Origin of the sequence: Delftia sp. WSY_16, assembly GCF_043104415.1 — a bacterium.
Lineage (GTDB): Bacteria > Pseudomonadota > Gammaproteobacteria > Burkholderiales > Burkholderiaceae_C > Comamonas > Comamonas tsuruhatensis.
The window spans coordinates 224,095-278,716 of record NZ_JBICKS010000037.1; the positions used below are offsets into that span (position 1 = coordinate 224,095).

Genomic DNA, 54,622 nt, shown 5'->3' on the forward strand with positions numbered 1-54,622 from the left:
GCAGTTCGACCGCCACACCAAGGCCATGCGCAAGGTCTACGACACCATCAGCGACAACGCAGCCAATGCAGGCATCGTCACCGGCGCCGGCCGCGCTGACCCCCAGGTGATAGACCTGCCCTGGTGCGGCGCCATACTGCGCTGCAACGGCGTGGTCGAGGAGACCGGCCTGGCTGCCGGCGTGCAGGGCCATCCCGCCATCGGCGTGGCCTGGCTGGCCAACAAGCTCTCGCCCTGGGGCGAGGCCCTGGAGGCCGGTCAGACCGTGCTGGCCGGCTCGTTCACGCGCCCCGTGGCCGCCAAGCCTGGCGACCTGTTCGATGCCGACTACGGCCCGCTGGGCCGCCTGCAGTTCCGCTTTGTCTAGGCGCTGTCGTCCCGACGCCTGCCCCGCCCTTATTGGAGATTTCCCATGCCGCTTGCACTGCGCGACCCCAGCCTGCTCAAGAACCTCTGCCTGATCGACGGCCAATGGCTGGCCGCCGACGATGGCAGCCGCATCGACGTCCACAACCCCGCCACGGGCGAAGCCGTGGGCCATGTGCCCCGCATGGGCGAGGCCGAGACGCAGCGCGCCATCGCCGCCGCCGAGCGCGCCTTCGCCCTCTGGAAGCAGCAGACCGCCGAGGCCCGCGCACGCCTGCTGCATCGCTGGTTCGAGCTGATGATGGAGAACCAGGAGGACCTGGCCCTGATCATGACCAGCGAGCAGGGCAAGCCCCTGGCCGAGTCGCGCGGCGAGATCGCCTACGCGGCCTCCTACGTGCAGTGGTTTGCCGAGGAAGCCCGCCGCATCTACGGCTCCACCGTGCCGGCGCCCTGGGCCGACAAGCGCATCATCGTGACCAAGGAGCCCGTGGGCGTGTGCGCCGCGATCACGCCCTGGAACTTCCCGGCCGCCATGATCACGCGCAAGGTCGCGCCCGCCCTGGCGGCGGGCTGCACCATCATCGTCAAGCCCGCGCAGCAGACACCGCTGTCGGCCCTGGCCATGGCCGAGCTGGCCCAGCGCGCCGGCATTCCCGAGGGCGTGTTCAGCGTGATCACGGGCTCCTCGCGCGCCATCGGCGGCGTGCTCACGGCCAGCATGGCCGTGCGCAAGCTGACCTTCACGGGCTCCACCGAAGTGGGCCGCGTGCTGGCCGAGCAATGCGCGCCCACGCTCAAGAAGATGTCTCTGGAGCTGGGCGGCAACGCGCCCTTCATCGTCTTCGATGACGCGGACCTCGATGCCGCCGTCGAAGGCGCCATGGCCTCCAAGTACCGCAACACCGGCCAGACCTGCGTGTGCGCCAACCGCCTGCTGGTGCAGGACGGCGTGTACGACGCCTTCATGGCCAGGCTCAAGGTCGCCGTGCAGGCCCTCAAGGTGGGCAACGGGCTGGAGGCCGGCGTGGGCCAGGGCCCGCTGATCGACCAGGCCGCCGTGGACAAGGTCGAGGAGCTGGTGGCCGATGCCGTGAAGAACGGCGCCGAGGTCGTGCTGGGCGGCAAGCGCCATGCGCTGGGCGGCACCTTCTACGAGCCCACCATCCTGGCCAACGCCACGGACCGCATGCGCATTGCCAGGGAAGAGGTCTTCGGCCCCGTGGCGCCCGTGTTCCGCTTCAAGACCGAGGAAGAGGCCATCCGCATGGCCAACGACACCGAGTACGGCCTGGCCGCCTACTTCTACGCCCGCGACGTGGGCCGCGTGTGGCGCGTGGGCGAGGCGCTGGAGTACGGCATGGTGGGCATCAACAGCGGCATCATCAGCACGGCCGTGGCGCCGTTTGGCGGCGTCAAGCAGTCGGGCATGGGCCGCGAGGGCGGCGCCGCCGGCATAGAGGAATACCTGAGCACCAAGTACCTGTGCATGGGCCACTGAGGCCCGGACAATCACACCATGCAGACACCTGTGAACCGCTTCAAGGCCGCCATTGCGGCCGACCAACCCCAGATCGGCCTGTGGCTGGGCCTGGCCGACGCCTATTCGGCGGAAATCTGCGCGGGCGCCGGCTTCGACTGGCTCCTGATCGACGGCGAGCATTCGCCCAACGACACGCGCACCCTGCTGGCGCAGCTGCAGGCCATCGCGGCCTATCCCGACAGCCATGCCATTGCCCGCGTGCCCATGGGACACGGCGAGGTCGGCGAGATGCTGATCAAGCAGTACCTGGACATCGGCGTGCAGACCCTGCTCGTGCCCATGGTGGACACGGCCGAGCAGGCCGCACGCATCGTGCGCGCCGCGCGCTATCCGCAGGCCGACGGCCAGGGCGGCATCCGCGGCATGGGCGGCGCACGCGCATCGGCCTGGGGCCGGCGCGCCAACTACGCCCATGAAGCCAACGCCCAGGTCTGCGTGCTGGTGCAGGTGGAGACGCGCCAGGCGCTGGCCCACCTGGACGCCATTGCCGCCACCGAGGGCGTGGACGGCGTCTTCATCGGCCCGGCCGACCTGTCGGCCTCCATGGGCCACATCGGCAACCCCGGCCATCCCGAGGTGCAGGAGGCGATTGCCGACGCCATCGCGCGCATACGCCGCGCCGGCAAGGCGCCCGGCATCCTCACGCCCAATGAGGCCCTGGCGCGCAAGTACCTGGAGCTGGGCTGCACCTTCACGGCTGTGGGCCTGGACACCAGCGTGCTGGTGCAGGCCACCAGCGCCCTGGCTGCGCGCTTCAAGCAGGCAGCGGCCCCCGCGCCGAAAAGCCAGACCTATTGAGGCCCCGGCCTGACAAGGCGCGCGCAACGCCGCTCCGGGGAGGGAGCGGCGGCTGCATAGAATCCAGCCGACAGATGCTGCCGAACATGCCCCAGACCACGACCTCTTTTGCCCCCGAGCCGCTGCGCGCCTTCTCGCGCTCCCTGCCCATGGCGCTGCTGCGCGCACGCGAATCGGTCATGGTGCGCTTTCGGCCCATGCTGCGCGCCCATGGCCTGACCGAACAACAGTGGCGCGTGCTGCGCGCCATGGCGGCGGTCACGCACAGGCTGCGGCCCATGGAGCTGTCGCAGGCCACCTACATCAGCATGCCCAGCCTCTCGCGCCTGCTCAAGACGCTGGAAGGCCGGCAGCTGGTGGAGCGGTCGCGCCACGCCAGCGACATGCGCGGCGCCGAGTTCGAGCTCACGGCGGCCGGCCACGCCATCGTGGCCGAGATCGCGCCGCATTCCTCCGAGACCTATGCCGAGATCGAGCGCCTGGTGGGCCATGAAGAGATCGAGCAGCTCTACGCCCTGCTCGACCAGGTCGTGCAGCGCCTGGGCGCGGCCGACGGCAGCCAGGCCGAGGAATAGCCGCCCCGGCACGCCGGTCGGGCACTGCCGGGCACAATCGCCCCATGCCGCAGCCGATTGCCGTCATCGACTTTGAAACCACGGGCATGGCGCCCGCCCAGGGCGCGCGTGCCACCGAGGTCGCCATCGTGCTGATCGAGGGCGGCCAGGTCGTGGACCGCTTCCAGAGCCTGATGCGCACGGGTGCCTGGATACCGCCCTTCATCACGCGGCTGACCGGCATCACCAATGCCATGGTCGCAGCCGCGCCGCCCGCCGAGGAGGTGATGCGCGATGCCGCCCGCTTTGTGGGCAGCGCGCCCATGGTGGCGCACAACGCGGCCTTCGACAGCAAGTTCTGGCAGTCCGAACTGGCCCTGGCCGGCGAGGCCGCGCCCCAGCCCTTTGCCTGCACCGTGCTGCTGTCGCGCCGCATCTATCCCGACGCGCCCAGCCACAGCCTGAGCCGGCTCACCGCCCACCTGGGCCTGCCCGTGGCCGAGCGTGCCCACCGGGCGCTGGCCGATGCCGAGATGGCCGCCGCCCTGCTGGCGCGCATGCAGCAGGACCTGTGCCGGCGCTATGCGCTGGCTTGGCCCGAGCATGCACTGCTGATGCGGCTGCAGCGCTGCGCGCGCGCCCGCATGGCAGGCTGGCTGCAGGAGAACGCCGCGCCCGCCCAGATGCGCATGGCGCTGTGAGCCGGCACGGCGCACGCAAGGCAAAGACCTCCCTGGCCAAATCCCCATCGGCCGCATCTGCCGGCATCCGCACCCATAATGCACGGTTGCTGCCCGGCTACGGGCGCCCGTCCCAAACGCGGCAGCCCTGCTGCCGCCTTGCTGCCGCCTGGTTCTTGCACCCGTGAATTCCGCCCTGCCTCCTGCCGCCATGGCCAACCTGGCCCCTCAGGCCCCGTTCTCGTCGCGCGAGTTCCGCGACGCGCTGGGCCAGTTCGCCACGGGCGTGACCATCGTCACCGCGCGCAGCCCGCAGGGCCATCCGGTGGGCGTCACCGTGAGCTCGTTCAACTCGGTCTCGCTCACACCGCCGCTGGTGCTGTGGAGCATGGCACTGTCGGCGGCCTCGCTGCCCGTGTTCCAGCATTGCTCGCACTACGCCATCCACGTGCTGTCGGCCTCGCAAAAGCCCCTGGCCGAGCTGTTCGCGCGCAAGGGCGTGGACCGCTTCGCCAACACCGCCTGGCGCAGCTCGGCCCAGGGCGTGCCGCTGCTGACCGAAGCCACCACCGTCTTCGAGTGCCGCAACCGCCATCGCCATGAAGAGGGCGACCATGTGATCTTCATCGGCGAGGTCGAGCAGTGCAGCCACCAGGCCGGCCACACGCCGCTGCTGTACCACGCAGGCCGCATGCACACGGGCGGCCTGGGCTGAGCCCGGGCCCGCGGCAGCACTCTCTTCGCCTCTTTCGGCCACTCCCCCATTCCCGTTCCTTCCCGCCTCCGGGTAATCCCCGGTCCGGGAAATCGGTGTCTGCGCATATTGTATATACAGGCTTATACATCTGAGCACAGACCCATCCGCAGGCCGATGAAGCCCGTGGATGCGGCGGCCATTTCACCAATGACGGGGGGAGACAGCACATGAGTTCACCATCTGCAGGCAGCCTGCACCGAGGGCTGTCGGCCCGCCACATACGCTTCATGGCGCTGGGCTCGGCCATAGGCACGGGGCTGTTCTACGGCTCGGCCAAGGCCATACAGCAGGCGGGCCCCTCGGTGCTGATCGCCTACCTGCTGGCGGGCGCGGCGGTCTACATGGTGATGCGCGCGCTGGGCGAGATGGCCGTGCACAACCCCGTGCCCGGCTCCTTCGGCCAGTACGCCAGCGACTACCTGGGCCCGTTCGCCGGCTTCATCACGGGCTGGACCTATACCTTCGAGATGGTCATCGTCTGCCTGGCCGACGTGACGGCCTTCGGCATCTACATGGGGTTCTGGTTTCCCGAGGTGCCGCGCTGGATCTGGGTGCTGTCCATCGTCTGCTTCATCGGCGCGCTCAACCTGTGCTCGGTCAAGGTGTTCGGCGAGATGGAGTTCTGGCTGTCCCTGCTGAAGGTGGCGGCCATCATCGCCATGATCGGCGGCGGCCTGGGCATCATGGTGTTCGGCTTCGGCATGGCGTCCGACCAGGCGCCCACCGGCGTGCAGAACCTGTGGGTGCACGGCGGCTTCATGCCCAATGGCATCCCGGGCCTGATCGCATCGCTGGCGGTGGTGGTGTTCGCCTTCGGCGGCATCGAGATCATCGGCATCTCGGCCGGCGAGGCCAAGGACCCGGCGCGCGTGATCCCGCGCGCCATCAACGCCGTGCCGCTGCGCATCCTGCTGTTCTACGTGCTCACGCTGTTCGTGCTGATGAGCATCTTCCCCTGGCCGCAGATCGGCAGCCAGGGCAGCCCCTTCGTGCAGATCTTCAGCGGCCTGGGCATTTCCTCGGCCGCCACCATCCTCAACATCGTGGTGATCTCGGCGGCCGTGTCGGCCATCAACAGCGACATCTTCGGCGCCGGCCGCATGCTGTACGGCATGGCGCACCAGGGCCAGGCCCCCGCCGGCTTCGGCCGCGTCTCGCGCCATGGCGTGCCCTGGATGACGGTGGTGGTGATGGCCGTGGCACTGCTGGCCGGCGTGGTGCTGAACTACCTGATTCCCGAGGACGTGTTCCTGCTGATCGCCTCCATCGCCACCTTCGCCACGGTCTGGGTCTGGCTGATGATCCTGCTGTCGCAGTTCGCGGCGCGCCGCCGCATGAGCCCGCGGCAGGTGGCCGCGCTGAAGTTTCCGGTCCCGCTGTGGCCCGCCGCGCCGCTGGCCGCCATCGGCTTCATGCTGCTGGTGCTGGGCGTGCTCGGCTACTTCCCCCACACCCGTGCCGCGCTGGTCGTGGGCGGCCTGTGGATCGTGCTGCTGGGCGCCGCCTACCTGCTGTGGGTGCGCCCCGCCGCCGCGCGTGCGCAGAGCGAGGCGATGCGGCCTGCGGCGAACGCGAACCCTTAGTCGAACTCGACCTCGGTGGCCACCACCATCGCGCCATCGACCGAGAGCCGGCCCTTGACCTCGACCACGCGCCCCACGGCAATTTGGGCAGCGCTGCCATCCTCGAAGCGCGCATTGCGATAGTCCACGCGCACGCCGCGCAGCTCGAAGATGCCGGCCAGGCTGTCGACAGCGGTGATGCGGCCCTCGATCTCGAAGCCATCGTCACTGTCCAGCCGCAGCTTGCGCTCGACCTCGGAGGCGCGAAGCACCCCGTCCTGGAACATGCCCTCGACCTCGACCAGGTCGCCCACGGCAAGGCCTGCGGGCAGGCGTGCGGCGCTGCCCGCATCCACGCTCAGGCCGTCCACGACGAAGCGGGTCGGCGAGTCCATGCGGGTGATATGGCCGGTGACGTCGGCCTCCACGCCTGCCTGTTCGGGCAGCGTGGGACGCTGCACCGACAGTGCGGTGGCCACCCACAGGCCGGCGGCATCGGGCTGGCGCGCCAGGCGCAGGCTGACCACGTCGCCGGCAGCCAGCGCGGCGGCAACCTGCACGCCGCTCCAGTTGACGACGGCCTCGCCGATGCGCAGGGTGCGGCGCGACATGTCAACGGCATCCACAGGCGCGCGCAGGCGCCAGGGCTCGTCGGCGTCATCCTCGATCTCGATGCGGCTGGCAAGAATGCGGCCCTGCGCATCGCGCAGGCCGTGGACTTCCAGCACACGGCCGACCTGCAGCGCCGCCGCGCGGCCGTCCTCGAACACCGTGGCCGCATCGACGATCACGGTCTGGCCCAATACGGTCAGCCGGTCGCCCACGACCGCGCTCAACGGACCTTCCAGATCGCTGCGCACAAGAATCTGGCGGGCCATGGCGCGCGCCACACCATCGCTGCCGGTGGTCACGGGGTCGGCCGTGACATGGACCGCCATGCCCAGCTTGAGCGCATCGCTGGCCAGCAGGACGCCATCGCCATCGGTGATCCGGGCCTGGCGCTCGTCATACCGCACCCCATTGACCAGGATGGAGCCGAAGCCGTCAATGGTGCCCGACGCATAGCTGGCGCTGGGAGTGACCGGCGTGGGGGCGGGCTTGTCAGCCCCGCCGCCGCCACCGCCGCAGGCGGCCAGCAGCACGGACAGCGAGAGCGCGCCAGCGCCCAGGACCCGGGGCAATGGCGGGGCGGAGCGGGAAAAGCGAAGAAAATGCATGGTGTTCGATGCCAGAAAGAAACAGATGAAAAGGCACCGCGGCGGGGCCATCGGTGCAACCGCCTGCAGTGTCGGCAAAGGCGCCTAAACCGCGCATGAATGGCGCGTTCATGCACTGTTTAAGAACGTGCACATAAGATGCGTGGCCGTGAAACTCCGCCTCGCACTTGCTGCCTTGCTGGCCTTGCCGCTGGCGCCCGCCTCTGCCACCACGCCAGCGGAGCATGAAAGCGTGCGCCGCGAGGTGCAGTCCAAGCGCCTGCGGCCCTTGGCGGAAATCCTCCAGGACGTGCAGCAGCGCCACAAAGGGCGCGTCATCGACATCGAACTCGAGCGCGGCGCCGACGGCCGGCGCTGGTACGAAATCAAGCTCGCCAATGGCCAGCGCACAGAGATCTATATCGATGCAGTCACGGGACAGGACATCCCCCGGCCGGGCGCGACCACCGCCGTGCTGATACCCATGTCCGCCGTGGCGGCAGCCGTCACCCGCTTGCATCCCGGCACCGTGCTGCAGATCGAGCTGGAGGAAACGCGCAGCCCCAGGCCCTACTACGAGATCCAGCTGCTCACGCGCGAAGGCCGTGAGCAGCTGCTGCGCGCCGACGCCCAGACGGGCCGCATCCTGGCGGAGCCTGTCCTGAGCCGGGAGCAGGCCGCCACGCTGCAACCGCTGCCGCGCATTCTTGAGGAACTGGAGCGCAAGTACCAGGCCCGCGCCACAGAGGCCGAGCTCAAGATCGACGTCCGGCAGCGCGCCTACTACGAGGTCGAGTTGCAGCTGAGCGCCGGCCGCAGCATCGAAGTGCATGTGGATGCGTACAGCGGCCAGCCCATCGAAGAGGACGGACTGCGCTGATGCGGGTGCTCATCGTCGAAGACGACGCCGATCTTGCTGCAGGCCTGCAGGCCATCCTGCAGGAGGCCGGCATGCTGGCCGAGTGCTGCGCGGACGGCCGCCTCGCCCAGGAACTGGGCAGCGTCGAACACTATGACGCCGCCTTGCTGGACCTGGGGCTGCCAGGACAGGACGGCGTCTCGGTGCTGCGCCATTGGCGCGAGCAGGGCCGCTCCTTTCCCGTGCTGGTGCTCACGGCCCGCAACCGCTGGAGCGACAAGCTCACGGCCTTCCAGGCCGGCGCGGACGACTACCTGACCAAGCCCTTTCTGCACGAGGAGGTCGTCACGCGGCTGCGTGTGCTGCACCGGCGCGCAGCAGGCAGCAGCCGGCCCCTGGTGCAGATAGGCCCGCTGGCCTACGACACCATGGCAGACCGCTTCACGCTCGAAGGTCGGCCGCTTGCGCTGACCGCGCAGGAGCAACGCATCCTGAGCTTTCTGACCAACCGGCATGGACAGCTCGTCAGCCGCGCCGACATCAGCGAGCATGTCTACGCACGCGACCTGGACCCGGACTCCAACACCGTGGACGTGCTGGTCGGCCGCATCCGCCGCAAACTGTCCCCGCATGGCCTGATCCATACCGAGCGCGGACGGGGCTTTCGCCTGCAGCAGGCCAGCGGCGACCATGCGTCCTAGACACTGGGGCCTGTCGGAGCGCCTGCTGGCACTGAGCCTGGTGGCCACGCTGGCCTGCGGCACGGCCGCCAGCTGGCTGCTGCGCGAGCAGTTGCACGATGCGGTGCTGCGCAGCTTCAAGGCCGGCCTGCAGGACCGCGCCGAGCGGCTGCAGGCCGAGCTGCAGTCCCCTGGGCCCCTGACCGGACAGGGCACGCGGCTCAATCGCGGCGAGTTCGGCCGCATTTTCTCGGGCTGGTACTGGACACTGGAGCAGGACGGGCGGCTGCAGCAGTCGCGCTCGGTCTGGGACGACAGCCTGGAGCTGGACGAGGCCCGTCCCTGGCCCCGGCACAAGGGCAGCGAGACGCTGCTGTCGCTGCGCGGGCCGCAGGGGCGCGAACTGCTGGGACTGCGCCGCAGCTTCGATGTCGCGGGCCGGCGCGTGCAGCTGCATGTCTTCGGCCCGCTGGACGGTACGCGCCAGGAATGGCGCCGAATCGACCGCATCCTGCTGGTCACCGAGCTGGGCCTGGTCGCCGCGCTGCTGCTGTGCACGGTGGCGCTGGTGCGCCTGGGATTGCAGCCGCTGCGCAGCCTGCAGCAGGCGCTGCAGGACATGGAAGACGGCGCACGCACGCAGCTGGGGCGGCACTTCGGCCCCGACCTGGACCCGATTGCCGAGGCCGTGGACCAGGTGCTGCAGCGCAATGCCCAGGTCGTGGAGCGCGCGCGCCACCAGGCGGCCGACCTGAGCCATGCGCTCAAGAAGCCGCTGGCCGTGCTCGGCATCCAGGCACGCGGCCATCAGGTCGATGGCCCGTGGCTGCGTGACCAGGTACAGGCCATGTCCCACACCATCGACCGCCATCTGGCGCGCTTTGCCAGCGGCGCCGGCAGCGCCGGCAGCGTGGCGCTGGATGAGGTGCTGGCCCGGCTGCTGGATGCCATGCGCCAGATCCACGCCCAGCGGCGCCTGTCCTGGTCCATCCAGACCTCCACGCCGCTGCCCGGCCATGGGCTGCGCTGGCGCGGCGCGGCCTCGGACCTGGAGGAGATGGCGGGAAACCTGCTGGACAACGCCGGCAAGTGGGCACGCAGCCGCGTCACGCTGGCCGTGTGCCAGGATGGCACGACGACGCTGCTGCAGATCGATGACGACGGCCCAGGCCTGGCGCCGGAGCATCTCGCGCAGGCCATGGAGCGCGGTGTCCGCTTCGACGAACAGGCCCAGGGCCACGGCCTGGGCCTGGCCATCGTGCGCGACATCGCCGAGACCTATGGTGGATCGCTGGAGATGGGGCCGAGCCCGCTGGGCGGGTTGCGCTGCACGCTGCGCCTGGGCTGAGCACGGCGCCGGGCGGCGCTCAGCGCGCGGCGTCGGGCAGTTCGATCTTGACTTCGAGCACTTCCAGGTTTTCCTGGCGCTCCAGGTGCACCTTGATGTCGTTGACGTCGATGTCCACGTACTTGGAGATCACCGCCATCAGCTCCTTTTGCAGCGCAGGCAGGTAGTCGGGACCGCCGCCATTGCCGCCCACGCGCTCGCGCGCGAGGATGATCTGCAGGCGCTCCTTGGCCACCGAGGCCGTCTTCTTCTTTTCTCCGAGCAGGAAAGAGAGCATGGACATGGCCGCTTACCTCCCCCCGAACATGCGTTTGAAGAAGCCGGGCTTTTGCGCTTCGGTGAAGCGCATGGGCTTTTCCTCGCCCAGGAAGCGCGCGACCACGTCCTGGTAGGCCTCGGCCACGTCCGAGCCCTGCATGTGCACGGCGGGAATGCCCTGGTTGGAGGCCTGCAGCACGGTTTCGGACTCGGGCACGACGCCGATCAGCTCGATGCGCAGGATGTCCTGGATGTCCTCCAGCGACAGCATCTGGCCGTCCTGCACGCGGTTGGGGTTGTAGCGCGTGATCAGCAGGTGTTCCTTGACGCTCTCGCCCGCGATGGCGCGCGCGGTCTTGGAGCTGAGCATGCCCAGGATGCGGTCGGAGTCGCGCACGGAGGAGACTTCGGGGTTGGTCACGACCAGGGCCTCGTCGGCGAAGTGCATGGCGATCAGCGCGCCGCTTTCGATGCCGGCCGGCGAGTCGCAGACGATGTACTCGAAGTCCATGCCCGCCAGGTCGTCCAGGATCTTCTTGACGCCGTCCTGCGTGAGCGCATCCTTGTCACGCGTCTGGGAGGCGGCCAGCACGAAGAGGTTGTCGCACTGCTTGTCCTTGATCAGGGCCTGGTTGAGGTTGGCCTCGCCCTGGATGACGTTGATCAGGTCGTAGACCACGCGGCGCTCGCAGCCCATGATCAGGTCCAGGTTGCGCAGGCCCACGTCGAAATCGATGACGGCGGTCTTGTGCCCGCGCAATGCGAGGCCCGATGCGAAGCTGGCGCTGGTGGTGGTCTTGCCCACGCCACCCTTGCCGGAGGTCACGACGACTATTTTGGCCATGTTTGCACGGTTCCTTAAAGACTGGAGAGCAAAGAAGAAGGGTCCGGTGTCATACCGGCTCGATGAGGATTTTCTCGCCGTCGAGACGCACCTTGGCGGGCCTGGCGGCCACATCCGCGGGGAGATCGGTCTCGATTGTGCGATAGATGCCGGCAATCGACAGCAGCTGTGCTTCCATGCAGGTGCTGAAGATGCGCGCCTCGGTGTTGCCGCGCGCCCCGGCGATGGCCCTGCCGCGCAGCGGCGCGTAGACATGGACGTTGCCGTCGGCGATGACTTCGGCACCATAGCTGACCATGGCCAGCACCACGATGTCGGTGCCGCGCGCATAGACGCGCTGGCCCGAGCGCAGCGGCTTGTCCACGATGAGGGCGTCGGCCTGGGGAGCAGGCACCTCGCGCACCACCTCGATCTCGCGCACGACTTCCTGGATCTCGATCTCGGGCACCGTGGGCCGCACGGGTGCGGCCTCGGGCGCGGGCGCCAGGCCTGCGGCACGCGCCGCCTCCATCTGCGCCGGGCTGCCGCCGCGCACGGCCACGGGCACGGTGCGGTGAAAGCGCAGCGCCTCCACGAGCACGGCGAAGTCGATGGCCTCCTCGGCCTCGCGCACATGGGCCAGGTCGATCAGCACGGGGTCGTTGTCGAAGAAATCCGGGTCGTCGGCAAGGCGCTGGGCCAGGTCGGCCACGAGCGCACGTACGTCGGTATCCCGCAGGGTCACGGCCACCACGGGCAGCTGCGCGCTCTTGAGGTCGAAGCTGGGGCGGGCAGTACTCGTCGTTTCAACGGCCATGGGACTGGGAGTGCGGTGGATGGGAGAGTTGCCTCTCGACGCGCAAAGTGTACTGTGTGTGCAGTACATGGGCGCCCACTCCCGCCGGGAGGCGGGCCCCGGGGAGTGTCCATTTGTGTTGTGTCACACACGGCCCATGCCCCCGTGGCGGGGGCCGGGCGGGCCCGGTCACTGAAACCGGGGCTTACGCTTCTCCACGAAGGCCATCACGGCCTCGCGGTGGTCGGCGGTCTTGTGGGCCAGGGCCTGGTAGCCGGCGGACAGCTCCAGCAGCGACTCCAGCGTGCTGTGCTCGCCCTCGCGCAGCAGGCGCTTGGTCATGCGCATCACGGCGCCGGGGTTGGCGGCGATCTTGTCGGCCAGCGCGCGTGCCGTGGGCAGCAGCTGGTCCGCCGGCACGACGCGGCTGACCAGGCCGCAGGCCAGGGCCTGCTGCGCGTCGATGGCCTCGCCCGTGAACGCCATCTCGGCCGCCTTGGCGCGGCCCACGGCGCGCGGCAGCAGCCAGGCGCCGCCGTCCCCGGGGACGATGCCCACGCGCACGAAGCTCTCGGCAAAGGTGGCCGTCTCGCTGGCGATGCGGATGTCGCACATGCAGGTCAGGTCCAGCCCCGCGCCGATGGCCGGGCCGTTGATGGCGCAGATCACGGGCACGTCCAGCTGGGTCAGGGCACGCGGAATGCGCTGTATGCCCTGGCGGTACTCCTCGCGGATGGCGTCGGGCGTGAGCGCGTCGTCGAAGAAGCGCTGCATGTCCTTGACGTTGCCGCCCGAGCTGAAGATGGGGCCGGCGCCCGTGAGGATGACGGCCTTGACCGAGGCGTCGCGCCGGATCTCGTCGCAGACCTGCACGAATTCCTCCACGGCCGTGTTGCCCGTGAGCGCATTGCGCGTCTCGGGCTGGTTCATGGTGAGGGTCCAGATGGCGCCGTCGCGGGCGATGTTCAGAAAGGACATGGAGAAGACTCCTTGAGCAAGGGTTTATGCGGTGATGTCGGTGGTCGAACGGATCAGGTCCAGCGTGCTGCCCGCGTGGCCATGGACCAGCGCGGCGCCTGCCACACCGTGCCAGTACGACTCGGAGCCCGCCGTCTGGCGCCAGGCATGCAGGCGGCGCGTGAGCAGTTGCAGGTCGTATTCCTCGGTGAAGCCCATGGCGCCGTGGATGGCGTGGGCCGCCTCGGCCACGGCCAGCGCGGCCTGGCTGCAGCGCGCCTTGGCCACGGCCACGCGCAGCCGATCGGGGAAGATGCCCTGCCCCGCGCAGCCCAGCCGGGCCGCCATGCGCGCGGCGAAGACATGCTCGCTCATCACCGCCAGCTGGTGCTGTATGGCCTGGAACTTGCCGATGGGGCGGCCGAACTGCTGGCGGTCATTCGCATACTGCAGCGTGCGCTGGAACACCTCCATGAGCGCGCCCGCCAGCTGCGCCGCCACCAGGCCGGCCTGCAGCGTGCGCAGGTCCAGCCCATCCGGCAGGGCGATAGCGGGAGCAGGTGCCGCGCGGACCTGATCGGCGCTCCAGCGCAGGTTCACGTCCAGGCAGAAGGCCGCTGGCTCGGACTGCGCCTGCGCCACGGGCAGCAGGCTACAGCCCTGCGCATGCTGCACCAGCACGCTGTCCGCCACCGCTCCCAGGCGCACGGGTGCGCAGTGCAGGCTGCCATCCGGCTGGAGCAGGCCTTGCGCCAACGCGATGGCCCCTGGTGGACGCTCCGTCCCCGCGCCAGCCAGCAGCGCGCGCGCCAGCATGGTCTCGCCCAGCGGCACGGGCAGCGCATGGGCGCCGGCCTGCGACCACACATCGAACAGCTGCGACAGCGCCAGCCCCGCGCCGCCCGCGTGCTCAGGCACCAGGGCATCGGCAAAGCCGGCCTGCTCCAGCGATTGCCACAGCGCCCGGGGCGAGCCCCCGGCCTCGATGGCGCGCACCCGCGCGGGCGTGCACTCGCCCTGCAGCAGCTGGCGCGCGGCGTCGGCAAACAAATCGTCTTCCATGTCTCTCTCCATTCATGACACATGACGCCAGGCCTTGGGCGTTCCGTTTGAAACTGGCGCGCCCCAACTCAAGGGGAACCTTATTCAACGCAGGCCGAGGCCACGCGCGATCATTCCGCGCAGGATGTCGCGCGTGCCGCCGCGCAGCGAATACGAAGGCGCAACCTCCGTCACGTAGTTGAGGGTGCGCAGCAGCTCCAGCGGAACCTCGGACGCCTCGCGTGCGAACAGGTCGTCGGCGATGGCGGCGGGAATGGACTGCTCCAGCGTCGTGCCCAGCTCCTTGACCAGGGCCGCCTCGACGATGGGACTTTCGCCGCGCACCAGCTTGTCCTGCACGGCCACCGACATGGCGCGCAGCGGGGCCAGCTCGGTGAACACGCGGCCGGCCAGGCGCAGCGCGCCTTCGCTGCGCTCGCCCGTTGCACGCAGCCAGGCCAGCCATTCGTCGAACAGCACGATGCTGGAGAACAGCCGCTCGGGCCCGCTGCGCTCGAAGGCCAGCTCGGCCGTGACCTGCTCCCAGCCCTGGCCTTCCTGGCCGATCAGGGCGTCGGGCGGCAGCTGCACGTTGTCGAAGAAGACTTCGCAGAAATGGCTGTCGCCCGAGAGGTCGGTGATGGGCCGCACGGTCACGCCCGGCAGCGACAGGTCCACGATGACCTGGGACAGCCCCTTGTGCCGGTCACCCGCCTCGCCCGAGGTGCGCACCAGGGCGATCATGTAGTGGCAGTGGTGGGCGTTGGTGGTCCAGATCTTCTGGCCGTTGAGCACGAAGCCCTTGCCGTTCGGCGCGGCGCGCGTCTTCACGCTGGCCAGGTCCGAGCCCGCGCCGGGCTCGCTCATGCCAATGCAAAAGAAGGCCTCGCCCCGGCAGATGCGCGGCAGGTAGAACCGCTTTTGCGCCTCGGTGCCGTACTTGAGGATCAGCGGGCCGCTCTGGCGGTCGGCAATCCAGTGCGAGCCCACGGGCGCGCCGCAGGCCAGGTATTCCTCCACCAGCACATAGCGCGTGAAGGCGCTGCGCCCGCCGCCGCCGTACTCGCGCGGCAGGGTGACGCCAATCCAGCCCTTTTCGCCCAGCTGCCGGCTCAGTTCGGCGCTGTAGCCGCCCCAGGAGCGCGCACGCACATGGGGCGGCAGGCCGCTTATGGCCTGGGCGAGGAAGGCGCGCACCTCGGCGCGCAGGGCTTCGTCCTCGGCGGGGATGCGGGTCAGGGCAAGGGAATCAAGCACGCTCATTGCAGGGCTCCATGGTTGGACCCCACTCTAGGCAGCCGGTCTGTCGCAGTCCAATATTAAAAACCGAGCCACTGATACCGTTTGAATATCAGGCAGCCTGTGCCTTGGCATGCTGCGCCGCAAAGCCCACATACCAGTCCAGGCAGCCCGGGTTGGCCATGGCCTCCTTGTTGACCACCTTGTCCAGCGGCTGGCCCAGCATCAGCTTCTTGATGGGCAGCTCCTGCTTCTTGCCGCTGAGCGTGCGCGGGATTTCGGCCACCTGCACGATCTCGTCGGGCACGAAGCGCGGCGACAGGGCCTGGCGGATGGCGCCCTGCAGGCGCGCGCGCAGGGCATTGTCCAGATCCACGCCCGGGCGCAGCACCACGAACAGCGGCATGTAGCTTTCGCGGCCCAGGTATTCGAGGTCCACGACCATGGAGTCCAGCACTTCGGGCAGGGCCTCGACGGCGCTGTAGATCTCGCTGGTGCCCATGCGCAGGCCGTGGCGGTTGATGGTGGCGTCGCTGCGGCCGTAGATGATGCAGCCGCCCTCCGGGAGGATGCGTATCCAGTCGCCGTGGCGCCAGACCGGGCCCATGGCGGCGGGGCCGTCACCGCCGCCGGGCGCGCGGCCGTGGCCGGCCGGGTACATGTCGAAGTAGCTGGACAGGTAGCGCTTGCCGTCCGCATCGCCCCACAGGTACAGCGGCATGGAGGGGATGGGCTGGGTGCAGACCAGCTCGCCCACCTCGTCGATGACGGGCTGGCCCTGCTCGTTCCACGCCTCCACGGCCGCGCCCAGCTGGCGGCACTGCATGATGCCCGGCTGCTGCGGCAGTTCGCGGTGGCCGCCGATGAAGGCGCCCGCGAAGTCGGTGCCCCCCGAGATGTTGTTCCACCAGATGTCAGGCCGTCCCATGTTGGCGAACTGCGCCGTGCCCCAGCTTTGCACCTCGGGCGACAGCGGCGAGCCCGTGGTGCCCAGGCTGCGGATGCGCGACAGGTCGCCGCACTGGGCCAGGTCCACGCCGGCCTTCATGCAGTTGGCGTAGAAGGCCGCGCCCGAGCCGAAGCTGGTCACGCCGGTCTCGGCCGCGAAGCGCCACAGCACGCCCCAGTCGGGCCTGTCCTTGCTGCCGCCGGGGCTGCCGTCGAAGATCACGCAGGTGGTGCCGCCCAGCAGGCCCGAGACCTGGGCGTTCCACATCACCCAGCCCGTGGAGCTGTACCAGTGGTAGCGCTCGCCCCAGCTGTTGGGGTGGTAGCTGCAGCCCACGTCGTTGTGCAGGGCCTTGAGCTGCAGGGCCACCAGCACCATGCCGCCATGGCCGTGGACGATGGGCTTGGGCAGGCCGGTGGTGCCGCTGGAGTAGACGATCCACAGCGGGTGGTCGAAGGGCAGCCATTCGGGCTCGAAGGCCGCCGTGGCCGCGTCGTCGCGCGCCGTGACCTGGCCGTAGTCGGCGGCATCGGCCAGCCTGGCCTGCAGGTCCAGGTTGGGCACAAGGACCACATGCTCCACGCTGGGCAGGCCTGCGCGCAGCTCCGCCAGCACGGCCATGCGGTCGATATCGCGCCCGGCGTAGTGCACGCCATCGACGGCGATCAGCGCCTTGGGCGCGATCTGGCGAAAGCGGTCCAGCACCGCGTTGGTGCCCATGTCGGGCGCGCAGATGCTCCAGACGGCGCCCAGGCTGGCCGTGGCCAGCAGGGCGACCATGGCCTCGGGGATGTTGGGCAGGTAGGCAGCCACGCGGTCGCCGCGGCCCACGCCCTGGGCCTTCAGGTGCAGGGCCAGGGCGGCGACCTGGCGGCGCAGCTCGGGCCAGGACAGTTCGCGGTGGCGGCCCGTCTCGTTGCGGCTGACCACGGCGGGCATGCCGGCCGCATGGGCGGCATCCACATGGCGCAGCGCCTGGCGCGTGTAGTTGATCTGGGCACCCGGAAACCACTGGGCGCCGGGCATGGTGTTGCGCTCCAGCACGGCCGTGTGCGGCGTGGGCGACTGCAGCGCGTTGTAGTCCCAGATGCTTTGCCAGAAGGCGTCCAGGTCGGTGACCGACCAGCGCCACAGGGCGTCGTAGCTGTCGAACTGCAGGCCGTGGCGCTCGCGCAGCCAGTCCTGGTACAGGCGGATCTGGGGGATGAAGGCAGGGGTGTGGCTCATGACCGGCCACGGTACGCGCGCGCTGCCCGCGAGCCCAGACGGGAAAGCCACTAGCCTGGCACCTGGGCGACAAAGTCTGCGGGCCGGATCGCGTATCTGCGCACAAACACTGGGAAAAAATTTCCGCTCGCCCCCTCCTGCCAGAAAACAAATGCCTCTAATATCGCGCCAATTTTTTACAAGGAGCGATGCCACATGGGCCTTTTCCAATGGACGGAAAAATCCGCCAACCAGCTGCAACGGGGAGGCGTGATCGGCCCCGATGAGCGCCTGCCCTGGCCCCAGACCGGGCTGATGGGCATACAGCACGTGATCGCCATGTTCGGCTCCACCGTGCTGGCGCCCATCCTCATGGGGTTCGATCCCAACGTGGCCGTGCTCATGAGCGGCATCGGCACGCTGATCTTCTTCCTGATCACGGGCGGCAAGGTGCCCAGCTACCTGGGTTCGTCCTTTGCCTTCATCGGCGTGGTGATCGCAGCCACGGCCTATGGCGGCAAGGGCGCCAACGGCAACATCGGCGTGGCGCTGGGCGGCATCATTGCCTGCGGCGCGGTCTATGCGCTGATCGGCCTGGTGGTGCAGATGGTGGGCACGCGCTGGATCGAGCGCTTCATGCCGCCCGTGGTCACGGGCGCCGTGGTGGCCGTGATCGGGCTGAACCTGGCGGCCATCCCCGTCAAGAACATGGCGGCCAACAACTTCGAGTCGTGGATGCAGGCCCTGACCTTCGTCTGCGTGGGCCTGGTGGCCGTGTTCACGCGCGGCATGGTGCAGCGCCTGCTGATCCTGGTGGGCCTGATCGCCGCCAGCCTGCTGTACGGCCTGTTCACCAATGTGCTGGGCATGGGCAAGCCCGTGGACCTGTCAGGCGTGGCCAATGCCGCCTGGTTCGGCCTGCCCCAGTTCCACGCGCCCGTGTTCAGCGGCCCGGCCATGGTGCTCATCGTTCCCGTGGTCATCATCCTGGTGGCCGAGAACCTGGGCCACATCAAGGCCGTGACCGCCATGACGGGCAAGAACCTGGACCAGTACATGGGCCGGGCCTTCATCGGCGACGGCGTGGCCACCATGGTCAGCGGCGCGGCCGGCGGCACCGGCGTGACCACCTATGCCGAGAACATCGGCGTGATGGCCGCCACGCGCATCTACTCGACGGCCGTGTTCTTCGTGGCCGCCGTCCTGGCCGTGCTGCTGGGCTTCTCGCCCAAGTTCGGCGCGCTGATCCAGGCGATCCCGCTGCCCGTGATGGGCGGCGTGTCCATCGTGGTCTTCGGCCTGATCGCCGTGGCCGGCGCCAAGATCTGGGTGGACAACCGCGTGGACTTCTCGCAGAACAAGAACCTGATCGTGGCGGCCATCACCCTGATCCTGGGCACGGGCGACTTCACGCTCAAGTTCGGCGACTTCGCGCTGGGCGGCATCGGGACCGCGACTTTCGGCGCCATCATCCTGTACGCGCTGCTGGATCACGCACGCGACGATCAGCCACTGATTCATTGAATGTGAGCACACGCAAACATTCTTTGAACCTTTGACTGCGCGGCAGGGCCTTTACGGGGAAACCCGAGGGCCCCTGCCAGCGCTGCTACCATCGGTTTCCGGAGATATACCGCCCTTGCGTTCTTGCATGGGGCGGTTTTTTTTAGGCTTGCAAGCCAGCACTGCGGCACCCTGCCGGCTGGAGCGAGCCGTCAGCCGGAGCCATAGATGTCCCTCGCAGACCGCGTACGTTTCCCAGAATTCCTTTCGCGCACCATGACGGCCGAGCAGGCCGCCGCCCTGATCCCCCACGGCGTCAACGTCGGCATGAGCGGGTTCACGGGCGCGGGCTACCCCAAGGCCCTGCCCCAGGCCATCGCCCAGCACGCCAAGAGCGAACACGCGGCCGGCCGGCCCTACAAGATCAATGTCTGGACCGGCGCCTCCACGGCCGCCGAGATGGACGGCGCCCTGGCCGAGGCCGGCGCACTGGGCCAGCGCCTGCCCTTCAACACCGACCCGACCTGCCGCGCCAGGATCAATGCCGGCGAGATCGACTTCATCGACATGCACCTGTCCCACGTGGCCCAGCATGCGTGGTTCGGCTTCCTGGGCCCCATGAGCGTGGCCGTGGTCGAGGTGCTGGGCGTGACCGAGGACGGACGCCTCATCCCCTCCACCGCCGTGGGCAACAACAAGACCTGGCTGGAGATTGCCGACAAGGTGATCCTGGAGGTCAACACCAAGCCGCCGGCCAAGATGGAAGGCATGCACGACATCTACTACGGCACGGCCATCCCGCCGCGCCGCGTGCCCATTGCCCTGACCCATGCCGATGACCGCATCGGCGAGCCCTACCTGCGCGTGGACCCGGCCAAGGTGGTCGCCGTGGTCGAGACCCACAAGGGCGACCGCGACAACGTCTTCGCCCAGCCCGACGCCAACTCCAACCTGATCGCCGCGTCCATCATCGACTTCCTCGCGCACGAGATGAAGATGGGCCGCCTGCCCAAGGAGATGCTGCCCATCCAGTCGGGCGTGGGCAACGTGGCCAACGCCGTGCTGGCCGGCCTGCTGACGGGTCCGTTCGAGAACCTGCTGGGCTTCACCGAGGTGCTGCAGGACGGCATGCTGGACCTGCTGCGCGCGGGCAAGATGAGCCGCGCCTCGGCCACCTCGATCTCGCTGTCCGGCAGCGCCTACAGGGACTTCGAGGAGAACATCGACTTCTACCGCGAGCGCATCATCCTGCGCCCCCAGGAGATCAGCAACCACCCCGAGCTGGTGCGCCGCCTGGGCGTGATCGCCATGAACTCCATGATCGAGGCCGACATCTACGGCAACATCAACTCCACCCACGTCATGGGCACGGGGATGATGAACGGCATCGGCGGCTCAGGCGACTTCGCGCGCAACGGCTACCTGTCCTTCTTCGTCACGCCCTCGGTGGCCAAGGGCGGCAAGATCAGCTGCATCGTGCCCATGTGCTCGCACGTGGACCATACCGAGCACGACACGCAGATCATCGTCACCGAGCAGGGCCTGGCCGACCTGCGCGGCCTGTCGCCGCGCAAGCGCGCCCAGGTCATCATCGACCGCTGCGCCCATCCCGACTTCCGCCCCCAGCTGCAGGACTACTTCGACCGCGCCCAGCGCCAGGGCGCGCTGCACACGCCGCACATCCTGGGCGAAGCGCTGAGCTGGCACCAGCGCTTTGTCGAAACGGGCGACATGCGCGCCTGACCCGCACAAGCGCGCCAGCGCGCAGTCTCCTGGGCTACAGGCAGCCATCGGCATGGCTGCCCGGACTGGCGTAGCATGCAAGGACGGCCCACGGGGCCGTCTTTTTCGTTGCACCCACAGGACTTCTCCCATGCCGATCTGGAAGCGCAGCTTCACCCTTGAAGACATCACCTCGCTGAGCGCCGACACGGCCGTCTCGCACCTGGGCATCGAGTTCACCGAGATCGGTGACGACTTCCTGCGCGGCCGCGTGCACGTGGACCAGCGCACCTGCCAGCCCTACGGCATCCTGCACGGCGGCGTGAACGTGGTGCTGGCCGAGACCCTGGGCTCGGTGGCCGCGGCCTGCTCCATCCCCGAAGGTTGGCGCAGCGTGGGCCTGAACGTCTCGGCCAACCATGTGCGCGCCGCGCGCCAGGGCTGGGTCACGGGCACGGCCCGCCCCGTGCACCTGGGCCAGACCACCCATGTCTGGGCCATCGAACTGCACGACGAAACCGGCCGCCTGACCTGCACCTGCAGCCTGACCATGGCGCTGCTGCCGCCCACGCATGCGCAGAACGTCAAGCTCGCGGCGCAGCCGCCGGTGGCGGCCCAGCCCTGACAGCTTGATGGACCGAGAACCGTCGCGCTCTCGGTCACGTTGCTGTTGTCCGTTGTATTTCTTCTTCAGTTATTGATAATTGCCTAATCAATACAACAGACTCCGGCATGCCCGCTCCTGGCTCCGCGCTCGAACAAGCCGTTCTGGCACTGGCCGAACAACGGCCGCTGCTGCGCGCACGCGACCTTGCCGCGCTTGGCCTGCCGACCATGGCGCTGAGCCGGCTGGTCGCGGCAGGCCGCCTTGAACGCGTTGCACGCGGCCTGTACAGCCTGCCGGGCCGGCCGCTCAGCGAGCACCGCTCGCTGGCGGAAGTGGCCCTGCGCGTACCGCAAGGGGTGGTCTGCCTGCTGTCCGCGCTGCGGGTCCACGGCATAGGAACGCAGGCGCCCTTCGAGGTGTGGATGGCCATTCCCCATCACTCGCCCACGCCCCGCATAGACCAGCCTGCATTGCGCGCCATCCGCATGTCCGGTGCGGCACTGTCCGAAGGCGTGGAAACCCTGCAGATCGATGGCGTCGGTGTCGCCGTCTTCAACGCATCGAAGACCGTGGCCGATTGCTTCAAGTACCGCAACAAGATCGGCCTGGATGTGGCGCTGGAAGCACTGCGCGACGGATGGGCACAACGCAAGCTGACGGCCGACGCGCTCTGGCACTACGCAGCCATCGACCGCGTCAGCAATGTGATGCGCCCCTACCTTGAAAGCATCGCCGCATGAGCCGCGATATCGCAGCCTCGATCCGTGCACGTTTGAAGCAATGCGCGGACGCCCGCAGGCAGGACTTCAACCTCACGCTCACCTACTATGGCCTGGAGCGCCTGCTGTACCGCCTGTCCATCTCGCCCCATGCGGACAGCTATCTGCTCAAGGGCGCACTGCTGTTTGCCATCTGGTACGAGCAGCCGCACAGGCCGACCCGCGACGCCGATCTGCTGGGCTTTGGCCTGGACGACGTTGACTCGGCGGTGAGCGCTTTCCGCGAGATCTGCCGGATTGCCGTGGACGACGGCATTGCCTTCGATGCCGCGTCGGTGCGTGGAACCACCATCCGCAAGGAAGCCGGCTATGGCGGAGTACGGATTGACCTGCGCGCCACGCTGGACGGTGCACGCATCACGCTGCAGGTGGACATAGGCTTCGGCGATGCCGTGACACCATCGCCACAAGCCATCCGCTACCCCGTGCTGCTCGACGGCCTGCCCGCACCGCAACTGCGCAGCTACCCCAAGTACACCGTGGTGGCCGAAAAACTCCACGCGATATGCCTGCTGGGCATGGCCAATACCCGGATGAAGGACTACTTCGATCTCTGGGTATTGATGACCGAAGGCACGCTGGACCCTGCCGAACTGCGGCGCGCCATGGCAGCGACCTTCGAGCGCCGCCAACTCGCGCTGCCCGCAGGCCTGCCAGCCGGATTGAGCGATGGCTTCAGCAGCGATGCGGCCAAGCAGGCGCAGTGGGCCGCCTTCCTGAAGAAGAACCGGCTTGAAGCGCTGGAGCTGGCCCCTGTCGTGGCAAGGCTGCGAGAGGAATTCCAGCAATGCGGCATCTTCTGATACCGCCTGGAAGTCCTCCACATCCCCCGCCATCTCAAACCCCCAGCAACTCCGACAGGCGCTCCGGCTGCGCCAGCAGCTCCCGCGAGTCGGCCTGCAGCGCCAGCCGGCCCTTGGCCATGACGACGGCGCGGTCGGTGTGGGCCAGAACCTTTTTGTAGTCGCGGTCCACGATCAGGGTGGAGATGCCGGTGCTGCGGATGGCGGCGATCACGCGCCAGATTTCGGCGACGACCAGGGGGGCCAGGCCTTCGGTGGCTTCGTCGAGGATGAGCAGGCGCGGGTGCGTCATCAGCGCGCGGCCTATGGACAGCATCTGCTGCTCGCCGCCAGAGAGCTGGTCGCCGCCGTTGGACAGCCGCTCCGCGAGCCGGGGGAAGGTGTCGAGCACGCGCTCCAGCGTCCAGTGGCGCTCGCCCTGCAGGCCGGGGCGGGCGCTCATGACCAGGTTCTCGCGCACGCTGAGGTTGGGGAAGATGCCGCGCCCCTCTGGCACATAGCCAATGCCCAGCCGCGCCATGCGCTCGGGCGGCGCGCCCGTGCAGTCGCGGCCATCGGCACGCAGGCGGCCGGAGCGTGCCGGAACATAGCCCATGAGCGTGCGGATCAGCGTGGTCTTGCCCATGCCGTTGCGCCCCAGCAGGCCCACGGCCTGGCCCGCGCCCAGCGCCAGGCTCACGCCCTGCAGGATGTGGCTGTCGCCGTAGTAGGTATGCAGCTCGTCGATGGCGAACATGGGCTCAGTCATGGTCTTCTCCCAAGTAGGCTGTACGCACGACCGGATCGACACGGATCTGCGCAGGCGTGCCCGTGGCCACCACGCAACCGTTGACCATCACGGTGATGCGGTCGGCGATGCGGAACACGGCGTCCATGTCGTGCTCGACCAGCAGTACCGCATGGCCGCGCTTGAGCTCCTGCAGCAGGGCCAGCATGCGCTCGGTCTCCTCGGCGCCCATGCCGGCCAGCGGTTCGTCCAGCAGCAGCACGCGCGGGCCGGTGGCCAGGCACATGGCCACTTCAAGCTGGCGCTTGGCGCCGTGGCTCAGCGTGCCGGCCACGGCCTGGGCCTGCCCGGCCAGGCCCGCACGCTCCAGGGCCGCATGGGCCTGGCGCAGGCTGGCCGCGCAGCGCTGTGCGGACAGACCCAGCTGCCAGGGCCTGAGCGCCATCTGCGCCTGGGCCGCGAGCCGGCAGTTCTCCAGCGCCGAGAACTCGGGAAAGATGGTGGTGCGCTGGTAGCTGCGGCCCACGCCGGCACGCGCACGCCGGGGCTGGGGCATGCGCGTGACGTCCTGGCCGGCGAGCGCAATGCGCCCCGCGCTGGCCGCCAGTTCGCCCGAGAGCATGTTGACCAGGGTGGACTTGCCCGCGCCGTTGGTGCCGATCACGGCATGGACCTCGCCCTCGTGCAGGTCCAGGTCCACGTCGCCCACGGCCGTGAGCCCGCCGAAGCGGCGCGTGAGGCCGCGCACCGAAAGCAGTGCCGCATCAGCCATGTCCGGCCTCCTTGTGATGGACCTCGTTGTGCACTCCAGCGCGTTGCCGTGCAAGGCCCGCCAGCCCGATCAGCCCCATCAGTCCTTTCGGCAGCAGGGCCACGAGCACGATGATGGCCAGGCCCAGGCTCAGCTGCCAGTGGTCGGCCATGGGGCCGACGATGGCATGCGTGGACAGCACCTCCTTGAGCGCGATGAAGGCCACCGTGCCCAGCACGGCGCCGCGCAGCGAGCCCAGGCCGCCGAGGATGACCATCAGCAGCACCTCGCCCGAGTGGTGCCAGGACAGCAGCTCGGGGTTGACCACGGCATCGCGCACCGCCAGCAAAAAGCCTGCCACGCCAGCCAGCATGCCGGCCAGCACGAAGGCCGCGAGCTTGTACCCGTAGGTGGTGAAGCCGGCCGCACGCATGCGCTGTTCGTTGACGCGTATGCCCGCCAGCGCCGCGCCGAAGCGCGACTGGCGCAGCCCGGCCAGGAAGGCATAGACCAGCACCAGGGCGGCCAGCACCACGTAGTACTGCACGCGCGGGATTTCCATGTCGATGGCGCCCAGCGCGGGCCGGGCCATCAGGTAGATGCCATCGCTGCCGCCGCCGATGCCCGTGTCGTGGACCACGAAGTAGGCCATCTGTGCGAAGGCCAGCGTCACCATGATGAAGTAGATGCCGCGCGTGCGCAGGCTCAGCAGGCCCACCAGCAGCGCATAGCCACCCGAGGCCAGCAGCGCCCAGCCCAGCATGGCCGGCAGGCTGCCGCCCTCGTTGCCTGCGGACAGCACGGCGGCATAGGCGCCCAGGCCCATGAAGGCCGCATGCCCCAGACTCACCAGGCCCGTGCCGCCCACCAGCAGCTGCAGGCTGAGCGCGAAGATGGCCAGGATCATGGTCTTGACCACCAGGCCCGACAGATAGTCCGACCACCAGGGGCCGGCCAGCGCCAGCAGCGCCACGCAGGCCAGCGGCACGGCGCAGGCCTGCCATCGGCAGGCGCGCTGCGGCATCTCTACGGGCTGCACAGGCTGCAGGGGCTGCACGGCAGCTGCCAGTAGCGCCGGAGAAGGATTGGATACGGCCATTGTTCAGCTCCTTTGCCCCATCAGGCCCTGGGGCCGCCACACCAGCACCACCGCCATCAGCAGGTAGACGCTCATGCCGCTGAGCTCCTGGAAGAACAGCTTGCCGAAGGTATCGACAAAGCCCACCAGCAGCGAGGCCAGCAGCGCGCCCGTGATCGAGCCGATGCCGCCGATCACCACCACCACGAAGCAGATGATGAGCACGTTGCCGCCCATGCCCGGATAGACCGAACTCATGGGCGCGGCGATCATGCCCGCCAGTGCCGCCAGCGCCACGCCGATGGCGAAGACGATGCGGTACAGGCGCTTCACGTCGATGCCCAGGCCGCGCACCATGTCGCGGTTGCTGGCGCCCGCGCGCACCATCATTCCCAGGCGCGTGCGGTGGACCACCCAGTACAGCGCCAGCGCCACCAGCAGGCACACGCCCGAGGCGAACAGCCGGTACCACGGATAGCTCATGAGCCCGCCCAGCGAGAAGCTGCCCGACAGCCAGCCGGGCAGCGGCACGCCATGCACGTCGTTGCCCGCCAGCAGCGAGCGCAGCTCCTCGAACACCAGGATCAGCCCGAAGGTCATCAGCACCTGCTGCAGGTGCTCGCGCTCGTAGAGGTAGCTGAAGAAGGCCCACTCCAGCGCATAGCCCAGCACCACGGTCAGCGCCACGCCGGCCAGCAGCATGGTGATGAAGTGCTGGCCCAGCAGCGGGGACAGCGCAAAGGCCATGTAGGCGCCGATCATGTAGAAGCTGCCATGGGCCAGGTTGATCACGCCCATGATCCCGAAGATCAGCGTCAGGCCGGAGGCCAGCAGGAACAGCAGCAGCCCGTACTGGACGGCGTTCAGGCACTGCACGAGAAAGGTGGCAAGGTCCATGGCGATGTCCGTATGCGTCCGTATATGAGTGCGCCCCGCGCCTCACATGCGGCAGCCGCGGCCGGTATCGCCCAGGGCCTTGATGGCCACGCCCATGCGCTGGTTCTCCTTGCCCACGACCTTGCGCAGGTACATGTCCTGCACGGGGTTGTGCGACTTGCTGATGGTGAAGTCACCGCGCGGGCTGGGAATGGTGGCCTTCTCGATGGCCTGGCGGAACTCGGCCTTCTTCGCGATGTCGCCGCCCGCCGCCTTCAGGCCCACGCCCAGCATCTGGGCGGCGTCGTAGCCCTGCACGGCATACACATCGGGCATCAGCTTGTAGGCCTGGGCATAGGCGGAGCGAAAGCGCCGGTCGCGCTCCGTGCCCAGCTCGTCGGCGTAGTGCAGCGTGGTCAGCACGCCCTGGGCGGCCTCGCCCTGGGCCTCCAGCGTGCCGTCGGTCAGAAAGCCCGAGCCGTACAGCGGGATGGTCTTGTGCAGGCCGGCCGCGTGGTAGTCCTTGACGAACTTGACGGCGCCCGCGCCCGCGAAGAAGGCAAACACCGCATCGGGCCTGGCGGCCGCGATCTCGGTCAGCAGGGCCTGGAACTCCACGTTGGGAAAGGGCACGGTGAGCTGCTTGCTGACCTTGCCGCCCTCCTTCTCGAAGCCTTCCTTGAAGGCATTGGTCATCTCCTCGCCGGCCGCGTATTTCCAGGTGATGGTCATGGCGGTCTTCCTGCCTTCCTGCCTGGCCGCCACCACGCCCATGGGATAGGAGGACTGCCAGTTGGAGAAGGACGAACGGAAGATGTTGGGCGCGCACATGGCGCCCGTGACCGCATCGGCGCCCGCATTGGGCACGATGAGCACGGTGCCGCTTTCCTTGGCCGCGCGCGCCATGGCCATGGCCACGCCCGAATGCACGGTGCCCACCAGCACATCGACCTTGTCGCGCTTGATCAGGCGGTTGACGTTGTCCGTGGCCTTGGCCGGATCGGACTCGTCATCGACCTTGAAGAACTCGATCTCGCGCCCGCCCAGCCTGCCGCCCTGCTCGTTCACGAACATGCGAAAGCCGTTCTCTATGGCCGAGCCCAGTGCCGCATAGGTGCCGCTGTAGGGCAGCATGAAGCCGACCTTGATCCTGTCCTGCGCATATGCGCCGCAGGACAGGGAGGCCGTCAGGGCGAGGGCTGCCCAGTGTTTGCGATCGGTGTTCATGCGTGTCTCCTTGTGGTGGATGGGTCTTGCTTTTGTCAGGGGAATCGGAAGGGGCCGTTCAGCCGACGCTGGCTTCGCGTTCACGCAGGCGGAAACGCTGGATCTTTCCGGTGGCGGTCTTGGGAAGTTCGTCCACGAACTCGATGAAGCGCGGGTACTTGTAGGCGGCCAGGCGCTGCTTCACGAAGGCCTTGAGTTCAGCCTCGGTGGCGGTGCAGCCGTCCTTGAGCACGACGAAGGACTTGGTCTTGAGCAGGCCGTCGGCGTCGGTCTTGCCGATCACGGCGGCCTCCAGCACGGCCGGGTGCTGCATCAGCGTGGCCTCGACCTCGAAGGGCGAGACATAGATGCCGCTGACCTTGAGCATGTCGTCGCTGCGCCCGGCATAGGTGTAGTAGCCATCGGCGTCGCGCACGTACTTGTCGCCGCTCTTGAGCCAGCCGCCCTGGAAGGTCTCGCGCGTCTTGTCCCGGTTGCCCCAGTACATGAGGGCGGCGCTGGGGCCCTGGATGAACAGGTCGCCCACCTCGCCATCGGCCACGGGGCGGCCGTCCTCGCCGCGCAGTTCCACGCGGTAGCCGTCCACGGGCTTGCCCGTGGTGCCGTAGCGGATGTCGCCGGGCCGGTTGGACAGGAAGATGTGCAGCATCTCGGTGGAGCCGATGCCGTCCACGATGTCGGCGCCGAAATGCGCCTTGAAGCGCTGGGCGATCTCGGCCGGCAGCGCCTCGCCGGCCGAGGAGCACATGCGCAGGCTGACCTGCTCGCGCGCGGGCAGCAGGGGCGAGGCCAGCATGCCCGCAAAGCCCGTGGGCGCGCCGAAGAATACCGTGGGCCGGTGCTGCACCCAGCGCGCGAAGGTGGCCTCGGGCGTGGGCCGCTCGGCCATCAGCAGCACGGTGGCGCCCACGCTCAGCGGAAAGCTCAGGGCATTGCCCAGGCCGTAGGCGAAGTAGAGCTTGGCGGCGGAAAAGCAGATGTCGCCCTCGCCCAGGCCCAGCACCGGGCCGCCATAGAGTTCGGCCGTCCAGTACGGATTGGCATGCGTGTGGACCGCGCCCTTGGGCTTGCCCGTGGAGCCCGAGGAATACAGCCAGAAGCCCGGGTCATCGCCCAGCGTGGGCGCCGGTGCGGGCAGCGGCGGCTGCGCCGCCAGCCAGGGCTGCAGGGGCGCGAAGCCTGCGGCGCGCGCCGCCGCTTCGTCGCCGGCCACCCAGACATGGCGCACCTCGTTGGGCGCCCGGTCCAGCGCCTGGCGCAGCAGGGGCAGCAGCGCATCGCAGGTCAGCACGGCCTGGGCGCGGCTGTGGCCCAGCATGTAGGCGTAGTCGTCGGCCGTGAGCAAGGTGTTCACCGCCACCGGCACCACGCCCGCATACAGCGCGCCCAGAAAGGCCACGGCCCATTCATGGCGGTCGTGCATGAGCAGCAGCACGCGCTCCTCGCGATGGATGCCCGCCGCCAGCAGGCCGCTGGCCATGCGCCGCGCCTGCTGCTGCAGCTGGCCGTAGCTCAGCGTGCCGTGGTCGTCGATGTAGGCGATCTTGCCGGGCCGCCCCTCATTGAGCGCGAACAGGTGCGCGGCGAAATTGAAGGGCTGGGTGAAGTCGATCATCGGGGTCTCCTTCGACATCGGGCATCCGGCCCGACTTGTGATCTTCCGCACAACATGCAATATTGTGCGTGCACCGAAAAGATAGTTAGAACACCACCGAGCGTCAAGCACTATATTGCATGGCTGGTGTTAACCCCGACTGTTTATCATTCACGCCCTCTTCAAGGAAACTCTATGGACCAGTTCGAGACGGCAGCCCAGTCCGCCGGGGCGGCGGATTCCCTCTCAGAAGCCCCCAGGAACCAGGTGCTGCAGGCGCTGGGCGAGCGTGTGCGCAGCCTGCGCTCGCGCCGGGGCATGACGCGGCGCGCCCTGGCGGCGGCGGCCGATGTCTCGGAGCGCCACCTGGCCAACCTCGAATACGGCACGGGCAATGTGTCGGTACTGGTCCTGCACCATATTGCACAGGCCCTGCAATGCTCCATGGCCGAGCTGCTGGGCGACGTGACCACCACCAGCGCCGAATGGCTGCTGATCCGCGAGCTGCTGGAAGGCCGCGATGAAGAGGACCTGCGCCGCGTGCGCCTGGCCGCAGGCGAGCTGCTGGGCACGGCGCCCAGCGACCGCCAGCGCCACACGCGCATCGCCCTGATCGGCCTGCGCGGCGCGGGCAAGTCCACGCTGGGCCGCATGCTGGCCGAGCAGCTGGGCGCGCCCTTCCTCGAACTCAACCAGGAAATCGAGCGCATTGCGGGCTGCAGCGTGCGCGCCATCCACGACCTGTACGGTGCCAACGCCTACCGCCGCTACGAGCGCCGCGCGCTGGAGGAAGCCGTGCAGATCTACAGCGACGTGGTCATCGCCACGCCGGGAGGCATCGTCTCGGACCCGGCCACCTTCAACGAGCTGCTGTCGCACTGCACCACGGTCTGGCTCAAGGCCCAGCCCGAGGAGCACATGGCCCGCGTCGTGGCCCAGGGCGACACCCGCCCCATGGCCGCCAACCCCGAGGCCATGGACGATCTGCGCAGCATCCTCGAAGGCCGCGCCGGCTTCTATGCCAAGGCCGACCATGTGGTGGATACCAGCGGCCAGACGCTGGAGCAGAGCTTCGATCAGTTGAAGGCACTGTTCCTGCCCGCACGCTGAGACGGCGGCAGCAACCCACGGCATCCAGGCCCCAGGCCTGGATTTTTTTCGCCTGTACTGGCTGGTGTTTACCCTGGATATGGCCAAGACACGCACTATCGTGCGTGTTGTTGCGTGCATTTTCCGGATGAATCTGCATAATTGTGCCTGCACCGTATCTGCGACTGCACTATTTTTCATCCAAGAGGCCGTCCATGCACCCGTCCAACCCCACTGTCGATTACCGCACCGAGCCCGCCCAGTACCGCCACTGGTCGTTCACCGTCGAGGGCGCCATCGCCCGCATGCAGCTGAACATCGCCGAGGACGGCGGCATACGGCCCGGCTACAAGCTCAAGCTCAACAGCTACGACCTGGGCGTGGACATCGAGCTGCACGACGCGCTCAACCGCATCCGCTTCGAGCATCCGCAGGTGCGCACCGTCATCGTCACCAGCGGGCGCGACCGCATCTTCTGCTCGGGCGCCAACATCTTCATGCTGGGCGTGTCCAGCCATGCCTGGAAGGTGAACTTCTGCAAGTTCACGAACGAGACGCGCAACGGCATCGAGGACAGTTCGCGCCACTCGGGCCTGAAGTTCCTGGCCGCCGTCAACGGGGCCTGTGCGGGCGGCGGCTACGAGCTGGCCCTGGCCTGCGACGACATCGTGCTGATCGACGACCGCTCCTCCTCCGTCTCCCTGCCCGAAGTGCCGCTGCTGGGCGTGCTGCCCGGCACGGGCGGCCTCACGCGCGTGACCGACAAGCGCCATGTACGCCATGACCTGGCCGACATCTTCTGCACCAGCGTGGAAGGCGTGCGCGGCCAGCGCGCCGTGGACTGGCGCCTGGTCGATGCCGTGGCCAAGCCCGCGCAGTTCGACGCCGTGGTGGCCGAGCGCGCCCAGCGCCTGGCCGAAGGCAGCACGCGCCCCGCCAACGCGCAGGGCATCACGCTCACGCGCCTGGAACGCGAGGCCACGGACGATGCGCTGCACTACCGCCATGTCAGCGTGCAGATCGACCGCGCGCGCCGCAGCGCCACGCTGACCGTGAAGGCGCCCACGCTTGGGCAAGGCCCGCAGCCGGCCACCCTCGAAGCCATCGAGCAGGCCGGCGACGCCTGGTGGCCGCTGGCCATGGGCCGCGAGCTGGACGACGCCATCCTGCACCTGCGCACCAACGAGCTGGACGTGGGCACCTGGCTGCTCAAGACCGAAGGCGATGCCGCCGCCGTGCTGGCCGCAGACGCAGCCCTGCTGGCCCACCAGGACCACTGGCTGGCGCGCGAGACGCTGGGCCTGCTGCGCCGCAGCTTTGCGCGGCTCGATGTGTCCTCGCGCACGCTGTTCGCGCTGATCGAGCCCGGCTCCTGCTTCGTGGGCATGCTGGCCGAGCTGGCCTTCGCGGCCGACCGCGCCTACATGCTGGTGCTGCCCGATGACACCGAGCGCGCCCCGCGCATCCAGCTGGACGAATTCAATTTCGGCCTGCTGCCCCTGGTCAACGACCAGTCGCGCCTGCAGCGCCGCTTCTACGAGGAGGCCGCGCCGCTGGAGGCCGCGCGCGCCGCCACGGGCCGCGCGCTGGACGGCGACCAGGCCCTGGCCCTGGGGCTGGTCACGGCCGCGCCCGACGACATCGACTGGGACGACGAGATCCGCATCGCCATGGAAGAGCGCGCCGCCATGTCGCCCGATGCGCTCACGGGCCTGGAGGCCAACCTGCGCTTTGCCAGCCGCGAGAACATGGTCACGCGCATCTTCGGGCGCCTGTCGGCCTGGCAGAACTGGATCTTCAACCGCCCCAATGCCGTGGGCGACAAGGGCGCTCTCAAGCTCTACGGCACGGGCCAGAAGGCCGGCTTCGACTTCAACCGCGTCTGACCGCAGGCACGCCCCGAAACATCCACGGAGACCCCACCATGAGCGCCATCAACTACAGCGAGAAGATCCCCAACAACGTCAACCTCGGCGAAGACCGCACCCTGCAGCGCGCGCTGGAGAGCTGGCAGCCCAACTTCCTGAACTGGTGGGGCGACGTGGGCCCCGAAGGCTCCACCGACTACGACGTCTACCTGCGCACCGCCATCAGCGTGGACCCGCAGGGCTGGGCCCAGTTCGGCCACGTGAAGATGCGCGACTACCGCTGGGGCATCTTCCTGAACCCGGCCGAGGCCGACCGCAGCATCCACTTCGGCGACCACCTGGGCGAGAAGGCCTGGCAGGACGTGCCCGGCGAGCACCGCGCCAACCTGCGCCGCATCATCGTCACCCAGGGCGACACCGAGCCCGCCTCGGTGGAGCAGCAGCGCCACCTGGGCCTGACCGCGCCGTCCATGTACGACCTGCGCAACCTGTTCCAGGTCAACGTGGAGGAAGGCCGCCACCTGTGGGCCATGGTCTACCTGCTGCACAAGCATTTCGGCCGCGACGGCCGCGAGGAGGCCGAGGCCCTGCTGGAGCGCCAGTCCGGCGACGAGAACAACCCGCGCATCCTGGGCGCCTTCAACGAGAAGACGCCCGACTGGCTGTCCTTCTTCATGTTCACCTACTTCACCGACCGCGACGGCAAGTTCCAGCTGGCCGCGCTGGCCGAGAGCGCCTTCGACCCGCTGGCGCGCACCACCAAGTTCATGCTGACCGAGGAGGCCCACCACATGTTCGTGGGCGAGTCCGGCGTCTCGCGCGTGCTGCAGCGCACCTGCCAGGTCATGAACGAGCTGCGCACCGACGACGTGGGCCGCCTGCGCGCGGCCGGCGTGATCGACCTGCCCACGCTGCAGCGCTACCTGAACTTCCACTACAGCGTGACCATCGACCTGTTCGGCGCCGACCAGTCCAGCAATGCCGCCACCTTCTACAGCAGCGGCCTCAAGGGCCGCTACGAGGAAGGCAAGCGCGCGGACGACCACCGCCTGCACGACCAGCACTACAAGGTGCTGGAAGTGGTGGACGGCAGGCTGCAGGAAAAGGAAGTGCCCATGCTCAACGCGCTCAACGAGGTGCTGCGCGACGACTACATCAAGGACTCCAACGCGGGCGTGGGCCGCTGGAACAAGGTCATGGAAAAGGCCGGCATCGATTTCCGCCTCACCGTGCCGCACAAGGCCTTCAACCGCCAGATCGGCGCGCTGGCGGGCGTGCGCATGAGCCCCGACGGCCGCGTGGTCAGCGAGCAGGAATGGCGCATGCGCGAGGGCGAATGGCTGCCCTCGGACGCCGACCGCGCCTTCGTCGCCTCGCTCATGGGCCGCTGCGTGGAGCCGGGCCAGTTCGCGGGCTGGATCGCGCCGCCGGTCATGGGCATCAACCGCCAGCCCGTGGATTTCGAATACGTGCGCTTCAACTGAAGCGCCGCGCCAGCAGGGAGTCGCCCATGACAGTCGCCTTGGTAGAACACGGCATCCTCACCCAGCACCTGATCGACCCGGAGATCTGCATCCGCTGCAACACCTGCGAGGCCACCTGCCCCGTGGGCGCCATCACGCACGATGACCGCAACTACGTGGTACTGGCCGAGCAGTGCAACGGCTGCATGGACTGCGTCTCGCCCTGCCCCACGGGCGCCATCGACAACTGGCGCAAGGTGCCGCTGGCAAGCGCCTATCCCGTGGCCGAGCAGCTGCTCTGGGACGAGCTGCCCGAGGAGCTGCCGCCTGAGGCGCTGGTTCAGGCACTGGCTCAGGCACGGACCCAGGCACAGGACGCAGCGGACGCGCCCGCCGCCGAGGACCTGAGCCAGACCCAGGCCGTGATCGCAGCGGCCGCCACGCGCGGTGCGGATGCGGCCCGGCCCGATGACCAGGCCGATACCCAGGTGTTGCGCAGCGCCAGCTACGGCGCCACCGTGCCGCCCTGGTCAGCCGCCCATCCGTACACCAACCTGCATGGCCCCAGAAGCCCCGTCACGGCCACCGTGGTCGGCAACCTCAACTGCACGGAGGCGGGATTCGACAGCGAGACCCACCACATCGTGCTGGACTTCGGCAGCCAGCCGTTCCCCGTGCTCGAAGGCCAGTCCATCGCCGTCATCGCACCCGGCACCGACGCCCAGGGCCGCCCGCATGTGGCGCGCCAGTACTCGGTGGCCAGTGCGCGCAATGGCGAGCGGCCCGGCTACAACAACCTGGCGCTGACCGTGAAACGCGTCACCCAGGACCACCAGGGCCGCCCCGTGCGCGGCGTGGCCAGCAACTACCTGTGCGACGCACGCATCGGCGACAGGGTCCAGGTCATAGGCCCGTTCGGCCAGTCGTTCCTGATGCCCAACCATCCCCGCTCGCACATCGTGATGATCTGCACGGGCACGGGCAGCGCCCCCATGCGCGCCATGACCGAATGGCGCAGGCGGCTGCGCAAAAGCGGCAGGTTCGAGGGCGGCAAGCTCATGCTGTTCTTCGGCGCACGCACGCCGCAGGAGCTGCCCTACTTCGGCCCGCTGCAAAGCCTGCCGCGCGACTTCATCGACAACAACCTGGCCTTCTCGCGCGTGGCCGGCCAGCCCCGGCGCTACGTGCAGGACCTGCTGCGCGAACGTGCGGCCGACCTGGCGGCCCTGCTGCGCGACGACAACGCGCACTTCTACGTCTGCGGGCTCAAGAGCATGGAGGAAGGCGTGGTGCTGGCACTGCGCGACGTGGCGCAGCAATCGGGACTGGACTGGGAGCAGGTGGGCGCGCGCCTCAAGCGCGAAGGCCGGCTGCATCTGGAGACTTATTGAATCGCCACAGGCCCATACGCATCGCTGGCCAGGGCCTGGGCCAGTATCCAGGCAGGGTCCACCAGCTCGGCACCGCGCGCCAGCGGCGACTGCGGCAGGGCCAGCGGGATCTCGGTGCAGCCCATGATCACGGGCACATCGCCATGGCGCTGCAGCAGCGGCGCCAGCACCTCGCCGAAGCAGCGCGCGGCCAGGTCCATGTCGCCCTGCTTGACGCCGTCGTAGATGCCCTGCATGAGCCGCACGCGGCCCTGCGCATCGGGCTGCAGCGCGGTGATGCCGCACTCGGCCAGTGCCGCGTCGTACAGGCCGCTGTCATAGGTGCCCTGCGTGGCCAGCACGATGGCCTGCTGCGCGCCGCCGGCCTGCAGGTGCAGGGCAGCCTGGCGCGCGATGTGCAGCACATGCAGCTGCGGAAACAGCGCCTGCAGCTGCCCATGCCAGGCATGGGCCGTGTTGCAGGCCAGGGCCACGCTGCGCACGCCCAGCGCCGCCATGCGGCCCACGCCCTGCAGCAGGTGCTGGGCCGGCCCCGTGGGCGACTGCGGGTCCGCGCGCAGCGCGGCGCTGCGGTCGGGCATGGGCAGTTGCACCAGCCAGTGCTCGGGATAGGCCTGGTCATGCACGGGCAGGCCCTGCTGCTGCAGGTGCGCCGTGCAGGCCTGCACAAACAGGCGCACGAAATCCGCGCCTGCGGCCGGGCCCATGCCCCCGAGAATGCCCACCGCGCGCGGGGGCTGAAGCTGCTGCTGCATGCTGCGATCCGAAATCAAAAAGCAGGTTTGTCGCTGAGGTCCTGCAGGTTTTTCTGCAATTGCTCGCTCATCGGCAGGCCCAGGGCCACGTTCCTCGGGGCAATGGGCTGCATGAACCACTTGTCATACAGCCTGGCGAACGCGCCCGACTTCATCATGTCGCCGATCACGCCATCGACCAGCTGCTTGAACTGGGCATCGTCCTTGCGCAGCATGCAGGCATAGGGCTCGACCTGCAGCGAGTCGGCCACCACCTCGAAGTCCCCGGGGTTCTTGGCCGTGGGGATCAGGCCGAAGAGCAGGATGTCGTCCATGCCGAAGGCCGCGGCGCGGTCGTTCTCCACCAGCAGGAAGCCGTCCGCATGGTCCTTGGCCATGACGATGTTCATGCCCCAGGCCTTGTCGGCATTGGCCTTGCGCAGCACCTGCAGGTTGGTGGTTCCCGTGGTGATGGCCACGGTCTTGTCCTTGAGGTCGGCGTAGTTTTTGATGCCCGAACTCTTCTTCACCAGCAGCCGCGTGCCCGTGTAGAAATGGTTGATGGCAAAGGCCACCTCCTTGCCGCGCACCGTGTTGTTGGTGGTCGAGCCGCATTCCAGGTCGATGGTGCCGTTGGCCAGCAGCGGCATGCGGTTCTGCGAGGTCACGGCCTGCCACTGCACCTTGAGATCGGGCCGGTTCACCGCCTTCTTCACGGCCTCGGCCACGGCCTGGGACATCTCCACCGTCATGCCGATGGGCTTGCCGTTGTCCAGGTAGCTGAAGGGCACGGACGACTCGCGGTAGGCCAGCGTGATGCGGCCGCTGTCGCGCACCTTGGCCAGCGTGTCGGCATGGGCCGCAGCCAGGCCTCCCAGGGCCAGGGCCGCGCACAGCGCGGTGGTGTGAAGTTGCATGCTTGTCTCCTCGTCTTTGGTGGATGTGCGGCCAGTGTAGGAAGGGCGGCGGCCTTTGCGGAATGACAATATCGGGCCGGTCCATGCCCGCCGGTTATGGGCTGTCGCCCTGCCCTGAGCAGCAGCCCCCGGCCATAACATGCGTGCATGGCCCGTGTGCCAAATGCCATGGCCCGGCCTGCCGCGCGCGGCCTACAGTGCGGCTGCATGGAGAAACGATCAATGCATGTCTGCATCGTGGGCGCCGGCATCGTCGGCCTGGCAACGGCCTGGGCGCTGCGGCAGGCCGGCCACCGCATCACCGTGCTGGACCGCGCACCGGGCCCCGCCCAGGGCGCCAGCGGCGGCAATGGCGCGCAGCTGAGCTATTCCTACGTGCAGCCGCTGGCCGATCCCGGCATCTGGAAGATGCTGCCCCGCCTGCTGCTGCAAAAGGATTCGCCGCTGGCCTTCCGCCTGCGCGCCGACCCCGCGCAATGGGCCTGGGGACTGCGCTTTCTGGGCGCCTGCAATGCCCATGCCTCGGCCGAGGGCACGCGCGCCCTGCTGGCCCTGGCCGCCGAAAGCCGCCAGGCCTTCGAGTCGCTCCAGGCCGACGAAGCACTGGCCTGCGACCTGCACACGCCGGGCAAGCTGGTGCTCTACCCCACCCAGCAGGCGCTGGATGCCGCCGCGCAGCAGGTGGCACTGCAAGCGGGCCTGGGCGGCGCGCCGCAGCGCATCGTCAACGCCGCCGAAGTGGCGCGCATCGAACCCGCGCTCGCCGGCTACGCCCAGCGCATTGCAGGCGCCGTACACACGCCCAGCGAGGCCGCCGCCGACTGCCGCCTGCTGTGCGAGCAACTGGCCGCCCGGCTCACCGCGCGCGGCGCCGAACTGCGCTACGGCGTGGAGCTGCAGGGCTTCGAGCGCGAGGGCGACGCCGTCACCGGCCTGCGCACCGCCGCAGGCCCGTTGCCGCTGCGCGCCGACCACTACGTGCTGGCCAGCGGCTGGGAAAGCGCGGTCCACGCGCGCCAGCTGGGCCTGCGCATTCCCGTCTACCCGCTCAAGGGCTACAGCATCACCGCCGATGCCGCCGCGCAGCTGCCGCACGCCGCGCCCCGGGTCAGCGTCACCGACACCGCACGCAAGGTCGTCTTCGCACGCATCGGCGAACGCCTGCGCGTGGCCGGCATGGTGGAAATCGTGGGCCACGACACAGGCACCGACCCGCGCCGCATCGCCAGCCTGCGCCGCTCCACGCAGGAGGTCTTCGCCGACCTGCCGCTGGACGGCAACCTCCACCCCTGGACCGGCATGCGCCCCGCCACACCCACCGGCCTGCCCCTCACCGGCCGCCAGCGCGGCGGTCCGCGCAACCTGTGGCTGCAGACGGGGCATGGCGCGCTGGGGCTGACGCTGGCGTTCGGGTCGGCGCAGAGGCTGGTGGGGCAGATGGAGCAGGCCTGAAACCCGCAGGCCTCAACCAGCCAGCAACTCGCGCAAGGCCTTGCGCATTTCCTCGGTCATTGCCCGCGCCAGCACCGACCCCGGCCGCTGGGGCAGGCTCAGTGCATTCACACCCACCGTGATGCGCGGCAGCAGGGGCACGACATGGACCTTGCGGCGGTCGGCGGCCAGGGCGGTGCAGCCGTCCATGATGGCGGCGCCCAGGCCGTACTCGGCCATGGACAGGGCCGCGTGGTAGGTCTGCACGGTGACCACGGGCGACAGGCCCACGCCGTGCTCGCGGCAGGCCTGGCCCAGGCGCATGCCCAGCGGGTCGCGCGCATCGAGAGCGACCACGGGCAGCTCGGCCAGGTCCTTGAGCTCCATCCCCTCTTCGCGCACGCGCGAGGGCGGCAGCAGGCCCTTGGGCAGCACGCAGAACATGTCCACCTCGGCCAGCAGCTCATGCTCCAGCGCGGGCTGGCCCACGGAGCTGATGACGAAGCCCACGTCGGCCTCCTGCAGCAGCAGGGCCGAGACCACCTGGGGCGTGTGCAGCGCCTGCACATGGACCTGCACCTGCGGGTGGCGGCGCCGAAAGCCGGCCACGGCGCGCGGCAGCACCTCGCGGCTGAGCGCGAAGACGGTGAGCACGGTGAGCCGGTCCGCTGCCCGGCCATGGCGCAGGTTGTCGGCCAGACGCTGGACCTCGTCGAGCTGCTCGAACAGCTTCTCGATGTGGGGGAACAGCGCCAGCGCCTCATTGGTCGGCGTGAGCCGCCCGCGTGCGCGCTGGAACAGCGCAAAGCCCAGCTGCAGCTCCGCATGCTGCAGGGTGCGGCTGACGGCCGGCTGGGTGATGTTGATCAGCCGTGCGGCAGCGCTGACGCTGCCGGTCTGCATGACGGCATTGAAGACCTCGATGTGGCGCAGGCGCATGGGCCGTCCTCAGCACGGTCACTCTTGAGCGGACTGCGCGCGCGCCAGCCGCTCGCTTTTCCAGTACACGTCGTCGCCGCCATCCATGCGGTTGAGCACGCGTGCCAGCACGAACAGCAGGTCGGACAGGCGGTTCAGGTACTGGCGCGGCGCGGGCCGCATGGCCTCGCCCTGCTCCAGCGCCACCACCATGCGCTCGGCACGGCGCGCCACGGTGCGGCAGACATGGGCCTGGGCCGCTGCGCGGCTGCCGGCCGGCAGGATGAATTCCTGCAGCCGGGGCAGCTGCGCGTTGTAGTGGGCCAGCGCTTCATCGAGCTGCAGCAGGGCGTCGTCCTTGAGCAGTTCATAGCCGGGAATGGACAGCTCGCCGCCGAGGTTGAACAGCTGGTGCTGCACATCGACCAGCAGCTCGCGCACGTCGTCGGGCAGGGCCTCGCACAGCAGCAGGCCGATGTGGGAATTGAGTTCGTCCACATCGCCCATGGCGTGCGGGCGGCCGCTGTTCTTGGAGACACGCGTGTTGTCGCCCAGGCCCGTGCTGCCGTCGTCTCCGGTGCGCGTGGCGATCTGTGTCAAACGGTTGCCCATGGGGGTTCTCCTTGGCGATGCGGGGGTGGGAAGCCGGACCCGTAACGGCCCAACACCCAATTGTGCGTTACAGGCGGCACGCAAATGTTGTAGCAGGCAACAGCCGGCAAAAGTGCTGGCCCTGCTGCGCTGCAACAGGTGGAATGCAGTCATGTTCCACGTTCGACAAGGAGTTCGACACATGACCTCTCAACTGCGCAAAGTCTCCGGTTTTGAAATCCGCAGCGTGATGTTGTTCGCGGCCATTTCGCTGGGCAGCGTTGCTGCCATGGCGCAGGCTCCGTCCACGGCACCGCAGCCGACGTTTGGCGGCGGCTCGGCAGCAGGCGTGCAATCTGCGCCAGCACCCGCAGCACCAGCGGGCGGCGCCAACGAGGTGCAAGCCGCATTCGACCGCGCCGACACCAACCGGGACGGCAAGCTGAGCAAGAAGGAGGCCGAGGCCCTGCCCGCCGTGAGCAGCAATTTCGCCCAGATCGATGCCGACAAGAACGGATCGCTGTCGCGCGATGAATTCAGCAAGGCTGTCCAGCCGCGCTGACACCCGGATGCCTGGCGGCTGACCCACACGGTTGGGCGACAGGGCCGGTGGTATTCTTTCCGGTTCCCCCTGGAGAACACCGATGAACGCCCCTGTCGCCCCCGTCCGCCTGCAGCCTGACTTCGCTCAGCGCCCCATCCCCGAAGCCTTCCTCCAAGCCCTGGCCCAGCGTTTCGGCGCCCAGTGCTCCACGGCTTTGGCGGTGCGCGAACAGCACGGCCGCGACGAGGGCGCCATCCAGGCGCCCCCGCCTGCGGCCGTGGTCTTTGCCGAAAGCACGCAGGACGTGCAGGACGCGCTGAAGCTGGCCGACCAGCATGCCGTGCCGGTCATCCCCTACGGCGCTGGCTCCTCGCTCGAAGGCCATCTGCTGGCCGTCGAGGGCGGCATCAGCCTGGACCTGAGCCGCATGAACCGCATTCTCTCGGTCAACACCGAGGACCTGACGGTCACCGTGCAGCCCGGCATCACGCGCAAGCAGCTCAACGATGCCATCAAGGACACGGGCTTCTTCTTCCCCATCGATCCCGGCGCCGATGCCTCCATCGGCGGCATGACCGCCACGCGCGCCAGCGGCACCAATGCCGTGCGCTACGGCACCATGCGCGAGAACGTGCTGGCGCTGGAACTGGTCACGGCCAGCGGCGAGCTGATGCGCACCGGCACGCGCGCCAAGAAAAGCAGCGCGGGCTACGACCTCACGCGCCTGATCGTGGGCAGCGAGGGCACGCTGGGCGTGGTCACCGAGATCACGGTGCGCCTGTACCCGCTGCCCGAGGCCGTGAGCGCGGCCATCTGCTCCTTCCCCAGCATCGAGGCCGCCGTGCGCACGGTGATCCAGACCATCCAGATGGGCGTGCCTATTGCCCGCGTGGAGCTGGTGGACGTGAACTCGGTGCGCATGGTCAACGCCTACAGCAAGCTCACGCTGCGCGAGGAACCCATGCTGCTGATGGAGTTCCACGGCTCGCCCACGGGCGTCAAGGAGCAGGCCGAGATGGTGCAGGACATCGCGGGCGAGTTCGGCGGCAACGCCTTCGAATGGGCCGAGCGTCCCGAAGACCGCACGCGATTGTTCACGGCCCGCCACAACGCCTATTTCGCGGCTGTCTCCAGCCGCCCCGGCTGCCGCTGCATCACCACCGACGCCTGCGTGCCCATCAGCCGCCTGGCCGATGCGCTGCTGGACTCGGTGCGCGAGGCCGACGACAGCGGCATTCCCTACTTCCTCGTCGGCCACGTGGGCGACGGCAACTTCCACTTCGGCTACCTGATCGACCCGGACAACGAGGACGAGCGCTCGCGCGCCGAGCAGCTCAACCACCAGCTGGTGTCGCGCTCCATTGCGCTGGGCGGCACCTGCACGGGCGAGCATGGCGTGGGCATCCACAAGATGGATTTCCTGCGCGAGGAAACCGGCGACGGCGCGGTGCAGATGATGCGCTCCATCAAGCAGGCGCTGGACCCGAAGAACATTCTGAATCCCGGGAAAATCTTCAGCCTCTGAGTCCCTCCACCTCGGCTTTCTCGCGCAGGAAGTCGATCAGCGTGGTGATGGCCCGCGTCTGGTAGCGGGACGGCATGTACAGCAGGTACTGGCGCGTGGCCAGAAAGTCCAGGCTGCCGGGCGGCAGCGGCAGGCGCTCAAGCGCGCCGCTGGCCAGTTCGGCCGCCACCATGTAGCGCGGCACCACGGCCACGCCCAGGCCCTGCAGCACGGCATCTCGCAGGAAGTGGAAGTTGGGCGACATCAGGCGCGGGCGTATGCGCAGCTCGGTGGGCCGGGCGCCGTTCATGCCCGCCGTGCGCAGCTTCTGGCCCGTGAGCGCCGAGGTGATCAGCGGCACGCGCTTGAGCGCCAGCAGCGAGTCGGGGTGGCCATGCTGCGCCAGGAACTGCGGCGTGGCGCAGGCCTCGTAGAGGACGTCGCCGAGCTTGCAGGCCACCAGGCTTTCGGGCGGCTCGGTCATCACGCGCACGGCGAAGTCCACCGCGCCCTGCATCAGGTCCTCGATGTCGTTGTCGAAGATCACCTCCAGCGTGATGCCCGGGTGCATGCGCATGAACTCCGTCAGCCAGCCCGACATCTGCAGCTGGCCGTAGCCGCTGGGCACGCTCAGCCGCACGGTGCCCTGCAGGCTCTGGCCCAGGCTGTCCACCGACTCGGCCGCCGCCATGACCTCCTGGCGTATCGCCCGTCCATGCGCGTACAGGCGCAGGCCCAGCTCGGTGGGCTCGACCTGTCGCGTGGTGCGGCGCAGCAGCTGCTGGCCGATCTGGCGCTCGAACTGGTTGAGCCGGTGGCTGACGTTGGCGCGGCTCATGCCCAGGCGCACGGCGGCGCGGCTCAGGTTGCCGGCTTCGATGATGTCCACCAGCAGGGACAGTCCGCCCAGATCCATTGTCAAACCTCAGTACACACAATGTCCATTTTTTAGCACGATTGTCAAAGTCCATAAACGAATGAAGAATGCGGGCCTGCCCGGGCATCACCGGCCCGTTGCGGTTTTCGTGGTTCGACAAGGTTTCGCATGAGTGCTCTCCCCTCTTCCCTGCCGCTGGACGGCGTGCGCGTCCTGGATCTTTCGCGCGTGCTGGCCGGCCCCATGTGTGCCATGGCGCTGGCCGACCTGGGTGCCGATGTCGTCAAGGTCGAGCACCCGGGCCGCGGCGACGACACGCGCGACTGGGGCGTGCGCGTGGGCCAGCGCAACACCTCCTACTTCAACAGCGCCAACCGCAACAAGCGCTCGGTCACGCTGGACCTGCAGGCCGAAGAGGGCCTGCGCATCGCACGCGAGCTGGCGGCCGACAGCGACGTGGTCATCCAGAACTTCAAGGTCGGCGGCGCCGAGAAGCTGGGCCTGGGCTACGAGCAGCTGTCGCAGTTGAACCCGCGCCTGGTGTACTGCTCCATCTCGGGCTACTCGCGCAGCGGCCCCGAGGCCACGCGGCCCGGCTACGACCTGGTGGTGCAGGGCGAGTCCGGCATCATGGCCATGAACGGCGAGCAGGGCCAGGGTCCGCTGAAGTTCGGCGTGGCCGCCGTGGACATGTTCACGGGCATGTACTCGGCCCAGGCCATCCTGGCCGCGCTCTACGAGCGCGAGCGCAGCGGGCGCGGCCGCCATGTGCAGATGGCCCTGTACGACTGCGGCCTGATGATCACCAGCTACTACGGCATGGAGGCCTTGCTCAAGGCCGGCGACCCGCCCAAGTTCGGCAACGCCCATCCGTCCATCGTGCCCTACGGCGTGTTCGAGGCGGCCGACGGCCCTCTGGTCATCACCGTGGGCAACAACGGCCAGTTCCAGCGCTTTTGCACCGACGTCATCGCCAAGCCCGAGTGGGCCGCCGACGAGCGCTTTGCCACCAATACCGCACGCTCGGCAAACCGCGATCTGCTGATGCCGCTGGTGCAGGCCGAGCTGCTGCGCTTCACGCGCGCCCAACTGCTCGAATGCCTGGCGGCCGCGCAGATTCCCTGCGGCGAGGTGCTGGGCCTGTTCGAGGCCCTGAACTCGCAGCGCACGGCCGACGCCGGCCTGCTGCACCGCTTCGAGGACAGCGAGGCCGGCAGCCAGTCCGTGCTGGCCCCGCCCTATGCGCTGGACGGCCAGCGCCTGCCCGTGCGCCGCCCGCCGCCGCACCAGGGCGAACACACCGACGAGGTGCTGCAGCAGCGCCTGGGCCTGGACGAACAGGCCCGCGCCGCGCTGCGCGCCAAAAACATCATCTGAGAGCGCGCAGACGTTCCCACCCAGACCGCTCCACGGCTCTCACTTCCACCCCTTCCCGCTTGAGGAGACATATGACTTCCACCCCCTTCCAGGCCTCGCGCCGCCAGATCCTTTCCGCCGCCTGCGCCACCGCCATCGCCACGCTGGCCCCCGCCGCACGGGCCCAGAGCCAATGGCCCGACAAGCTGATCAAGCTGACCGTGGCCTTCCCGCCCGGCGGCCCCACCGACACGGCCGCGCGCATCGTCGCGCAGCGCCTGACCGAGCGCCTGGGCCAGACCATCGTCATCGACAACCGCCCCGGCGCCTCGGGCTCGGTGGGCACGGCGGCCTTCATCAAGTCGCAGCCCGACGGCTATTCGCTGTCCATGTTCGGCATGCCCGCGCTGCTGGCGCCCATGCTGTTCAACAACAACCTGTACGACGTGCGCAAGGACTTCCTGCCCGTGGCCACGGTCTATGACCTGCCCATGGCCATCGTCATCAACCCGCGCGAGCTGCCGGACGTGACCAACCTGCAGCAGCTGATCGAGCACGCCAGGAAGGCCAAGCCGGCGCTGAACTACACCAGCTCGGGCACGGGCAGCTTCGGCCACCTGTCCATGGAGCAGCTCAAGGACCTGGGCGGCTTCGACATGCAGCACGTGCCGTACCGCGGCAGCGCGCCGGCCGTGACCGACCTGATCGGCGGCCAGATCGCCGTGATGTTCGCCGACGTGGTCGCGGCCCTGCCCCACATCCAGGCCGGCAAGCTGCGCGCCATTGCCGTCAGCTCGCAAAAGGCCAAGCAGCTGCTGCCCAATGTGAAGTCGGTGGCCGAGCAGGGCTTCCCCGGCTTCGACGCCGACACCTGGGGCGGCCTGATCGCCCCGCTGAACACGCCTCCCGCCGTGGTCCAGCGCCTGAACCAGGAGCTCAAGCTCATCCTGGCCGAGCCCGAGCTGCAAAAGAAGATGCTGGCCGCAGGCGCCATCGCCACCTACCAGGACGGCGCGGCCATGAAGGCGCGCCTGAATGCCGACTTCACGCGCTGGAGCAAGATCGCGAAAGACAAGAACATCTCTTCGCAGTAAGAACACAGAGCGCCCCACGATGCGCCTTCAGGGCATGCCGCAAGGCATGCCCTTTTTTGCTTTTTGACCCCGCCATCCGCAGCGTGCGCCAGGTTTCGCTGCCGGGCCGCCCCAAGGCGAAACGCGGCCCCCTCGGGGGGCGCCCGGCCAGGGGCAGCGGACCATGCGAAGCAGGGGGAGCGTGGGGGCTACTTCGACAGATCCATGATCATGCGCGTGGCCAGGTACAGGCGCGGCACGATGGTGTTCAGCTGCACATACTCCGCATCATTGGAGTGCGCGCCGTAGCCGCTCAGGCCAAAGCCCTCGATGACGGCACCCTTGGCCTTGAGTGCCGCAAACGCCGCGTCGGTGCCGCCGCCCGTGGCCTTTTCCATCACGCTCATCTTCAGGCCCAGCTCATCGCTGTAGATGGTCTGCGCCTGTTTGGCCAGGCTGCGCGAGGCCTCGTTGGCCTCCAGCGGCGGGCGGCGCACCTCGAACTTGAGCTGCACCTTGCTGGCGTCCAGCAGCTTGTGGCCCACCTTGGCCTGCATGGCCTGCTCCAGCGCCGTGAAGTCGGCCACGCGCAGCGCGCGGGCGTCGGCCTGGGCCGTGGCCTCGGCGGGAATGACGTTGCGGTTGGTGCCGGCCTTGGCCACGGTCCAGTTGAGCTTGAGGCCGGTCTCGGGCTTGGACAGGTCCTTCATCTGCAGCAGCTGGTGCGACAGCTCGTACAGCGCGTTCACGCCGTCCTCGGGCTTGGCGCCCGCGTGCGAGGCCTTGCCCTCGACCTTGAGGTAGGCCGCGCCGATGCCGCTGGTGGCCAGGCGCACGCCGCCGTCGGTGCCGCCGCCTTCGAACGAGAAGACCGCATCCTGCTCGGCGCCCATGCGCGTGATGGTGCTGCGCGCGCCGGGCGAGCTGATTTCCTCGTCGCTGTTCATCAGCACGGTCAGCGTGCCGTAGTTGTCGAAGCCCAGCTGGCGCAGCATGGCCACGGTGTGCAGGATCAGGGCCACGCCCTGCTTGTCGTCGGCAATGCCCAGGCCGTAGGCGCGCTCGCCGTCGATGCGAAACGGCTGGTCCTTGAGCATGCCGCGCAGGTAGACCGTGTCCATGTGGGCGATCAGCATGATGCGGCTGGTGCCCTTGCCCTTGAACTCGGCATGCACCATGGGGCCGATCTTCTCGGGCGTGTCACCCAGCCGGTAGACGTCGGTGGGCTGCAGGATCTCGACCTTGCCGCCCTGCTCGCGCAGCTTGCCGGCCACGTAGTTGGCGATCTGCTCCACGCCCTCCATGTCCTTGCTGCCCGACTCGATGTGCACCAGGTCGCGCAGCGTGTCCAGCAAGGGCTGCTGGTGCTTTTGCGCCAGCGCCTGGATATCGGCCTTGGGCGCAGCCAGGGCACTGCCGGACAGGCCGGCCATGGCAAGGGCCAGCGCCAGCGGGGCGCTGCGGAACATGAGGGAAAGCGGTGCGAAGGCGGAACGCATGGACAGGTCTCCTGTGTTGAAAAAGTTGTGCCTGCACGATAGCAGGCGCCGCGCAGGGCGCACGCAATTGGCGTGCCTGTTTTGTCCATCTCTGCGCCCAAAGCAAAGGCCCCGCAAGCCTGGGCCTGCGGGGCCTTGTGGGGAGCGCGACCCGGTATCAGCCCGCGCTCAGCGCCATGCCGCTTTTCCGGCTCACGCCATCGCCCACGACCACGGCCGACACCACGCTCAGCACCAGGGCAATGGCCGATCCGTAGAACACGCCGTGGCTCATGCCGTGGTCCAGCATGTAGCCGAACACCGGCGCGGCCAGGCAAAAGCCCAGGTCCAGGCCCGAATACACCGTGCCGTAGACGCGACCGGTGGCGCCGGGGGGCGCGGCGCGCTTGATCAGCATGTCGCGCGAGGGGCCGGCCAGGCCCGTGCCCAGGCCCGCGATGGAGGCCACGGCCACGGCCGCCATGGCCGGCAGCCAGCCCGTGCCGACCAGGAACAGCGCAACACCCGAGCCCAGCATGCAGATGGAGATCACCTTCTCCAGCCGCTGCACGCGGCCCACGAGGAAGCCACCGGCCAGCATGCCTGCCGCGCCGCACAGCATGTAGCCCGTGACGATCAGCGCCGTCACGCTCAGCGGCAGTCCGTACATGGACTGCATGGCGGGGCTGGCAAAGCTCTGGATGGCGCTGAGCGCGCAGGTGCTCCAGAAGAAGAACGAGAAGCACAGCCAGACCGAGGGCAGCTTCAGGAAGGCCATGGGATGCTCCTGCGGCACGGCGGCCGCAGCGGCACGCGCCGCCGGGGCCAGGGCATCGGCCGCACGGTCGTCCAGCGCCTCGCGGTTGAGCACCATGATGGTGAGGATGACGGCGGCCAGGGCCGCGCCGCACAGGCAGGCCAGGCGCCACGAGCCCGTGGCCGTGGTGATGCCCGCCATGAACAGCGGCGCCAGCGCCCAGCCGATATTGCCCGACAGGCCGTGCACCGAGAACGCATGGCCGATGCGCTTGGCCGACACGCGCTTGTTGAGGATGGTGAAGTCCACCGGGTGGAAGGGCGCATTGCCCAGGCCCGCGAAGAAGGCCGCCAGCAGCAGCATTCCATAGCCCTGTGCCAGGCTGGCGACCACGCCCGCCACGGTGAAGCTGCCCAGCGCCGCAAACAGAATGGGGCGCGCGCCGAAGCGGTCCACGGCAAAGCCGGCCATGGCCTGTCCCACGCCGGAGACCACGAAGAACAGCGACACCATCACGCTGAGCTCGGCATAGCTGTAGCCGAACTCGGCGATCAGCCACGGGAACAGCGGCGGCAGCAGCAGGTGGAAGAAATGCGAGGAACCATGCGCCAGGCCGATCAGGCCGATGGTGCGCACATCGCTGCGCAGCGGGTCCGGCGCCACGGCGTCCGGCATGGAAGAGGAAGAGGCGGTCATGGGCCGCATCTTAGGCAGCAGCGTTTCGTCTTGTATGCGATAGTCTGCCAACTTCTATCGCAAACATGCCAATGCCTGTCTCCACGCACGGCACCCCTGCCGACACTCTTGCCGACACCCTGCCCAGCGCCTGCCCCGCAGCCGCACTGCGGTCGGTGCGCAGGGCCCGGCCGATGGAGCCGGTGGAGGCCCTGCATCCGCACCTGTTCGTGCCCACGCCCCAGCGCCCCGTGCGCGCCAAGCAGCATCGCCTGTCGGCACGCACGCGCGTCATACCGCACAGCCACAGCTGGGCACAGATCGCCATCTCGCTGGACGGCGTGCTGCACCTGTCGGCCCCCCAGGGCACGCTGATCGCCCCACCCTCCAAGGCCGTGTGGATTCCGCCCGGCCTGGTCCACGCCGTGGCCATGGTCGAGGAAGCCGATCTCGTCTCCATCTACGTGCTGCAGGACGATCCGGCACAGGGCCCCGTACTGCCGGACCTCCCGTCCTGCGGCGTGGCCTGCAACCCGCAGGACTGGGCACGCTGCCGCGTGCTGGAGGTTTCGCCGCTGATGCGCGAGCTGATCACGGCCCTGCCCAAGCAAAGCGATGACCAGCCCGCCCCGGACGCCGCCACCCTGCAGCGCGAGCACCATCTGAGCGCCCTGCTGCTGGAAGAGCTTCGCCGGGCCAGCGAAGTCCACCTTGGCGTGAACATGCCCCAGGACAAGCGGCTGCGCATGCTCTGCGAGGCCGTCGTGGCCGACCCCACCCAGCACGAGAGCCTGGCCGACTGGGCGGCAGACACCGGCGCCAGCCCGCGCACCGTGGCCCGGCTGTTCCAGCAGCAGCTGGGCTGCAGCTTCACCACCTGGCGCCAGCAAGTGGTGCTGGCCCACGGCCTGAGCCTGGCCGCGCGCGGCCTTCCCATACAGCAGATCGCGGCCGAGCTGGGATACAGCCCCAGCGCCTTCAGCGCCATGGTGCACCGCACGGTGGGCATGCCTCCGGCACGGTTCTTCGGGCAGCAGGCCGGCTCCGCTGCCCACAGGGTCGGATCAGGCGCTGTATCGCGGCCGACCAGGGAATGACAGGGAGCCATCGCCTCTTCGCGATAGCTGATCCGATATAGGGTTTGCCTAAGGCCAGCCCATGGAATAGGGCGGCGCCCTGCGTGCTCTTATGCCGCATGATCTCCACCGCCGAGTCGCGCTACAACCAGTGGGTGCGCGAGCACTACCGATTCCTGCTGCGCAGCGCCTGGGCGCTGACCGGCTCGCGCGCGCTGGCCGAGGACGTGGTGCAGGACTGCTTCACCAGCGCCTGGCGCTTTCGCCACCAGCTGCGCGAGGCCGCAATGGCGCGGGCCTGGCTGTTCCAGATCATGCGCCGCCATGCCTTCCGGCACCTTGCGCCATCGGCCCATCTGGTCAGCGATGACGAGGCACTGGACCAGCATCCCGCCCCCTCCCCCTCGCCTTCGGCGCTGGATGACCGGCTCGACGTGGTCAAGGCGCTGTCGCGCATCGCCCCCATCCACCGCGAGGTGCTGGTGCTCTATTACTTCGACGACATGCCCACGGCCCAGATGGCAGAGGCCCTGGACATTGCGCCGGGCACGGTGCTGTCGCGCCTGTCACGCGCCCGCGATGCGCTGAAGGCGGCCCTGGAGCAGGCCGCCCCGGCGCCTGCTCCAGAGACTGCCAGCGTGATCCCGCTGCGCCCCACCCCGCTGCGCGCCACCCGATAGCAAGGCTTGAAATGACTGCCCCGGACACGACCGACGAATCGGCCTTCGACCTGCGCGCACGCGCCGAACTGGCCCTGGCCTTCGACCCCGGGCCGCACGGCGAGCCGCCCGCCCATCTGCTGCGCCACACGCCCTGGCATGCGCGCAGCGGCGTGCGCCGGCTGATCGCCGCGCTGCTGGTGGGCAGCTCGGCCGCCACCGCCGTATTCGCCATGCGCCCGCCCGAGCTGGTGCGCGCCGCCATCGAGCACGAGTACTACGAGCGCACGCTGCGCGGCAGCTTCATGCCCGAGGCCGAGGTGGCGCGCCGCCTGGACCTGCCGGCCGGCGAGAAGCTGCCCGGCTACACCCAGCTGATGCGGCCCTGCGACATCGACGGCACGCGCGCCTACCACCTGACCACCTTCTTCGAGAAGGGCGGCATCGTCACCGTGCTGGCCTTCGACCAGCCCCAGCGCCTGGCCGATGGCCAGGGCTGGTGGGCCAACATGCACTGGCAGGTCGTTCGCTCGCGCGAAGGCCGGCCGCTGGTGCTGGTAGCCCAGAAGAAACAGGCCCTGGCCGTGGCCAGCAAGGCCCTGGGCACCCCTGCCCCATGAGATGCCCCATGACACGCCCCATGACAACCACCACGAGGAGACACCCATGAACCACTTGCCGACATCGCCCACCTCCCCCGCGCGCCGCAGCCTGCTGGCCGGCAGCGCCAGCGCACTGGCCGCCGCAGGCCTGGCCGGCCTGCACCAGGGCGCACTGGCCCAAGCCCAGTCCCAGGCACCCGCAGCTGCGGCAGCACCGGCGGCCAAGCCCCTGCCCGGCTACGCGGGCTGGAAGAAGGCCGATGCCCTCATCGTCCACAGCTCCACCACCATAGAGACGCGGCGCGGCGCCTTCGGCACCAGCGTGATCACGCCCAGCGACCAGCTCTATGTGCGCAACAACCTGCCCACACCGCCCGAATCCATCGTGGCCGACCGCGATGCCTGGCAGTTGCAGGTGGGGGGCGTGCGCCAGCCCCGCAGCCTCAGCGTGCGCGAGCTCAAGTCCCTGGGCCTGGAGACCGTGGCCATGGTGCTGCAGTGCTCGGGCAATGGCCGCGCCTTCTTTCCCAGCAAGCCCAGCGGCACGGCCTGGACCGTGGGTGCGGCCGGCTGCGTGGTCTGGAGCGGCGTGCCCGTGCGCGAGGTGGTCAACGCCCTGGGCGGCGTGGCCGACGGCGGCCTCTACATGACCGGCACGGGCGGCGAGGTGCTGCCTGCAGGGCTGGACCCCAAGAGCGTCATCGTCGAGCGCTCGGTGCCGCTGTCGGCCATGGAAGACGCGCTGCTGGCCTGGGAGATGAACGGCGAGCCCATCCCGCTGGCCCATGGCGGGCCGCTGCGCCTGATCGTGCCCGGCTACACCGGCGTGAACAACATCAAGTACATCAAGCAGCTGGCCTTCACGCCGCGCGAGAGCGAGGCCCACATCATGTCCCACGGCTACCGCATCTCGCCACCCGGCAGCAAGGGCGACCCGAGCCAGCCCTCGGTGCAGGAGATGAGCGTCAAGTCCTGGATCAACTCGCCCCTGCCCGAGGACGGCGGGCAGGCCGCCGGCCTGGTGCAGATCCACGGCGTGGCCTTTGGCGGCATGGACGCCGTCAAGGGCGTGGAGGTGTCCACGGACGGCGGCAAGAGCTGGCAGGCCGCGCGCCTGGTCGGCCCCGACCTGGGCAAGTACGCCTGGCGCCAGTTCGTGCTGCAGGCGCGCCTGCCCAAGGGCACGCATGTGCTGGCCAGCCGCGCCACCGACGCGCGCGGCCGGGTCCAGCCCGAGACGCGCGGCGAAAACCAGAGTGGCTACAACAACACCAGCTGGGCCGACCACGCCGTGACCGTCACCGTGGCCTGAACACGGCCCGCGCGCTCATCCCGCCCCCTTCTCTTCACTCCCGTCACCTCCCGCACACGGCGCCAGACCGTGGCGGGCCCGTACCCCCATTGCCATGTTCACGATGAAACACCTGATCCACACCGCCCTGCTGGGCAGCACTTTGCTCGGCAGCGCCCTGCTGTGCGCCCCCGCCTTTGCCGATGAAGCGGCCCAGATGGCCCTGGGCAAGAAGCTGTTCGCCACGGCCACGCCCGCCTGCGCGCTGTGCCACACGCTCAAGGACGCGGGCGCCGAGGGCGCCATCGGCCCCGTGCTCGACGAGCTGCAGCCCGATGCCGCGCGCGTGGCCCGTGCCCTGCGCGACGGCATAGGCGCCATGCCCTCATTCAAGGCCACGCTCAGCGAGGCCGAGATCGCCGCGCTGTCGCTCTACGTGAGCAAGGCCAGCGCGAAGAAGTAGGCGGCACGGCCCCTCACCGCCGTTCCTGCAGCTCCCGCAGGGCCTTTTCGTAAGGCGTTTCCTCGGGCTCGGGAACATGCACCACGGCCTCGCCGGCACCGCCCAGCGGCATGCGGTAGACCCAGAGGCTGTGCCGGCCCGGTCCCTGGCGCTGCCAGGAGGGCTCCACGCCGGGCAGCGCAAAGTCCAGGCTGACCAGCCAGGCGCCCTCGGGCAGCTCCGTGGCGGCCTTGACGGCTGCACGGCCCATGCTTTCAGGGCGCTGGAACAGGTAGACCATCTGGTAGCCGCTCCAGTCGGCCAGCCAGATATCGGCGCGGCGCACGCGGGCCCAGGGGCAGCGCAGCGCGCACAGCCAGCGCAGCGGCCAGCTCCACTCCATGCCGTTGAGCCGCGCCTGCGGGTACTGCCCGCGCAGCGCGCGCAGGCCGTCGCCCAGGCCGCAGCCGGCATCGAGCACGGCCGCGCCGTCCGGCAGCGGCGCGGCATCGGCCAGGCCTTGCAGCGCATCGGCGGGCGTGGGAAACAGCGGCGCATCGCGCCAGGCGTTGAGCGGGTAGACCAGGGCGAGCAGGCCCAGCGCCGCCAGCCACAGCCAGGGGCTGATGGCGGCCAGGCCGCCCGGCCCCCACAGCATCAGGCAGGACAGCGGAAAGCCCGCCGCCACGGCCAGGCGCCGCCACCAGGGCGTGGCCAGCAGGCTGGCGAGCACGCCCAAAAAACAGGCCGCCAGCCAGGCGGCCAGCGGCCCTAGGGTCGATTGCAGCGCGGCGTACACAAGCCAGGCGCCTGCCCAGGCAAGAAGGGCCGGGGCCGGCCAGGGAAGGCGCCGCATCATGCGCGCCCTCCGGCCGGGAGCCGCTTATTGCTGTTGCAGTGCTTGCGAGGTGGCACGGTCGAGGCGGCCGGTCTGCGGCAGGCTCTGGTCGCGCTGGAATTCGCGCAGGGCGTTCTGGGTGTTCTTGCCCATGGCGCCGTCAGGCGTGCCTGCGGTGTAGCCCAGGGCATTGAGCTTTTGCTGCGCGGCGCGCAGCGACATGCCGGCGGCATTGGCGCCCGGAGCCGATGTCTGCGACGGTGCGGCACCGCCGTCCACGCCCAGGCGTCCACCGCCGCCCAGGCCCTGGCCCTTGACGGTCTGTGCCTTGTAGTTGCGCAGCGAGCGCACCATCTGGTTGTAGGCGTCCATGAAGGCGGCGGCGATCACCTTGCCTTCGGCCGTGCGTGTGTAGCCGCCCAGCGAGGCGCCGGCGGAGCCGCCGAACAGCGCGCCCATGCCGCCCCAGTCGGTCTTGGAAGACGAGCCTTCGGAAGCCGACACCTGCACGCCCGAACGGTTGTCCACCAGGGCCAACATGACCGAGGCCTCGCGGGTCTTGGTGGCTGCAGCCAGCGCGCCGAAGATGCCGCCAGCGCGGCCGCCGATGGCGCCGCCCATGCCGCCGGCATCGCTCTGGTTGAAGATCACTTCGGGGGACAGACCGTAGTCGGAGGCCACCATCTGGCCCTTGCCCAGGTTGCTGCCGCCGCGCATTTCGCCCGAGTCCATCAGCGCGCGTTCACGCGCCATGGCGCCCATGCCGGCCGCGCCGCGTTCCACGACGATGAAGCAGTTGGACTGCTGGATCATCAGGCGCAGCAGCTGCGAGGTGGGCGGCAGGCGGTACTGCTGGGTGAGGATGGTGTACCAGCCGGCGGTCTGGTTCTCGACCAGGGAGATGGTGCCCAGCGAGGAATCGCAGCGCTCCAGCTCGGTGTTGGCGTTCTCGGCGCTGGCACCGCCCGCGGCGCCCGTGGCCACGGTCTTGGCTTCCGGCGAACCCATGCGCATGTCGGTGGTCACGCAGCCGGTCAGCGCCACGGCAGCGATGGCAGTCAGGGCAAGATACTTCTTCACGTTGTAATCCTCTTGGTCTGGTCTAGGTGAATCAGCGCCAGGGCAATGGCGTCCACGCACTGGCAGCGTCGCCAGTCAGCGATTACACACAATTACCCCGCATAACAGCGCGCAAATATACCGGGATTCACCCTCGCGAAAAAGCGCTGCTTTGCTGGAGAACGACAGATCACAGACGGTTACAAGCTGTTGTCATCACTCGGGTGCGTCGCCGCGCAAACGTTCGATCAGCCCGTTGAGCGCATCGAGCGAGCCGAACTGGATCGCCACTTCGCCCATTTCCTGCAGCTTGCCGCCCCGGCGCACGGACTTCTTGATGCGCACTTCGACATCGGCCATGAGCAGGTCGGACAGCTCTTCCTCCACGCGCTTGATGTCGCGCGTCTTGCCTTCCTTCTTGGACTTCTGGCGCACCAGGCTGAAGTCGGCGCCGATCTTCTTGACCAGGGCCTCGGCCTCGCGCACCGACAGCTTCTTGGCCGCGATCTGGTTGCCGGCCGTGATCTGGGCCGCGCGGTCCAGCGACAGCAGGGCGCGCGCATGGCCCATGTCGATGTCGCCGGCCATGAGCATGGTCTGCACCGGGTCGGCCAGGTTCAGCAGGCGCAGGATGTTGGTGGCCGCGCTGCGCGAGCGTCCCACGGCCTGGGCCGCCTGCTCGTGCGTGAGGCCGAATTCCTTGACCAGGC

The 54,622-nt window shown here is 68.9% G+C and carries 53 protein-coding genes (2 of these 53 running past the window's edge); 29 read left to right on the forward strand and 24 right to left on the reverse strand.

What is annotated here, in order from left to right; genetic code table 11:
- The 7 genes from hpaH to ACF8O7_RS19015 form a co-directional block, all read left to right on the forward strand.
- Window positions 1–367, forward strand: partial view of a 2-oxo-hept-4-ene-1,7-dioate hydratase gene (gene hpaH / locus ACF8O7_RS18985; RefSeq protein ID WP_034365851.1) — the 3' portion only. Its footprint begins 467 nt before the window's first position; 367 of the gene's 834 nt are visible here — the last part of the coding sequence; the start codon falls outside the window, past its left edge; its stop codon occupies window positions 365–367.
- A gap of 45 nt (window positions 368–412) precedes the next feature.
- Window positions 413–1,867 (forward strand): NAD-dependent succinate-semialdehyde dehydrogenase, encoded by a 1,455-nt coding sequence (locus ACF8O7_RS18990; protein WP_016452253.1) that lies wholly within the window; start codon window positions 413–415, stop codon window positions 1,865–1,867.
- A gap of 18 nt (window positions 1,868–1,885) precedes the next feature.
- Window positions 1,886–2,707, forward strand: coding sequence for an aldolase/citrate lyase family protein (locus ACF8O7_RS18995; protein ID WP_012202038.1), 822 nt, complete (start codon window positions 1,886–1,888; stop codon window positions 2,705–2,707).
- An 86-nt stretch (window positions 2,708–2,793) separates the two neighbouring features.
- A complete protein-coding gene (hpaR, locus tag ACF8O7_RS19000) occupies window positions 2,794–3,282 on the forward strand; it encodes a homoprotocatechuate degradation operon regulator HpaR (protein WP_016447335.1) in 489 nt (162 codons plus the stop codon).
- A gap of 44 nt (window positions 3,283–3,326) precedes the next feature.
- Window positions 3,327–3,962: a PolC-type DNA polymerase III gene (locus ACF8O7_RS19005; RefSeq protein ID WP_016447334.1), complete on the forward strand. Its 636-nt coding sequence runs from the start codon at window positions 3,327–3,329 to the stop codon at window positions 3,960–3,962.
- A gap of 190 nt (window positions 3,963–4,152) precedes the next feature.
- Window positions 4,153–4,656, forward strand: coding sequence for a flavin reductase family protein (locus ACF8O7_RS19010; RefSeq protein WP_016452255.1), 504 nt, complete (start codon window positions 4,153–4,155; stop codon window positions 4,654–4,656).
- A gap of 209 nt (window positions 4,657–4,865) precedes the next feature.
- The gene (locus ACF8O7_RS19015; RefSeq protein WP_126311560.1) at window positions 4,866–6,281 is read left to right on the forward strand and encodes an amino acid permease; all 1,416 of its coding nucleotides are present in this window, start codon (window positions 4,866–4,868) and stop codon (window positions 6,279–6,281) included.
- Here ACF8O7_RS19015 and ACF8O7_RS19020 read toward each other — a convergent pair.
- Window positions 6,278–7,477, reverse strand: coding sequence for a DUF5666 domain-containing protein (locus ACF8O7_RS19020; RefSeq protein ID WP_016452257.1), 1,200 nt, complete (start codon window positions 7,475–7,477; stop codon window positions 6,278–6,280). The two genes, ACF8O7_RS19015 and ACF8O7_RS19020, sit on opposite strands and share 4 nt — an antisense overlap.
- Before the next feature lie 148 nt (window positions 7,478–7,625).
- Here ACF8O7_RS19020 and ACF8O7_RS19025 point away from each other — a divergent pair, with 148 nt between their 5' ends.
- From ACF8O7_RS19025 to ACF8O7_RS19035, 3 genes are read left to right on the forward strand one after another with little or no spacing between them, the layout of a single operon-like run.
- Window positions 7,626–8,336 (forward strand): PepSY domain-containing protein, encoded by a 711-nt coding sequence (locus tag ACF8O7_RS19025; protein ID WP_223275184.1) that lies wholly within the window; start codon window positions 7,626–7,628, stop codon window positions 8,334–8,336.
- Complete coding sequence (locus ACF8O7_RS19030; RefSeq protein ID WP_016452258.1) at window positions 8,336–9,016, forward strand: response regulator transcription factor; 681 nt, start codon at window positions 8,336–8,338, stop codon at window positions 9,014–9,016. The genes ACF8O7_RS19025 and ACF8O7_RS19030 overlap by 1 nt, the downstream gene beginning before the upstream one ends.
- Complete coding sequence (locus ACF8O7_RS19035) at window positions 9,006–10,343, forward strand: sensor histidine kinase (RefSeq protein WP_392444007.1); 1,338 nt, start codon at window positions 9,006–9,008, stop codon at window positions 10,341–10,343. The genes ACF8O7_RS19030 and ACF8O7_RS19035 overlap by 11 nt, the downstream gene beginning before the upstream one ends.
- Before the next feature lie 19 nt (window positions 10,344–10,362).
- Here ACF8O7_RS19035 and minE read toward each other — a convergent pair whose 3' ends face one another.
- From minE to ACF8O7_RS19070, 7 genes are all read right to left on the reverse strand, one after another.
- Window positions 10,363–10,626 carry a cell division topological specificity factor MinE gene (minE, locus tag ACF8O7_RS19040; protein WP_016447328.1) on the reverse strand — a complete coding sequence of 88 codons (264 nt, stop codon included), beginning with the start codon at window positions 10,624–10,626 and terminating at the stop codon, window positions 10,363–10,365.
- A 6-nt stretch (window positions 10,627–10,632) separates the two neighbouring features.
- A complete protein-coding gene (gene minD, locus ACF8O7_RS19045; protein ID WP_016452260.1) occupies window positions 10,633–11,445 on the reverse strand; it encodes a septum site-determining protein MinD in 813 nt (270 codons plus the stop codon).
- 49 nt (window positions 11,446–11,494) lie between these two features.
- Window positions 11,495–12,241 (reverse strand): septum site-determining protein MinC, encoded by a 747-nt coding sequence (gene minC, locus ACF8O7_RS19050; protein ID WP_034348623.1) that lies wholly within the window; start codon window positions 12,239–12,241, stop codon window positions 11,495–11,497.
- Between the two features lie 168 nt (window positions 12,242–12,409).
- The gene (locus ACF8O7_RS19055) at window positions 12,410–13,198 is read right to left on the reverse strand and encodes a crotonase/enoyl-CoA hydratase family protein (protein ID WP_016447325.1); all 789 of its coding nucleotides are present in this window, start codon (window positions 13,196–13,198) and stop codon (window positions 12,410–12,412) included.
- Between the two features lie 24 nt (window positions 13,199–13,222).
- The gene (locus tag ACF8O7_RS19060) at window positions 13,223–14,239 is read right to left on the reverse strand and encodes an acyl-CoA dehydrogenase family protein (RefSeq protein ID WP_392444009.1); all 1,017 of its coding nucleotides are present in this window, start codon (window positions 14,237–14,239) and stop codon (window positions 13,223–13,225) included.
- Between the two features lie 84 nt (window positions 14,240–14,323).
- Window positions 14,324–15,481 (reverse strand): acyl-CoA dehydrogenase family protein, encoded by a 1,158-nt coding sequence (locus ACF8O7_RS19065; protein ID WP_013799995.1) that lies wholly within the window; start codon window positions 15,479–15,481, stop codon window positions 14,324–14,326.
- An 88-nt stretch (window positions 15,482–15,569) separates the two neighbouring features.
- Entirely contained in the window at window positions 15,570–17,633 is a 2,064-nt protein-coding gene (locus tag ACF8O7_RS19070; RefSeq protein ID WP_392444012.1) for an acetoacetate--CoA ligase, read from the reverse strand.
- A 195-nt stretch (window positions 17,634–17,828) separates the two neighbouring features.
- Here ACF8O7_RS19070 and ACF8O7_RS19075 point away from each other — a divergent pair, with 195 nt between their 5' ends.
- From ACF8O7_RS19075 to ACF8O7_RS19095, 5 genes are all read left to right on the forward strand, one after another.
- The gene (locus ACF8O7_RS19075) at window positions 17,829–19,136 is read left to right on the forward strand and encodes a solute carrier family 23 protein (protein ID WP_392444014.1); all 1,308 of its coding nucleotides are present in this window, start codon (window positions 17,829–17,831) and stop codon (window positions 19,134–19,136) included.
- 207 nt (window positions 19,137–19,343) lie between these two features.
- Window positions 19,344–20,858: an acetyl-CoA hydrolase/transferase family protein gene (locus tag ACF8O7_RS19080; protein ID WP_012202025.1), complete on the forward strand. Its 1,515-nt coding sequence runs from the start codon at window positions 19,344–19,346 to the stop codon at window positions 20,856–20,858.
- Between the two features lie 130 nt (window positions 20,859–20,988).
- Window positions 20,989–21,462, forward strand: coding sequence for a hotdog fold thioesterase (locus ACF8O7_RS19085; protein WP_012202024.1), 474 nt, complete (start codon window positions 20,989–20,991; stop codon window positions 21,460–21,462).
- Between the two features lie 107 nt (window positions 21,463–21,569).
- Complete coding sequence (locus ACF8O7_RS19090; RefSeq protein ID WP_016447321.1) at window positions 21,570–22,184, forward strand: type IV toxin-antitoxin system AbiEi family antitoxin domain-containing protein; 615 nt, start codon at window positions 21,570–21,572, stop codon at window positions 22,182–22,184.
- Window positions 22,181–23,026: a nucleotidyl transferase AbiEii/AbiGii toxin family protein gene (locus ACF8O7_RS19095; protein ID WP_277849179.1), complete on the forward strand. Its 846-nt coding sequence runs from the start codon at window positions 22,181–22,183 to the stop codon at window positions 23,024–23,026. The genes ACF8O7_RS19090 and ACF8O7_RS19095 overlap by 4 nt, the downstream gene beginning before the upstream one ends.
- 34 nt (window positions 23,027–23,060) lie before the next feature.
- Here the strand turns inward: ACF8O7_RS19095 and ACF8O7_RS19100 are convergent, their stop codons facing one another.
- The 6 genes from ACF8O7_RS19100 to ACF8O7_RS19125 are packed head-to-tail and all read right to left on the reverse strand — an operon-like array spanning window position 23,061 to window position 29,300.
- A complete protein-coding gene (locus ACF8O7_RS19100) occupies window positions 23,061–23,774 on the reverse strand; it encodes an ABC transporter ATP-binding protein (RefSeq protein WP_392444016.1) in 714 nt (237 codons plus the stop codon).
- Entirely contained in the window at window positions 23,767–24,525 is a 759-nt protein-coding gene (locus ACF8O7_RS19105) for an ABC transporter ATP-binding protein (protein WP_392444018.1), read from the reverse strand. Before ACF8O7_RS19105 ends, ACF8O7_RS19100 begins: the two co-directional genes overlap by 8 nt.
- Window positions 24,518–25,603 (reverse strand): branched-chain amino acid ABC transporter permease, encoded by a 1,086-nt coding sequence (locus ACF8O7_RS19110; protein WP_099753114.1) that lies wholly within the window; start codon window positions 25,601–25,603, stop codon window positions 24,518–24,520. The genes ACF8O7_RS19105 and ACF8O7_RS19110 overlap by 8 nt, the downstream gene beginning before the upstream one ends.
- A gap of 3 nt (window positions 25,604–25,606) precedes the next feature.
- Window positions 25,607–26,479 carry a branched-chain amino acid ABC transporter permease gene (locus ACF8O7_RS19115; RefSeq protein ID WP_017405698.1) on the reverse strand — a complete coding sequence of 291 codons (873 nt, stop codon included), beginning with the start codon at window positions 26,477–26,479 and terminating at the stop codon, window positions 25,607–25,609.
- A gap of 42 nt (window positions 26,480–26,521) precedes the next feature.
- On the reverse strand, window positions 26,522–27,685 hold the full coding sequence (locus ACF8O7_RS19120; protein WP_017405699.1) for an ABC transporter substrate-binding protein: 1,164 nt from the start codon (window positions 27,683–27,685) through the stop codon (window positions 26,522–26,524).
- 58 nt (window positions 27,686–27,743) lie between these two features.
- A complete protein-coding gene (locus ACF8O7_RS19125; RefSeq protein ID WP_017405700.1) occupies window positions 27,744–29,300 on the reverse strand; it encodes a benzoate-CoA ligase family protein in 1,557 nt (518 codons plus the stop codon).
- A gap of 174 nt (window positions 29,301–29,474) precedes the next feature.
- On the opposite strand from ACF8O7_RS19125, the gene ACF8O7_RS19130 reads away from it, so the two are divergent.
- The 4 genes from ACF8O7_RS19130 (at window position 29,475) to boxA (ending at window position 35,090) form a co-directional block, all read left to right on the forward strand.
- Entirely contained in the window at window positions 29,475–30,389 is a 915-nt protein-coding gene (locus ACF8O7_RS19130) for a helix-turn-helix transcriptional regulator (protein WP_392444020.1), read from the forward strand.
- A 194-nt stretch (window positions 30,390–30,583) separates the two neighbouring features.
- Complete coding sequence (gene boxC / locus ACF8O7_RS19135; protein ID WP_392444022.1) at window positions 30,584–32,254, forward strand: 2,3-epoxybenzoyl-CoA dihydrolase; 1,671 nt, start codon at window positions 30,584–30,586, stop codon at window positions 32,252–32,254.
- Between the two features lie 38 nt (window positions 32,255–32,292).
- The gene (gene boxB, locus ACF8O7_RS19140; protein WP_016447312.1) at window positions 32,293–33,720 is read left to right on the forward strand and encodes a benzoyl-CoA 2,3-epoxidase subunit BoxB; all 1,428 of its coding nucleotides are present in this window, start codon (window positions 32,293–32,295) and stop codon (window positions 33,718–33,720) included.
- Window positions 33,721–33,746: 26 nt separating this feature from the next.
- Window positions 33,747–35,090, forward strand: coding sequence for a benzoyl-CoA 2,3-epoxidase subunit BoxA (gene boxA / locus ACF8O7_RS19145; protein ID WP_392444025.1), 1,344 nt, complete (start codon window positions 33,747–33,749; stop codon window positions 35,088–35,090).
- Here the strand turns inward: boxA and ACF8O7_RS19150 are convergent.
- Together ACF8O7_RS19150 and ACF8O7_RS19155 are read right to left on the reverse strand one after the other, a co-directional pair.
- The gene (locus tag ACF8O7_RS19150) at window positions 35,084–35,845 is read right to left on the reverse strand and encodes an aspartate/glutamate racemase family protein (protein ID WP_392444027.1); all 762 of its coding nucleotides are present in this window, start codon (window positions 35,843–35,845) and stop codon (window positions 35,084–35,086) included. The genes boxA and ACF8O7_RS19150 overlap by 7 nt on opposite strands.
- A 14-nt stretch (window positions 35,846–35,859) precedes the next feature.
- Window positions 35,860–36,741, reverse strand: coding sequence for an amino acid ABC transporter substrate-binding protein (locus ACF8O7_RS19155; RefSeq protein WP_016447309.1), 882 nt, complete (start codon window positions 36,739–36,741; stop codon window positions 35,860–35,862).
- Between the two features lie 222 nt (window positions 36,742–36,963).
- Here ACF8O7_RS19155 and ACF8O7_RS19160 point away from each other — a divergent pair, with 222 nt between their 5' ends.
- Window positions 36,964–38,193: a D-amino acid dehydrogenase gene (locus tag ACF8O7_RS19160; protein ID WP_392444060.1), complete on the forward strand. Its 1,230-nt coding sequence runs from the start codon at window positions 36,964–36,966 to the stop codon at window positions 38,191–38,193.
- Window positions 38,194–38,205: 12 nt separating this feature from the next.
- On the opposite strand, the gene ACF8O7_RS19165 is transcribed toward ACF8O7_RS19160, so the two are convergent.
- Both ACF8O7_RS19165 and ACF8O7_RS19170 read right to left on the reverse strand, forming a co-directional pair.
- Window positions 38,206–39,111 (reverse strand): LysR substrate-binding domain-containing protein, encoded by a 906-nt coding sequence (locus ACF8O7_RS19165; protein WP_016452275.1) that lies wholly within the window; start codon window positions 39,109–39,111, stop codon window positions 38,206–38,208.
- A gap of 18 nt (window positions 39,112–39,129) precedes the next feature.
- Window positions 39,130–39,702: a cob(I)yrinic acid a,c-diamide adenosyltransferase gene (locus ACF8O7_RS19170; protein WP_017405705.1), complete on the reverse strand. Its 573-nt coding sequence runs from the start codon at window positions 39,700–39,702 to the stop codon at window positions 39,130–39,132.
- 181 nt (window positions 39,703–39,883) lie between these two features.
- Between ACF8O7_RS19170 and ACF8O7_RS19175 the strand changes: the two genes are divergently transcribed.
- Both ACF8O7_RS19175 and ACF8O7_RS19180 read left to right on the forward strand, forming a co-directional pair.
- On the forward strand, window positions 39,884–40,243 hold the full coding sequence (locus tag ACF8O7_RS19175; RefSeq protein WP_043789497.1) for an EF-hand domain-containing protein: 360 nt from the start codon (window positions 39,884–39,886) through the stop codon (window positions 40,241–40,243).
- Between the two features lie 82 nt (window positions 40,244–40,325).
- On the forward strand, window positions 40,326–41,750 hold the full coding sequence (locus ACF8O7_RS19180) for an FAD-binding oxidoreductase (RefSeq protein ID WP_392444029.1): 1,425 nt from the start codon (window positions 40,326–40,328) through the stop codon (window positions 41,748–41,750).
- On the opposite strand, the gene ACF8O7_RS19185 is transcribed toward ACF8O7_RS19180, so the two are convergent.
- The gene (locus tag ACF8O7_RS19185) at window positions 41,740–42,645 is read right to left on the reverse strand and encodes a LysR family transcriptional regulator (RefSeq protein ID WP_392444031.1); all 906 of its coding nucleotides are present in this window, start codon (window positions 42,643–42,645) and stop codon (window positions 41,740–41,742) included. The two genes, ACF8O7_RS19180 and ACF8O7_RS19185, sit on opposite strands and share 11 nt — an antisense overlap.
- A gap of 129 nt (window positions 42,646–42,774) precedes the next feature.
- Here ACF8O7_RS19185 and ACF8O7_RS19190 point away from each other — a divergent pair, with 129 nt between their 5' ends.
- Window positions 42,775–43,983, forward strand: a complete 1,209-nt coding sequence (locus tag ACF8O7_RS19190) for a CaiB/BaiF CoA-transferase family protein (RefSeq protein WP_061287540.1) — start codon at window positions 42,775–42,777, stop codon at window positions 43,981–43,983.
- A 71-nt stretch (window positions 43,984–44,054) separates the two neighbouring features.
- Entirely contained in the window at window positions 44,055–45,056 is a 1,002-nt protein-coding gene (locus tag ACF8O7_RS19195) for a tripartite tricarboxylate transporter substrate binding protein (protein ID WP_012202001.1), read from the forward strand.
- Between the two features lie 188 nt (window positions 45,057–45,244).
- Here ACF8O7_RS19195 and ACF8O7_RS19200 read toward each other — a convergent pair whose 3' ends face one another.
- Both ACF8O7_RS19200 and ACF8O7_RS19205 read right to left on the reverse strand, forming a co-directional pair.
- Complete coding sequence (locus tag ACF8O7_RS19200; protein ID WP_012202000.1) at window positions 45,245–46,534, reverse strand: M20/M25/M40 family metallo-hydrolase; 1,290 nt, start codon at window positions 46,532–46,534, stop codon at window positions 45,245–45,247.
- Between the two features lie 157 nt (window positions 46,535–46,691).
- A complete protein-coding gene (locus ACF8O7_RS19205; RefSeq protein ID WP_047217604.1) occupies window positions 46,692–47,966 on the reverse strand; it encodes an MFS transporter in 1,275 nt (424 codons plus the stop codon).
- Window positions 47,967–48,031: 65 nt separating this feature from the next.
- Here ACF8O7_RS19205 and ACF8O7_RS19210 point away from each other — a divergent pair, with 65 nt between their 5' ends.
- The 5 genes from ACF8O7_RS19210 to ACF8O7_RS19230 all read left to right on the forward strand — a co-directional run bounded on the left by ACF8O7_RS19210 (window position 48,032) and on the right by ACF8O7_RS19230 (window position 52,036).
- A complete protein-coding gene (locus ACF8O7_RS19210) occupies window positions 48,032–49,042 on the forward strand; it encodes an AraC family transcriptional regulator (RefSeq protein WP_392444034.1) in 1,011 nt (336 codons plus the stop codon).
- Between the two features lie 98 nt (window positions 49,043–49,140).
- Complete coding sequence (locus ACF8O7_RS19215; RefSeq protein ID WP_047472170.1) at window positions 49,141–49,701, forward strand: RNA polymerase sigma factor; 561 nt, start codon at window positions 49,141–49,143, stop codon at window positions 49,699–49,701.
- An 11-nt stretch (window positions 49,702–49,712) separates the two neighbouring features.
- The gene (locus ACF8O7_RS19220; RefSeq protein ID WP_016447298.1) at window positions 49,713–50,300 is read left to right on the forward strand and encodes a hypothetical protein; all 588 of its coding nucleotides are present in this window, start codon (window positions 49,713–49,715) and stop codon (window positions 50,298–50,300) included.
- A 46-nt stretch (window positions 50,301–50,346) separates the two neighbouring features.
- Entirely contained in the window at window positions 50,347–51,594 is a 1,248-nt protein-coding gene (locus ACF8O7_RS19225; protein WP_392444036.1) for a sulfite oxidase, read from the forward strand.
- A gap of 94 nt (window positions 51,595–51,688) precedes the next feature.
- On the forward strand, window positions 51,689–52,036 hold the full coding sequence (locus ACF8O7_RS19230) for a cytochrome c (RefSeq protein ID WP_017405076.1): 348 nt from the start codon (window positions 51,689–51,691) through the stop codon (window positions 52,034–52,036).
- Window positions 52,037–52,049: 13 nt separating this feature from the next.
- On the opposite strand, the gene ACF8O7_RS19235 is transcribed toward ACF8O7_RS19230, so the two are convergent.
- From ACF8O7_RS19235 to ACF8O7_RS19245, 3 genes are all read right to left on the reverse strand, one after another.
- The gene (locus ACF8O7_RS19235; protein WP_016452286.1) at window positions 52,050–52,874 is read right to left on the reverse strand and encodes a hypothetical protein; all 825 of its coding nucleotides are present in this window, start codon (window positions 52,872–52,874) and stop codon (window positions 52,050–52,052) included.
- A gap of 24 nt (window positions 52,875–52,898) precedes the next feature.
- Window positions 52,899–53,933, reverse strand: a complete 1,035-nt coding sequence (locus tag ACF8O7_RS19240; RefSeq protein WP_016447294.1) for a peptidoglycan-binding domain-containing protein — start codon at window positions 53,931–53,933, stop codon at window positions 52,899–52,901.
- A gap of 195 nt (window positions 53,934–54,128) precedes the next feature.
- On the reverse strand, window positions 54,129–54,622 hold the 3' portion of the coding sequence (locus ACF8O7_RS19245) for a ParB/RepB/Spo0J family partition protein (protein ID WP_016447293.1). 442 nt of this gene lie beyond the right edge of the window; only the last 494 of its 936 coding nucleotides appear in the window; the start codon falls outside the window, past its right edge; its stop codon occupies window positions 54,129–54,131.

Excerpts from the sequence above, each read along its gene's own strand:
- ACF8O7_RS18990 (WP_016452253.1), top strand. The coding sequence starts at position 413 with ATGCCGCTTGCACTGCGCGACCCCAGCCTGCTCAAGAACCTCTGCCTG.
- ACF8O7_RS18995 (WP_012202038.1), top strand. The coding sequence starts at position 1,886 with ATGCAGACACCTGTGAACCGCTTCAAGGCCGCCATTGCGGCCGACCAA.
- hpaR (WP_016447335.1), top strand. The coding sequence starts at position 2,794 with ATGCCCCAGACCACGACCTCTTTTGCCCCCGAGCCGCTGCGCGCCTTC.
- ACF8O7_RS19005 (WP_016447334.1), top strand. The coding sequence starts at position 3,327 with ATGCCGCAGCCGATTGCCGTCATCGACTTTGAAACCACGGGCATGGCG.
- ACF8O7_RS19010 (WP_016452255.1), top strand. The coding sequence starts at position 4,153 with ATGGCCAACCTGGCCCCTCAGGCCCCGTTCTCGTCGCGCGAGTTCCGC.
- ACF8O7_RS19015 (WP_126311560.1), top strand. The coding sequence starts at position 4,866 with ATGAGTTCACCATCTGCAGGCAGCCTGCACCGAGGGCTGTCGGCCCGC.
- ACF8O7_RS19020 (WP_016452257.1), bottom strand. The coding sequence starts at position 7,477 with ATGCATTTTCTTCGCTTTTCCCGCTCCGCCCCGCCATTGCCCCGGGTC.
- ACF8O7_RS19030 (WP_016452258.1), top strand. The coding sequence starts at position 8,336 with ATGCGGGTGCTCATCGTCGAAGACGACGCCGATCTTGCTGCAGGCCTG.
- ACF8O7_RS19035 (WP_392444007.1), top strand. The coding sequence starts at position 9,006 with ATGCGTCCTAGACACTGGGGCCTGTCGGAGCGCCTGCTGGCACTGAGC.
- minE (WP_016447328.1), bottom strand. The coding sequence starts at position 10,626 with ATGTCCATGCTCTCTTTCCTGCTCGGAGAAAAGAAGAAGACGGCCTCG.
- minD (WP_016452260.1), bottom strand. The coding sequence starts at position 11,445 with ATGGCCAAAATAGTCGTCGTGACCTCCGGCAAGGGTGGCGTGGGCAAG.
- minC (WP_034348623.1), bottom strand. The coding sequence starts at position 12,241 with ATGGCCGTTGAAACGACGAGTACTGCCCGCCCCAGCTTCGACCTCAAG.
- ACF8O7_RS19055 (WP_016447325.1), bottom strand. The coding sequence starts at position 13,198 with ATGTCCTTTCTGAACATCGCCCGCGACGGCGCCATCTGGACCCTCACC.
- ACF8O7_RS19060 (WP_392444009.1), bottom strand. The coding sequence starts at position 14,239 with ATGGAAGACGATTTGTTTGCCGACGCCGCGCGCCAGCTGCTGCAGGGC.
- ACF8O7_RS19065 (WP_013799995.1), bottom strand. The coding sequence starts at position 15,481 with ATGAGCGTGCTTGATTCCCTTGCCCTGACCCGCATCCCCGCCGAGGAC.
- ACF8O7_RS19070 (WP_392444012.1), bottom strand. The coding sequence starts at position 17,633 with ATGAGCCACACCCCTGCCTTCATCCCCCAGATCCGCCTGTACCAGGAC.
- ACF8O7_RS19075 (WP_392444014.1), top strand. The coding sequence starts at position 17,829 with ATGGGCCTTTTCCAATGGACGGAAAAATCCGCCAACCAGCTGCAACGG.
- ACF8O7_RS19080 (WP_012202025.1), top strand. The coding sequence starts at position 19,344 with ATGTCCCTCGCAGACCGCGTACGTTTCCCAGAATTCCTTTCGCGCACC.
- ACF8O7_RS19085 (WP_012202024.1), top strand. The coding sequence starts at position 20,989 with ATGCCGATCTGGAAGCGCAGCTTCACCCTTGAAGACATCACCTCGCTG.
- ACF8O7_RS19090 (WP_016447321.1), top strand. The coding sequence starts at position 21,570 with ATGCCCGCTCCTGGCTCCGCGCTCGAACAAGCCGTTCTGGCACTGGCC.
- ACF8O7_RS19095 (WP_277849179.1), top strand. The coding sequence starts at position 22,181 with ATGAGCCGCGATATCGCAGCCTCGATCCGTGCACGTTTGAAGCAATGC.
- ACF8O7_RS19100 (WP_392444016.1), bottom strand. The coding sequence starts at position 23,774 with ATGACTGAGCCCATGTTCGCCATCGACGAGCTGCATACCTACTACGGC.
- ACF8O7_RS19105 (WP_392444018.1), bottom strand. The coding sequence starts at position 24,525 with ATGGCTGATGCGGCACTGCTTTCGGTGCGCGGCCTCACGCGCCGCTTC.
- ACF8O7_RS19110 (WP_099753114.1), bottom strand. The coding sequence starts at position 25,603 with ATGGCCGTATCCAATCCTTCTCCGGCGCTACTGGCAGCTGCCGTGCAG.
- ACF8O7_RS19115 (WP_017405698.1), bottom strand. The coding sequence starts at position 26,479 with ATGGACCTTGCCACCTTTCTCGTGCAGTGCCTGAACGCCGTCCAGTAC.
- ACF8O7_RS19120 (WP_017405699.1), bottom strand. The coding sequence starts at position 27,685 with ATGAACACCGATCGCAAACACTGGGCAGCCCTCGCCCTGACGGCCTCC.
- ACF8O7_RS19125 (WP_017405700.1), bottom strand. The coding sequence starts at position 29,300 with ATGATCGACTTCACCCAGCCCTTCAATTTCGCCGCGCACCTGTTCGCG.
- ACF8O7_RS19130 (WP_392444020.1), top strand. The coding sequence starts at position 29,475 with ATGGACCAGTTCGAGACGGCAGCCCAGTCCGCCGGGGCGGCGGATTCC.
- boxC (WP_392444022.1), top strand. The coding sequence starts at position 30,584 with ATGCACCCGTCCAACCCCACTGTCGATTACCGCACCGAGCCCGCCCAG.
- boxB (WP_016447312.1), top strand. The coding sequence starts at position 32,293 with ATGAGCGCCATCAACTACAGCGAGAAGATCCCCAACAACGTCAACCTC.
- boxA (WP_392444025.1), top strand. The coding sequence starts at position 33,747 with ATGACAGTCGCCTTGGTAGAACACGGCATCCTCACCCAGCACCTGATC.
- ACF8O7_RS19150 (WP_392444027.1), bottom strand. The coding sequence starts at position 35,845 with ATGCAGCAGCAGCTTCAGCCCCCGCGCGCGGTGGGCATTCTCGGGGGC.
- ACF8O7_RS19155 (WP_016447309.1), bottom strand. The coding sequence starts at position 36,741 with ATGCAACTTCACACCACCGCGCTGTGCGCGGCCCTGGCCCTGGGAGGC.
- ACF8O7_RS19160 (WP_392444060.1), top strand. The coding sequence starts at position 36,964 with ATGCATGTCTGCATCGTGGGCGCCGGCATCGTCGGCCTGGCAACGGCC.
- ACF8O7_RS19165 (WP_016452275.1), bottom strand. The coding sequence starts at position 39,111 with ATGCGCCTGCGCCACATCGAGGTCTTCAATGCCGTCATGCAGACCGGC.
- ACF8O7_RS19170 (WP_017405705.1), bottom strand. The coding sequence starts at position 39,702 with ATGGGCAACCGTTTGACACAGATCGCCACGCGCACCGGAGACGACGGC.
- ACF8O7_RS19175 (WP_043789497.1), top strand. The coding sequence starts at position 39,884 with ATGACCTCTCAACTGCGCAAAGTCTCCGGTTTTGAAATCCGCAGCGTG.
- ACF8O7_RS19180 (WP_392444029.1), top strand. The coding sequence starts at position 40,326 with ATGAACGCCCCTGTCGCCCCCGTCCGCCTGCAGCCTGACTTCGCTCAG.
- ACF8O7_RS19185 (WP_392444031.1), bottom strand. The coding sequence starts at position 42,645 with ATGGATCTGGGCGGACTGTCCCTGCTGGTGGACATCATCGAAGCCGGC.
- ACF8O7_RS19190 (WP_061287540.1), top strand. The coding sequence starts at position 42,775 with ATGAGTGCTCTCCCCTCTTCCCTGCCGCTGGACGGCGTGCGCGTCCTG.
- ACF8O7_RS19195 (WP_012202001.1), top strand. The coding sequence starts at position 44,055 with ATGACTTCCACCCCCTTCCAGGCCTCGCGCCGCCAGATCCTTTCCGCC.
- ACF8O7_RS19200 (WP_012202000.1), bottom strand. The coding sequence starts at position 46,534 with ATGCGTTCCGCCTTCGCACCGCTTTCCCTCATGTTCCGCAGCGCCCCG.
- ACF8O7_RS19205 (WP_047217604.1), bottom strand. The coding sequence starts at position 47,966 with ATGACCGCCTCTTCCTCTTCCATGCCGGACGCCGTGGCGCCGGACCCG.
- ACF8O7_RS19210 (WP_392444034.1), top strand. The coding sequence starts at position 48,032 with ATGCCAATGCCTGTCTCCACGCACGGCACCCCTGCCGACACTCTTGCC.
- ACF8O7_RS19215 (WP_047472170.1), top strand. The coding sequence starts at position 49,141 with ATGATCTCCACCGCCGAGTCGCGCTACAACCAGTGGGTGCGCGAGCAC.
- ACF8O7_RS19220 (WP_016447298.1), top strand. The coding sequence starts at position 49,713 with ATGACTGCCCCGGACACGACCGACGAATCGGCCTTCGACCTGCGCGCA.
- ACF8O7_RS19225 (WP_392444036.1), top strand. The coding sequence starts at position 50,347 with ATGAACCACTTGCCGACATCGCCCACCTCCCCCGCGCGCCGCAGCCTG.
- ACF8O7_RS19230 (WP_017405076.1), top strand. The coding sequence starts at position 51,689 with ATGTTCACGATGAAACACCTGATCCACACCGCCCTGCTGGGCAGCACT.
- ACF8O7_RS19235 (WP_016452286.1), bottom strand. The coding sequence starts at position 52,874 with ATGATGCGGCGCCTTCCCTGGCCGGCCCCGGCCCTTCTTGCCTGGGCA.